This is a genomic window from Paenibacillus sp. YAF4_2, assembly GCF_052113225.1.
Taxonomy (GTDB): Bacteria; Bacillota; Bacilli; order Paenibacillales; family Paenibacillaceae; genus Pristimantibacillus.
Genome location: NZ_JBFRCT010000001.1, coordinates 288,358 through 346,028, shown reverse-complemented (window position 1 = coordinate 346,028; position 57,671 = coordinate 288,358). Strand labels below are relative to the sequence as shown.

Below are 57,671 nucleotides of genomic sequence, written 5' to 3'. Positions count from 1 at the left end.
GGAAAATAAGCAAACAGATCCGTATCACCTATCGTGATCTTCTCCATCTGAACAGCTTTGTCATTTGGTTGTATGATCTCGAACTCGTCTGGAAAACTCATGATTTTGCTAGAGCCCTTTCCGGATATTGGCTCCCATAATACTTCATAGTCCCCTGTCCACTTGAGGTCAGTCTCTAGTCCATAACAGCTTGGAGCCCCTGGAGCTTCTGAGCTTTCCTGACTTTCAGGCTTAATAATGATTTTGCCGTCTTGACTCACAGCAATGGCTCTAACCGAACGGTCTTCTTTACTAAAGTCTACTGCTTCCGAAAAATTGCTGCCCGCGTTCCTCTCACCCTGATTAGTACACGCTGTAAATAAGGCTAATAATGTGAGGATCAGTGTCATTTTAAGCTTCATCATTTACACCTTTTCTTCATCCATATGTCTTCAAACAGTTAGACGCACATGATGTTGATAAAGTTTCCATTTTTTTGAAACCATTTCACTTGAGACATTGACTCCAAAGTCTTCACGTGATATATTGTGCATATACAACATACACAATTTATTGAGGAGGTACGTTATGCTGGCATTAGACATTCGAAATTTAAATAAAGCTTATCCAAATTTCCAGCTAAAAAATGTTTCGTTCCAACTAGAACAGGGTTATATCATGGGTTTTATCGGTGCCAATGGCGCAGGTAAAACAACGACAATCAAATCGATCTTAAATATGCTTCATATCGATAGCGGAGAGATTTTTATATTGGGCAAGAATATTGCCGAACACGAAATCGAGCTAAAACAAGAAATCGGATATGCATTTGGCGATATCGATTTTTATACTCGCAGCAAAATCAAAACCTTGACCGATGTGATTAAGAAGTTTTATAAGAATTGGAATGATGAAACCTACTACAACTACCTGAGAAGATTCAAATTGGATGAAAACAAAAAAATTGCTGAATTGTCGACGGGGATGAAAGTGAAGTACAACTTGGCTTTAGCCTTATCTCACGGGGCGAAGCTTCTTATCCTCGACGAACCAACAAGTGGACTTGATCCGGTCGCAAGAGATAATCTGCTGGAGATTTTCCAAGAGCTCATTGTAGATGGTGAAGTCAGCATTCTATTCTCGACTCACATTACGTCTGACTTGGAGAAATGCGCAGATTATATTACCTTTATCGCAAACGGACAGATTATCAAAAGTGCTGAGAAGGATGAATTTATTGAATCCTATCGCCTGGTAAACGGAAAAGAAAGTCAGCTGGATCAAGTGAAAGATCAGTTGATTTCCTATAAGAAAAATTCATTTGGCTTTACAGGCTTAATCCACTCTAAAGACTTTAATCCATCTTCCGAAGTTAATACAGCCCTGCCGAGTCTCGAGGAAATTATGATTTATTTCGCGAAAAAGGAGGATATGTATGTATAATTTATTGATGAAAGAGTTTAAATTAGGCGTACTTCCTATGTATATTATCATGCCTTTTTTGACAGGCGCTTTAATGTTCATTCCCGGATGGATCTATTTTTTGGTCCTTCTATATTTTTGCTGGATCACGATTCCGAATATGTTTGGCGGATTTCGAACGCAGAACGATTTGATGTTCACCTCCATGCTGCCTGTTACCAAAACGGACATTGTAAAAGCCAAGGTGTCCGTTATCGTCATCCTTGAATTATTGCATATCATCATTGCAATGATCTTTGGTATAATTAGTAACCACTTGTATTCCCATATAACCTACTATTTCTTTGCACCTCATATGGGATTTTGGGGCTTATGTTTTGTTATGCTTGCGATCTTCAACATTATCTTTATATCCAAGTATTATAAAACAGCTTATAAATTTGGTGAGGCGACATATGTGGCAGTTACGGCCGCTATGCTTTTTGCCGGAGTTGCACAATGGCTAGGAATCCAGAGTCCATTTTTGCATGATATTTTTTACGGTGATGGTCTGGACAATATGGCCCTTCAAGCATCCATCCTCATTGTTGGAATTGCAATATTTGTTGCATTCACCATGATAGCTTACCGAGTTGCGATTAAACGATTACCGAAAGTGGAGATATAATGAATGTAGCTATTTCGAATTCGTCTGATAAACCGATCTATCAGCAGCTTTTCGAACAAATCAGTGCTCAAATTCTAAAAGGCGAGTTAGAAAGCGGCTATTGTCTCCCCCCGATTCGTCAAGCTGCCCAAGAGCTGCGCGTGAGTATTATTACCGTAAAGAAAGCTTGGGAAGAACTTGAAAGATGCGGCTTAATCAATACCGTTACGGGGAAAGGCTGTTTTGTAGCCGAATTCTCACCCGATGAGATATTGCAAATTCGTAACGAAACGATCTTAAAGCAAATGGTTAGCGACGCTTCTTACTACAAATCCTTTGGCCTCACGATTGATGAAGTCGTAGAGCTTTTAAAGAAGATTTATTAACTTCCCCAATTTCACATGCAAAAAGTGGAGGCCCCAATCATACATTGGGGCCTCCTCCACGTTCTAGCTGCTATTCAGTTTACCATTCCGCAATGCTGCCATCTTTATGGCGCCAAACGGGATTTCTCCAGTTATGTCCAACTGCCGCCATCTTCCTCACATACTCTTCGTTAATTTCAATACCTAGACCTGGTCCCTGAGGAATTGCAACATGACCGTCTTTATAGTCGAAAACTGTTGCATCCGTTATATAATCAAGCAAATCACTGGTTTCATTGTAGTGAATACCAAGGCTTTGCTCTTGAATAAACGCATTATGTGCTGTCGCATCAACCTGCAGGCAAGCTGCAAGGGCAATCGGACCTAATGGACAATGAGGCGCTAACGCAACATCGTAGGCTTCTGCCATCGATGCTATTTTCTTGCACTCGGTTATGCCGCCTGCATGTGATAAGTCTGGCTGAATAATATCGACCGCCCCATCGCTAAGAAGCTGCTTGAAATCCCAGCGCGAGAACATTCGTTCACCGGTAGCAATAGGAATCGAGGTATGCTTAGCAAGCTCCTTCAAGGCTTCATTGTTCTCGGATAGAACCGGTTCTTCGATGAACATCGGACGGAACGGCTCCAACTCCTTGGCTAGAATCTTGGCCATTGGCTTATGTACACGACCGTGGAAATCGATGCCGATCCCAATCGAGGAACCGCAAGCTTCCCGAACAGCTGCAATCCGAGCGACGGCTGCGTCAATCTTGTCATAAGAATCGATATACTGCAGCTCTTCCGTCCCGTTCATCTTAACGGCGGTAAATCCAGCTGCTACAACTTTTCTCGCTTCTTCCGCCACTTCGGTCGGCCGGTCTCCCCCAATCCAGGAGTAAACTCGCATAGAATCTCGGCAGGCTCCACCTAACAGTTGATAGATTGGTGCATTATAAAACTTCCCTTTAATATCCCAAAGTGCCTGGTCTATGCCAGCAATTGCACTCATTATAATCGGACCACCCCGATAAAACCCTGATCGATACATCATTGACCAATGATCTTCAATCCGCAGGGGATCTTTGCCGATCAAATTCTCCATTAATTCATGAACACAAGCCTTTACCGTTTCTGCGCGTCCTTCTACGATTGGCTCACCCCAGCCTACAATTCCATCGTCCGTTTGAATTTTCAGAAACAGCCAACGCGGCGGTACTTGGAACAATTCATAGCTTTGAATTTTCATAATAGCCTCCAGGAAAATGAATTATTCAAATCATGCACAGCATCTTATTCCCACATTAAAATCATAGACTCCTAGAAAAGCATATCATGTCCACGGAACATGCCACAATCAAAAAACGCGCCATCCAGCAGGACGGCACGTTTTGTTAGAAACATCGAACTAATAGTTAATCATATGAGCTACAACCATCAGAACAGCTCCGATCACAATCCACATCAACATGAGCGGCCAGAAAAACTTGACCCACTTCTGATACGGAATGCCAGATACAGCCAGACTGCCCATCAGCGCCGAGGACGTCGGCAGAATCATATTCGAGAAGCCATCACCTAATTGGAAGGCTAATACAGTTGTTTGACGTGTAACGCCAATAATATCTGCCAGCGGTACCATGATTGGCATCGTTGTTACTGCCATACCTGTACCTGATGTAATGAAGATGTTCATGACGTTTTGGAACAGGTACATCCCAAGCACTTGCACCGGTCCTGGAAGCTCGCCAACCAAGACAGATAAGCCATTTACAATGGAATCGATGACGTTGCCTTGATCCAGAACGACCATGATTCCGCGTGCAAAGCCAATAATCAACGCTCCGTAAGTAATCGCTTTGGCTCCCTTAACGAATTCCGTAGCAACTCGGCTTGGCCCATAACCGGCACAAAAACCACTCACGATGCCCATCGTCAAGAATAACGCGGCCAGCTCTTCCATCCACCAGTCTTTCTTGGATACACCCCAGACAAGTGTTGCAAAGCCTGCAATGATGACGATAATCGTCAAATAATGCTTCACCTGCATACGTGGCAGCTTAGTCAAATCCAGTTCCTTTGATTCCACTTCACGTTCGAGATCGATTACAAGACTTTTTTCAGGATTCGCGCGCACCTTGCCCGCATAACGAACGATATACAAGCTTGTAACCGCGATAAGGCAGATGAGCAATATGACTCTCAACCATGCCCCGGAGAACATAGGAACCTCAGCAATGGATTGGGCAAGTCCTACGTTGAACGGATTCAGTATGCCGGCCGTAAAGCCACATGAGGCACCAAGTGACACCATTGCAGTACCTGTGAGAGCATCGAATCCAAGTGCCCTTGCTACTGCGATCCCGATTGGTACGAATACCATTACTTCCGTTGACATGCCCATCGTGAACCCGGCGACAGAGAACAGCATGATAAAGATCGGGATGACCCATCTGCCTTTATTGGAGAAGTTTCGAGCTACTCGCCCTGTGATTGCTTCGATTGTCCCCGTGGAAGAGATAATCTCAAATGTTCCCCCGATAATCAGGATGAAAAATACAACGTCCGCGGAGTCAATCAGTCCGTGCACGATTAACTTCGGAATACTGAAGATACCAACAGGACTAGAATCTACCTCATGATAAGAATTAGGTACAACTAACGTTTTACCAGTCGCAGCGTCCTCTACCCGATCAAATTCACCTGCAGGGACAACATAAGTCAGAGCTGCTGCCACTAGAACAAGGAAAATAAGAATAACATACGTATGAGGCATCTTAAACCACTTGCGGGATGTTGATTGAGTCGAGTCGTTCATTGCCTTATCCCCCATCTTTTTGTTTCTTCCACTCTTCGAATTCATCTCGCACGAGCTTCATCGCATCGCGGTCAGCGCAAAGGTCATAAACGGTCATTGCCAGCGCTTTGGCCGCATAATTCATCTGAGTCATACCTTCCTCTGAACCTGCCAATGCTGCGAATTCCGGCGTATGCGTAGTCGCGTCCCCAAGTCTGATGTAGGGATGGATGATTGCCGTCACTTGACTGACATTGCCAATGTCCGACGATCCAACCCCGCCCTTTTGCGGCGGATCACAGACTTCAAGACCAAGCTCTTCTTCCAGATTGCGAGCGAAAAGACCAGCTAACTCTTTATTATTGTTCCGCTCCGCATAGATCAACCCTTCGTTAATATCAACGGTTGCGCCTACGCCTTCTGCCGCACAACGAACCGCACGATATACCTTTTCTCTAACGACCTCAAGATCATCTACGGTAGATGCTCTCAAAATAAACACCGCTTCTGTTAGCTCCGGCACAACATTAGGCGCATCTCCACCTTTCGTAATAATGCCATGGATCCGTACGTCTTCCTTCATAAACTGCCGCAGCGAATTGATCCCCACATAAGCATTAACAAGTGCGTCGAGTGCACTGATTCCTTTTTCCGGCGAAGAAGAAGCATGGGCTTGTCTTCCGTGGAACGTAAACGTGGCATCTACACATGCCAAAGCCCCTCGAAGCACCATCGTTTTGTTTTGAGGATGGACCATCATAGCTGCGTCAATCTCGTCAAAGACGCCATCATTGCACATGATGATTTTGCCGCCACCCTCTTCTTCAGCAGGCGTACCCAGAACGATGATTTTGCCCGGCAGCTCAGGATAAGTATCCTTCAGTGCCAAAGCCGCTCCAACTGCCGCTGTACCAATGAGGCTATGCCCGCATCCATGACCAAGTCCCGGAAGTGCATCATATTCTGCTAGCAGTGCGATTGTTGGTCCACCAGCCGTTCCTTCCCAGGTTGCACGGAAGGAGGTTTCTAATCCAGAGATCCCCTTCTCTACCGTAAAACCAGCTTCAATCAGCGGCTCGGTCAGCCATTGTTGTGCTTTATGTTCGTGAAAGCTAAGCTCCGGATTTGCATGTATGTTTAGTGAAAGCTCTCGCAGCTGCCTGTCACGTGCGTCAACTGCTTGCGCGATTTGAAGTTTCATTTCTTTTTCTTGTTGCTTGTTCATGAATATCCCACCTATTCGTTTCAACCCGTATATTTATGCATCAATATGTATCAAATAATAAGGAATTAGTCCCGATAAGTACAATTAATTGTTTTTTGGGGTGCTCCATAAGATTTTTTATGGCCCTTGTATATGAATTTCAAACAAAAAAAGAAGCCCTGCATTAGGCTTCTGCAGGACTTCCTGGTTGTTCCGTCTCCATAAACGCCACGAATCGATCCACGATTGCAAGCTCACGGGAATGTTCCCGGTACAACATCCACGTATTCCGGCGGATTGCTTCTCCATTTTTCAATTTAAGCTCCAATGTATACAGCTCATCCTCCGGTGTAACGAATACCCCGGGAATAATCGAATATCCGAGCCCTTGCTTCACCATTTCCTTACAAGTCTCATAAGCGTCCACCTGCATCGCGATCACGGGAGGTGTGCTGTAATGCTCATGCCACCAGCCTTGAATCGTATGATCAAATGTTGTCGCCGCTTGGCGAACGGCTTTCGCCTTTGGTGCACTGTAATGAATTTGAGGCAGCCTTGGCAGCTCCTCCAATTGAATCGGCTCTCGGGAAATGAGGCAGATCGGCTCATCATGCAGCAGATGCTGCGCTTCCAGCCAATGATAATCTCCTCGGACGATACCGACGTGGATCTCCTGCTCAGACAACAGTTCGATAATTTCGGAGCTAAGCGCACAGGTCACACTGAATTGTACCTCAGGATACAGATCTCTGAATTTCCGGAGCAGTGGCGGCAGCTTATAAAGCCCATAATAGCTGGCTACGCCAAGTCTCAGCGTTCCTTTCACACTACTCCGCATATTGACAAGATAATCTTTCATCGCGTTAAGCTCATCTCGCATTTTTCTGGCATAAGCGGCAAGCGCCTCGCCCTCCGGCGTCAAGTACGTTCCTTTCGTATGCTTCACAATGATCGGAACACCAAACTCCCGCTCCATTTGTTGAATGCGGTAAGATAACGCCGGCTGCGTCATATACAGCCTCTCTGCTGCCTTGGTCAAGCTTTGCTCTTCGGCCACATACTGCAAGATTGCCGCGTCCTTATCATCCAAGATTAAACATACTCCTTTGTATATCCCGCAATATTTCTACCTATCTTACCACGTGTTCATAATAAAGTATTTATTTCGCCGCATAACTTCACCCAGTCGAAGTGCTCCCTGGCATCTTGCTGCGTGCTGTAACATACGTCTTTAAGCCGTTCCTGATTGTTGCATGTTTCGATCATTCGATGTGCTAATTCCATATAATCACCAACTTCATGAACCGATCCATAGTCCAAATGACGATTTGCGATTTTAAATGATTCATCCACGAGATCAAATCTTCGTTCATGCTTGGTTATGGCTTCCCGGCTGGACTCTATATCGGAGGTAATGAGATAACAACCAAAGGTTTTTGCCTCAGAGACGACATGGGCAGAAGCTTCATATAAGGAGGGAAGCACAAAAATTTTCGCTCTTCGATACCAACTCTGAAGCTGTACTTTATCTTGAATAAATCCGGTTTGAATGATCCTGCCCTCCAGTTCAGGATTAGCTAGTAAAAAATCATTCAAATAAGGTCGAAATAACTCATCCACCTTCCCCACCAGAGCAAGTTTCCAGCTAACAGGAATAAAAGGAACAGCCATCTTAAATGCTTCTAATAATTGATCGCTAGCCTTTGCATGATTTCCAATACGACCAACAGTGAGAATCAGATCCTCTTTATGCTCAAATGGAATAATGGTTTCGGATTCTGGGCCAAACGAATAATACCCATTCGGAATATAGCAAATAGGAACATACCACTTCTGTCTGATATATTCGACCATGGATTCGGTACTAATCAAATTGCAGTTGCGAAGGAAATGCAGAAAATAATCACTTAATGGAGTCCGATTAATCCAATGAATATTGGCGTCGAGCTTTAAGTAAACTTTACCGGCAGAATTAAGCTTCTTGTATCGATCAACCGCCTCATAATAAAACGGGTAAAACCCAAATAAGAATAAGACATCGATATGTACTGCATGATCCTCTATGTATTGAACCAAGTCGTCGCTGCAATCCTGAACATTGGCGCCAAATATCGTCTCAATGGCGTGATCCGGATGATAAGTGAATGCTGCCTCCAGATAATCAAATTCCATCTCCTCTTCGAACATGCCAAGGGAAGGCCAGTCCATGTATCCATCGCTAGTTCTATAGGTGACATATACCGCTTTATATCCATAATACTTCTGCATGATATAAGGGATAATGCCTACATCCTTCGTTAAGAGTGCATCTGTGAAGCATGGTGCCAGCAAATAAAAGGTTTTTTTATCCCTCACAAAAAATCCCCCCATTACATTCAATTAGATCGTATGTTCCTTAATATTTGGTTATACCCATTGAATGCAAGTGCCCCTCAAGCATTTTACTCCAGCTGACAGAATAAACATAAAGGTGGATAAATTCTGATTCGGAGGTTAAACGATGGACAATAATCAAGATTTTTCTGAAAATAATGCCCCAATGCCTAACAAGAAGCCTAGCAAACAAGAGCCTTCTCATGGACTTTCACCATCGCAATGGGAAGCAATTGACCATCCTGCCGCTCTTCATTCGCAAACCGTTGGCGCACGCGGCCCGATACTCGAACAGGATAGTGTTTTACATGAGACCATGGAAACCTTTATACATACTAAAATTTTGGAAAGACCTGTCCATGTGAAGGGCAACGGGGCATTTGGTTATTTCGAAACCGTACATTCCATGGCTGCCCATACGAAGCTATGCTTTTTACAACAGCCCGGGTGTCAGGTTCCAGTAACGGTAAGATTCTCACTGGCGGTAAGCAATAAAGGAACTCCGGATACATCCCGTAATGTACGCGGATTCGCCACCAAGTTTTACACAGATGAAGGCGTATTTGATATGGTCTTCAATCACATCCCTGTCTTCCTAGTCAGAGATCCCATGCGCTTTCCAGAGTCGATTAGGGCATTCGAGCCTTCTCCAATCAACAACTTGATTGATCCCGAAAGATTCTGGAGCTTTATCGCAAGAGCACCTGAATCAACTAATTTTATACTTTGGCTGTATTCCGATGCGGGAACCATTAAGAGCCTCCGCCACATTCCAGGTCATAGTGTTAATACGTATGTTTGGAGAAATACGCAGGGTGTTCGTTCGTATGTCAAATACCACTGGATTCCTTATGCCGGCGTCCAGTACATTGATCGCCATGAGTCGAATGAGCTGAGTTGTCAGAACCCGGATTACGCTGGTCAAGATCTGTATGATACTCTCGCTGCTGGAAAAACCGTCGAGTATGGACTTTATGTCCAGCTTATGGACCCTGCTGATGAGGCGAGTCTTTCTTATGACCCGCTGGATGACACGAAGATTTGGGATGAAGATCAATTCCCGCTAATACCAGTTGGGCGTATGGTCTTAAACAAAAATCCGGACAATTATATGGAACAGGTTGAGAAGCTGGCGTTCTCGCCTTCGAATTTACTGGAGGGCGCAGAGTTATCTGATGATAAAATGCTTCAAGGACGTGCCAATATTTATACGGATTCTCAGCGTCATCGGATTGGATCAGATTTCCGTAAATTGCCTATCAACCATCAGGCGAATTGGACTCCCGGCTCCATGCAGACTAGTGGGAATGGCAGATACGTTGAAGGCCATCTCGTAAGGTCCGAGATTCCGAAGCCGGATAACTTCTCGCAAGCTGGTGAGTTCTATGATAGACTGCCGCATGTGCAAAAAGACCATTTGGTCGAAAATCTTGCCATTGACCTTGCCGCAGTGTCTCAAGAGACACAAAGCATTGTCCTTACTTATCTGAACAATGCGTCAACTGAATTGGCTGAACGAGTCGCTCATCACATTCATTCTAAGAAAGCATAGCCAAACTAAAAAGATCCGTTCCCGATGAGGGAACGGATCTTTTTGATTACGCGGTCACTTTTGCTTCAGCATGAACGGTATAAATCCCAGATCCAAGCGTGAGCACAAGCTTTCCATCCTGTTCTTGTGAAGCAAGCACACCTGGCGTTTGACCGATGGTAGAGCCATTAATTGAAATTGCTGCAAGAGTTACTCCAGGCAGGTTTACTTCTGCTGTTGTATTTGTTGGAACCTCGAATTCATATGTCGCCGCTCCCTCTTCACCGGTGCTCCATTCACTGCGGATCAAGCCGTATGCTGACTTATACGATGCTTTGGCATAGGAAAGTCCCGAATCCGTACGTGGACGGAAAACAATATGTTTGTAGCCTGGCTGAGACTCATCCAGATCAAGTCCAGCAACAACTCTATACAGCCACTCCCCTATGGAGCCGTAAGCATAATGATTGTATGAATTCATGTCGTCGCTCCAGAAGCTGCCGTCGGCTTTGATACCATCCCAATGCTCCCAAATGGTTGTTGCTCCTTGATGAATCGAGTACAGCCAAGACGGGTAATCTTCCTGCTGTACGAGCTTAACAGCCACGTCATGATAACCGTTCTCCGACAGCACATGACACAAATACGGCGTACCTACAAAGCCAGTCGTCAAGTGGAACTTCTGCTCCGTCACATACTCGGCGAGCGTTTTTGCCATCCGTTCACGTACCGGTCCTTCCACAAGATCAAACATCAGCGGCAGCACATGTGCGGTTTGGGTGTGAGCCGCAAGCCGTCCATTAGCAGTTATAAACTCCTGCTCGAATGCCGTGATGATTTGTTCATATAACTCGCGGTAAGAGTTCGCGTCTTCTATGCGGCCAAGTACCTCAGCTGTTCTTACGAATAGCTTGGTAGAGTAAGCATAGAAGCAGGTTGCGATCAAATCACGAGGAGTTGCGCCTACGTAATCGCCTTCCTTGGCATCAAGGCCTAGCCAATCGCCAAAGTGGAAGCCCGTATTCCACAAATGCTCATTTTCCCCTTGTTGGCGCATGTACTCTACCCATGCTTTCATGCTGTCATACTGCTCCTCAAGCACCCGTTTATCTCCGTAACTTAAATATACAACCCACGGACAGATTACAGCTGCATCACCCCATGCAGCGGATGAATAGGAACCCTCATCCAGAACATGTGGAATAACGAACGGAACTCCTCCGTCGCTGCGCTGATCGGCCTTCAGGTCTCGAAGCCATTTGGCGAAAAATGGTGCAACATCGTAGTTAAACGCAGCTGTCCGAATAAATACTTGAGCATCGCCGGTCCAGCCAAGCCGCTCATCCCGCTGCGGACAATCCGTAGGCACATCAAGGAAGTTGCCTCTTTGTCCCCAAGTAATATTTTGCTGCAGCTTGTTCAGCAGAGGATTCGAGCATTCAAAGGTACCTGACGGTTCCATATCGGAATGAATCACGTGCCCCGTGAACAAATTGAGGTCCAGTGCAACATCCTCAGGCCAGCCTTCGAGCTTCACATAGCGGAAGCCTTGGAATGAGAAATGTGGTTCATATGCTTCTCCTCCCCCCTTACATACATAGTGGACGGTCTGCTTTGCTTTGCGCAAGTTACCGATGTAGAAGTTTCCTTCGCGGTCCAGAACTTCCGCATGTTGGAGTGTGAGAGTTGTACCCGCTGGAAGATCAACTTGGAAATGCAAACGTCCAACCATATTTTGACCCATATCCATTACGGTTTCGCCTGAAGGCGTCTTGATAAGCTCGTTTGGCTTCAACTTCTCCGTTATACGAACCGGTTCATTCTCCTGCATAATAAGAATGTCCTTCGAATGAGGCAATTCGCTTACACTGCTCCAGTCCTGATCATGGAATGCGGCAGTTGCCCAATCTGTTTTTTCCAAACGGGCATCATACGTCTCGCCATGATACAACTCGGACATTAAGATTGGCCCCGTCGAAGCACGCCATGAGCTGTCACTTCTGACAACTTCTGTAGTCCCATCTGCATAATCAATATGCAGCTGCAGCAGTAAGGCACGTGTATCGCCATAAATACTCTTTTGATTATTCCAGGCCAAATCGCCCTTGTACCATCCGTTTGCAAGCGCTGCTCCTATTGCATTACTCTTTCCGGCAAGGAGCTGTTGTGTCACATCATAAGCCTGTACTTGGAGTCTATTTTTGTAGCTCGTCCAGCCCGGAGTGAACTGCCAATCGCCTACTCGCTGTCCGTATAATTCCAATTCATATAAACCAAGCGATGTCGCATAGACGGTCGCCCGGCTAATGCTTTCGCAAGTATTGAAGGTTGTTCTTAGTAGGAAAATAGGCTCAGCTTGTGAATCGATGGCATGGCTATCCGGTGTAATCCATGCTGCAGTCCAATCCGCAGGACTTAACAAGCCCATCTCCCAGTATGCTGCTTCGCTCCAGTCTGATTCACGACCTTTGTTGTCCCACACTTTAATCTGATAGTAGTACCGGCCTCTTGCCTGAAGCGGCTGACCACCAAATTCCACGAGTACAGATTGATCTGATTCGATCCGACCAGTATCCCATACAAGCTTTGTTTCATCGAACCCTTCAAGACTGCATGACACTTGAATCTGATAAGCAAGCTGATTCACATGAACATCATCTGAGTGAAGCTGCCAACTGAGTCTTGGTGTAGTGACACCTAAGCCAATTGGATTGTTTTGGTACTCGCACCGCAAGTGTGTTACTTGTAATAATGTCATATTTGAATGCCCCTTCCAGCTTCTCATATATGCCGAACGATCGTTGGCATCTTACCTAGATTGTATGGCAAATGAGAATGACATTCAGGGGACGATCCGGACATTTTTATAGGTTGATCTAGACATATTGCAAACGGTTTCGTACGATAGATACAGATATTTATGTGATGTTATAGAAGGAGGTATACCGATGAGCATCAAACGAAGCACTTATGTCATGTCTGCGGATTCCTTTTTCGAACCCGGTGTACCACTCTATATAAACCGCGCTTATGAAAGCTTCGATATGGATGAGCATTCGCATGAATTTGTCGAGATAACGTATGTCAGCGAAGGAGCTGGCGTTCACTATATTGCCGGTGAAACCGTCCCGGTCGAGCATGGCACTTTGTTTTTCATCCCCGTTGGGCAAAGTCATGTGTTTCGACCCAAGACGCCTAAAAAGGACCGCCCTCTTATCGTCTATAACTGCTTACTTCCAGCTGCGTATTTAACCGAGCTGCGTAACGGTTTCCCCTATGCTGCAGAGATTTTTAATTGTTTTGCAGACGAGAAGCTAACCTGGTTTTCCATAAAAGATCCTACAGGAGAATTTCATGCGATGTTTCGTGAGCTCTATCAAGAATTCGCAGCTAGACCTCCAGGTTACTTAGCTGTTCTCACCACTATCGTCATACGGATATTAACTGGCTTGTATAGGCACAAGCTGCAGATCGAATCACCGGTAAGCGAGCGGCCGCAGTGGATTAGCGTTGATGAAGCGATTACTTATATTGACCGTAATTATGCTTCTGAGCTTAGACTTACCGAACTCGCTGCCCAAGCGAGGCTTAGTGAGCGGCAATTCAGCCGCCTATTTCGTCATCAGACAGGTATGAGCTTTATCGAATATGTTCAAGGGATCCGAATGGATGCTGCATGCCGATTGCTTGCAGGCAGTCAAAGTCAAGTGGAGGAAATTTCTTCTGCGGTTGGATATGCTGACATGAAGTTTTTCTACCGGCTGTTCAAGAAAAAAACCGGGGTTACCCCCCGGCAATATCGTGAAGCTATACGTGGGGATTAGTTTTTTCTACAGATGATTAGACCATGAGTACTCATGCCAAGAATACTGCTCTCTCTGCATGTCTGATAATGATAATTCATCCAGGAATGAAACTCTGCATCACTCAATCCATCTACGTGTTCTTGTATGGTATGGCTTATTCCATTGGTGCCAACATGATCCACTAGTGAAACATCGTAATCTTGCATGAGCGCTTCAATCTCTGGTGGCGAGGTGAAATAGGCATCCGTCCAAAAACAGTCCTCGTCTCCAGCATGAATTACTCCTTCATTTATAACCTTATGAATAACGCTGTCTCTAATAAATTTCTTATCTCTTGTAGCCAGCATTGGCAGGACAGAGAACTTGTTAATATAGGCGATAGCAAGAATCCCACCTGGCTTCAGAACCCTGAGACATTCGCTAATGCAGCTATTGCGGTCATTTTCACTCGTCAAATGGTACATCGGTCCAAAACAGAAAACAACATCAAAAAGGGATGTATCAAACCTGCTTAAATCGGTCGCATTGGCTAAATGTGCATGTATAGGAACGCCTGTGTCTTGACACTTCTGCGAAATATATTGGATATGCTTCGGAGTAAGATCCACGGCAACAACCTCATGACCACGCTCTGCATAATGGAAAGAGTAGGCACCAGTGCCTGCACCAACATCCAATATCGTTGAACGTCCCGGCAGCATACTCTCCATGACATGATTGGTTGTGTAAAATTCAATCTTTCTTGAGTTTCTGGAGAATCTAGCATCCTCGTCTATTAACTCGTAATAATCAGATACATTGTTCATCTAGCGACCACTCCTTCTTTTGATATTTCTACCACAATTAAGTATTTTGTGAATCATATCGGACGAGTATCTTTTTATCAATATAAAAATAAAAAAGCCGCGGTTTACACGACTTATAATAAATATATAGCTGCTGCTATTGCAAAACAGATTACTCCTAGACCAGCTGAAATAGTTGCAATCTTTCTCTTAATTTTTCTCTCGGACGGCACCTCTGTATTGAAATTCGCCCTTTGCTGATCAGCCGTTGTCCATGCTCCAACCATTAATCCGCTAATAAAAATAAATGCACAACCTATGTAAATGAACCACATCATGGATTGTAGTGAGCCTCCTTACTAATCAAATTAAACTAATTTTAACATTTTAAAAATATTATACCTCCATCTTTATTCTCATTGTAAGATAAAAGGCCCTGAGATCTAATGACCTCAGGGCTTACACTTTAAATGACAACGCTATCACAAATAATCTTAATCCTGCTTGATGCTGAACGAATCCCCGTCATCAACGATATTATATATTTTGCAGCGAGACGCTGGCATCCGGAACGGAGAATGTAGGATTAGCTTCCACTCGCCTTCGAAGGTTTGGAACAGCATGCCGTGCCCACTGTCATCAAAAACAAGAGGTTCCAGCTGCTCCCATGGACCTTCCAGCTTACCGCTCGTAGAACGTGCAATTGTCTGAACGTAGCTCCCTTTGTCGTATGTAGACCATAACATGACTAATCGATTATTCTTGGTTCGATACAACTGACAGCCGTCCGTGACGTAGATAGATTTTGAACCGTCAGCCGGATGATCCCCGTTATCCCATAGCGCCGCAGATCCATCAAAGAGATGAATAGGATCTGATGCACGATCCGTTAGATCACTCGTTAATTTCACAGCTTCGATCGTGCCATCTGCTATCTGAACCCATTCATGGCAATAAACCATCCAAGGTACGCCCTCTTCATCTACATACAAAGAGCCATCCAATGTCATATGCTGCTCCGGTGGTACCGGCGCTTCTTGCTTTATAATCTCGAAGGGTCCTTCCAAGGAATCGGATACGGCAATGACAGAGCCTCGCCACTGGAGACGATAACCGTCATGTCCTTCACCTTCGAGCGCTCTATCGTTATTATGAAGCGTAACAAACAGATAATATCGTCCATTATAAGCATGAACTTCCGGTGCCCACGCGCCATGCTGCGGATTAGCCCAAATGCCGTCAGGGATAGTGAAGACAACATAAGGTCCTTCCCAAGTAACCAAGTCTTTGCTCTTGTAAGTTAAAACACCATACCGGTCCATCCCATGTATTCTTGGGCCACCGCCCGTATACAAATAATAGGTCTCTGTTGCTTGGTCCGCGACAACAAACGGATCATGCGCTGGAATATCAGTCAGAAAATGACCTGCTTGCGGATTGGCAACATTAGAAGCGGAATTATACACGTTCATTTGAACAATCCCTTCTCATCGTTTTTTATGCTTAACCTTCAGTAGATTTCTTTGTCGCTGCCCTTAATCCTCTTTCATGAAACTTAATAATAGGCTTGTTCTCCCCGTCTTACTTCACATCCAAGAACTGTTTCCTAAACTCCCCTGGGGGCACCCCCTTTTGCTCGGTGAACACGTTCGTAAAATAATGGACCGATTGAAACCCCGAATAAGCTGCGATTTCTTTCAACGAGAATATGGATGTCTTCAGCATCATCTCCGCATGCTTCAGCCTCTCATTACGCAAATAAGTGAGAAATGTGTCTCCACCATCGAGTTGAAAGAGCCGGGACAGCTGACGCGTGGAGAGGTTCATGTATTCGGCAACTTCCTCAATTTTCAGTGGACTTGACAGGTTGTCTCTTATATATTGTTTGGACAGACGTAGAATAGCAGAACGGGTCTCGTTACTTGGTTTGGCAGCGTTCTGATTTCTATTACTATCATCTTTGACAAACGGCCGCAGTAGACCAGCTAGTAGAATACCGGCGACTGTATGCAATTCTTTGAGTTCTCCATAAGGCCGAGAATCAGCATGTTTATAAAGGCCCAGCCAATAATGAATGACGCTATTATCCACTTCCATGCAGACTGGTCCTGTATCCAAATTAGCACTGTACACAGCGAAGTCTTCTTCACGGCACTGCTCTTTCTCCAATTCGTACGCCACATAGAGCAGCCCAAGGCCCGTCGTGCTTCGAATCTGATGCCAGACGCCGGGTCTAGACACAAACAAAGAACCTGAACGCAGCTGATATACGGTATCCTCATCCTGGTACTCGCCTTCTCCCGATACGACGTAACAAACCTCGTAAAAGGAATGCTTATGAACATTGTTATTGTAATGAGGATCTCTCCAGCCCCAATAATAGATCCGAAACGAAAGATGACTCGATTGACATTTCGTCAACATCTCACTAAGAAATGCACTTCCCGCTTCAAAGCCTTCCGTATTCATAAAAACACCACCTTGGCGTAAATTCTTAAAACTACGTCTCTTTTTAGTAAATACTGTTTCGTTTGAATTTCCTATAATTCGAGTATAAGTAATCGCTACCATATACTTCAATACAAGGAGCTGAAAAAAATGATTAATCAGGCTGATGTGGAATTTTACAAAACAAATGGGTATTTACTTGTAAGAGGTGTCTTCTCCCAAAAAGAGGTTGAAGAAATGAGAACGGCAATCGATGGCATTCTCAATCGTGCTGCGCAATCGAAATTCGATTCTAACGCAACTTGGCAAGGTGACTACCTTCCTCCTGATCAATTGAAGAAGCTTGTCCTGAAAGGCTTCCATGATGTCCATTATCAAGATGCTTCCTTCACTCGTGCAGCTATTCATCCGAATATGGCATCTGTTCTCTCCCAACTGATTGGTCCTAACGTTCAACTGCATCATAGCAAGATGCTCGTAAAACCACCTGAAAACGGTGCTGCGTTCCCGCTTCATCAAGATGCACCTTACTTCCCTCATGCTAATCATTCCATGTTGGCAGCTAGTGTTCATTTGGATGACTCGGATATGGAGAACGGTTGTCTTTGCGTCATTCCGGGTACTCACAAGAACGATATCATGCCGCATGTAGGCCGATATTATCTGGATCATAAGGAATACCCTCTCTCGATGGCAACTCCTTGCCCGGCCAAAGCAGGAGATGTACTGTTCTTCAACTACTTGACGATTCATGGCTCTGACGTCAACCGCAGTACCCGTAACCGCCGGAATGTATTGTACCAATACCGTGATCCGATGGACATTCCAACAGCAGATGTTCATGTCAACTGGGGTCAAGGCCTTATGGTATGCGGCGAGAACCCTCAATACCGGGAATACCATGCGAACCATACGCTTGCAGCAAAATAAGAATATAAAAAGGCAGCCATCGTGGCTGCCTTTTCTCATAGCGCATTTCTTACATCGTAATCGCTTATATCAATATCTAATTCCAGTTCCAATGCTAACTTCGCTAGCTGGCTCCCGATAAACGGACCAGTTGTTAATCCAGAAGCTCCAAGCCCATTCGCTGTAATAAGATTAACCCAACCAGAAACCGTACCTATAACCGGAAGGAAGCCAGGCGTAAACGGCCGGAAGCCTACTCGTACTTCTTGGAAAGTGCTATTAGCTAGTTCAGGAGCTAATGTGATTCCTTTATTCAAAACTTCCTGCATCCCGCCGGCAGTAATTCTTGTATCATATCCTTCGACATCGTTCTCGTGAGTTGCCCCAATAACGATTTTCTGATGATCAAATGCAAGCAGGTACTGATCAGTAGGCGGTATAATAACAGGCCAGCTGCCCGTTTCTTGATAGCTCTCTTGAACCTGGACATGCATAATTTGCGCTTTCTGATAGCTGACTTTGAGTTCTATGCCAAGTGGCTGGAACAATTGCCCTGCCCATGCTCCCGCACAGACAATCACCTTATCTGCCTTGTAGTGATCTTCATCAACCGTAACTCCCGTTACATGGTTAGACTGAACCTCAAGGGCAGCATCCCCGTGAATCAAAACTGCTCCATGCCTTTGTGCCGAACGAATTAGTGCATCCCGAAGAGCTCGACCGTCTACACGTGCGGCTCCGCTAATATGAACGGATGAGTAGCCATCCGCAAGCAATGGAAACCGTTCATGGGTATGGTTCTCATCATGCTTCGTAATCTCACCTATTTCGGGTGCATCCTGTAATCGATTCGTGGCCCGTTCCACCATCTTATTAATTTTCTCTGTGTCCGTATGAATACTAAGGGCTCCAACCCGGGCATAGCCCGTATCGGTTTCCCCTTCCTTCTCAAGAGCTTCGATCAATTTGGGATAATAACGAGCGCCTGCATTCGCAAGCCGATACCACGCCTGATTCCGCCGTTGAGATATCCAAGGACAAATGATGCCGGCAGCCACTTCCGTAGCTTGTCCTTTGTCTTTTCGATCGATGAGCAGCACTTCTGCTCCCGTTTTCGCGAGGTGATAGGCAGTAGATGCACCAAGAATCCCTGCTCCAATGACAATGACTTTCAATTTAGGTTCACTCTCTTCCACATATCTATTTGTTGCTTTTTAGTTTAAGGTAGGTTGCTTCATCGGACACGACGAATAATCTGGCATCTTGCGGAATCGGTTCGTTCAATTTGCGGTTGATCCCCAGATCACCTCTGTCAGAGAGAAGAGTTGCCCCGTATTCCAATGTCCCTTGGAAAGCATCCTTGTAAGTTTTCCATTCCCGCTTCACCGGGATCTCATATATATCATCGCCAACTTCTCGGCTAATCAGTTGGTTGATAATCTCAGAACTCCCTTGCTGTAAAGCAGCTCGAACGGCAAGACGTGATACGGCATCATATGATAGTACAAAATCATTCACTTTTACATGGCGGAAGTTTTTCGTATTCTTATCCTGAGTAATCTCAACTGTCGTGTGAACGTTCGGGTGGAGACGTTCAATACTTGACGCAATTAACAGTGTCTTGCCATCAGTAAGCGCGGGCTCATCAATGCGAGTATCTGCAAAAATAATGACCGCCTTCGCTTCCCTAATCATTGCTTTCTCCAGGATCTCTTCCGAGGACGGATCGCCGCTTATAAAGTGTATCTCATGACGATCCAGAATGGGATGCTTATCCGATTCATCTATTATGACGATATGGGATGATGGAGAGAAGGACAGGATTTCCTCGATAGCGTACTGGGCTTTTTTGCTCCAGTTAATAATAATGATGTGATCTTTCCCATGAAAGTTCAATTTCCCTGCCTCCCAATGTTTGTAGATAGTTGAAAACATATCTATGACTTTGCCGATAATCAAGCTGAGAAGACCAATGCCAAACACATAAATAAATATCGTGAATGCTTTACCAATATAGGTCTTTGCGAAGAAATCTCCGTAGCCAACGGTCGCCATAGTCGTCATCACCCAGTAAAGGGCATTAAACCAGTTATGAAAAGTAGATGGTTCTAGTACGTAAGCGATTGTGGCACTGCCGAACACGAAAGCGAATACAACAATCAAGATTGTCGTATTTGGTACTCGTAAGACCTTCAGCATTGTCCTCATAAAGAAAGGCAAGGAATAGTCCTCCTTCAAGATACAGATTGTTGTATCCTAATTTATAAGTTTCTTTTCCCTTTATTTCTCGCCTGTCATCTGTTTGTCATGTTCACAAATTATTGATTTATTAGTTCGGCTCTGATATTGATTCTCTTAAACGCTTAGGAAGTTTTTGAACAACCAAATCGTAAGAGTGATCAATCATAGCAAAGACATCCGACTCTAGCAAGGTAGACCCGATTGTAATTGTGTTCCAGTGCTTTTTGTTCATGTGATACCCTGGACTAACATAATCATGCTGCTCTCTCAGATTATCCGCAATCACTGGATCGCATTTAAGGTTTATATAAGAATACTCTCCCTTGTCGTCAAAAATAAGGGCAAACATTTTCCCTGCAACCTTGATCACTATTGGGTCGAATCCAAAGGGATAGTCCTTAGTCGCTCCTTTCTTCTTTAAACAGTATTCGATGATTTTATTCTTCAATTTGTACTCCTCCTTCATCGATGACTACATAATACTTTACGTGTTTCAGTAAAAACGGCAGCCGAGCTTCTGTCCGGCTACCGTATCAATTTTGAGGGATTGCTATGACTTCATTTCGAACCTCGTTTGGAAGCACATTCGCGATCGTTCCTAATGATTCGCTCTCATTTTTGTATCCCGTTTCGGTATACTTTCCATCGATATCGATACGCCCTGATCGCTGGACCTCATTCCCGTAAGGTTCTATGTAGTGGTAGAAAAAAGGCTTGTTGATTTGAGGTGTCGCTCCTGTACGGTCCTTAAGTTTATCCGCAAATAATTGTTCAATGGCATTACCTTCTATTTGTTCGACGTGAGCCTGCCAAGTGGCCACTATAAAATCATCCTTATATTCAAAATAAGTAATCGTTTCATTGTTTTCGATCAAGAAAAATCGCAGCGCCTCTCCTTCTGGAAACAGGAATGCCATGCTTGAAGCAGGTTGAACTGTTTTTAGAGGGGTATGTTCATAATTGCGTAATCCATATGCACCCATATTGCTTACCAAAATGTTTCTGCTTCTCCCTAAGTCACCCGAGAGGATCTGAGCGTAGTAATTCTCATTGTACTTACCTGCATACGGTGATTCGATCGATACGGTATTGTTTTGGTAGCTTACCTCATAACCAAGCTGCTGTGAGATGAACCGCAAAGGTACATACACGCGATTATTAATGATTCTGACCGTAACATCCAACGAAAAATAACCGTTCAACTCTCTAGCGGCACTATTCTCAACCCATGCTGTCTTTTTCCCAACAGTTAACGAAGCCTTCTTTGACCACTTGGACACGATAGCCGTCTTCTGTTGCTGCCTCCACTCGACTGACGCTCCAAGCGATTCTGAAACCGTACGAAGTGGAACCAGCACCCTACCTTGAACGATAACAGGTGCACTGTCAGTTTGCACTAGCTTATTCTTTACTTTTATACTGATATTTTCGGCTGCTAGAGCAGTCGAACTGAAACATAACATACCAATTAGGGCGCACGTAATTATGAACTTTTTCATTTCGTTTAACTTCCTTTATGCTGTGATTACTACAACGTTGATTGTCGCAAACTTTTGTGATTTCAACTATGGTAATTACTGGTCAAGTTTTAACATACTGCTTATTTCGTCTGTTTAGCAATACCTGCTTAATCTCGACCTCATTCTCTTTTGACCAATTTTCCATAGCAGGGCAAGTATAAACATTGGTAACGTATCCGTTATACGGATCTTGGGATTTCCCTGGTCGCGGGCGCATTTGTACAAGCTGCGGTACATCTTCAAACGTGGCCAAACGAACGAGTGTCATACTACCCCCTCTGTTCTGCTTACCATTTAGATTAATGACGCGTATTCAGTTGAAAAGTTACGCTAAACTCTATTTTCAGTACTTATCAACTACCGCACCAAGCACAGCAGCCTTCAGATACTTTTGTCCCTGAAGCGCCTTTAGGCTGTCAGCCGTTCCTGTCACAACGACGCCAATTATACGTACGTCACTTATATTGGGTTTTTCCTTTTCCTTGCGTAAATAATCGTAAATGCGTTCATACTCCTGTTTATACTTTCGATTTGCACGCAGCCCAACTTCCAGCCTACCAAGGAATTTTTTTTCTGAGACATCACTGTCCTCCGCACCAACTCCGAAGCCATAAACAAAGCGCTCTGAATCTGGAAATGGATCTACAATTGTACCATCGGGCATTTTATGGGCTTGATATCGTAAGTCCAGCTCGTATTTCAAAATGATTAACTGCTTGAAAATAGAAGATAACGATTCCAGCACATGCTCAATCTCTTCTCTTTGCTCGTTCCGCAGCAAAATCTCTTCCGGGATCTCACTGCCTCCCACAACGTCCTCATCGATCGACCACTGTATTCGTTTTTTCTTCCGAAGCAAGTCGTAATACCGATTAAGCGCTACCCGATACAACCATGCAGAAAATTTATCAGGTACAATGGAATCCAGATAAAGAAGTCCTTTATATACGGTATCCTGGACAATATCTTCAGCGTCAGCACGAGTTGCGCCCAAACGTATCAAGTATCTCTGAATATGCTTCATTTTTTCCTACAGTAGCTGTAACATCTGCTCGTCCACTTCTAACCTCCCTCCAAGCTATACAACGTCTTGGTGAGCAATATGTATACAAGCCTAAAACAAAAAATAAGAAGCAGCTGCACAGCAATCTGCTTCTTTGGTATAAAACTCTATTTAAATATTTTTCTCATCATGAAACTCAATACAAAAAGGTTGAATTTCAGGTCTTAAACAGTACTCTATTCTTTGTCTAAAATCTTTCCATTGCACTTTATTTAGTGCTTCATCAATAGGGAAGTATCCCGTCTCCAAACTTTCTTCAGAGGATAGAATTAATTCTCCACCTATTGGCTTCGCTAAGAATAAAGTGTTACAGATTGAATTTTCTACGTTTTGAAATATCCCGCAGAATTTGATAATTTCAATGTCTATCCCCGATTCTTCTTTTGTTTCTCTTATTGCAGCCTGACTTAAGGATTCCCCTTCTTCTACTTGACCACCAGGCATCTCCCAGCCTCTTCTTGGTCCCTTTATAAGTAATAATTCATTCTTTTCATTCACAACAATAGCCGCTGCAGAAACGATATGTTTTGGTGTACTCATTGAATTACTCCTTTTAAAATAATGGAATTATTTAATTTTTTGCCGTGGTAAGCTCCTCAGCTAATATCATTTCAAGAGCTTCCTCCTCTTGTAGCGTATTATTTCTCTATTGGTGACTTCTCTTTCTCCCATTCAGTAGGACCTTCATTAATTATTTACCTGGCTATATGTAAGAGGTGGCAGGTTTTAGAATGGTTGGGACATTAATAGCTTTGGTGAGGATTTCAGATGCTCAAGATATTGTATGAGGCTGTCAAAAGAATCTCTAGTATCTGTCATTGCTTGCTCTTTAGACATCTTTAATCCTTTTTTCGAACTCCCTGACCCTATCTCTTGTGTCGGGAATATCTAGAAGAATAGTTTCAATTCGTGAATGTACAGCACCTCTAATATGAGCAATTAAGTTGGCAATACTGTTACTTTCCGATTTCCATACAAGACCCTCCTAATAGTATTTACTGCTTAATATAAGTATCTCCTAGATCCATTAACCCTCTTACAAAGATTCGCTTATGTTCTTTATCGCCTTTGTACCCATACACCCATTCTGGCCAAATGTAATCGTTTATTCCCCTTTTTCTTCCTTCAAAATAAGCAATACCAATTAACTTGCCGAGTTTATCTGAGTCGGAATTCTCATATACATAATGAGTATTCTCAAATACTATTGTGTCACCTCTAATTTCGTACTTATCGACCCAAAATCTAGTATCTAGAACATAAAATAAAGCAACCACAAGAATGAGTGAAACTACTGAAAGCCATATTTTCCACCTTTTCACTAACAAACCTCCTAAAAAAGCAGCCGGTCAAAGTTCCCGACTGCCGCACCTGTCTTCTTTGAGATATAGCCATCAAGCTTATTTCAGAAATCTCATATAACTGTACTGATGAAACACCTTTAAACCCTTTCAGCGATTTAGCATGTGACACTTATTAGACTACATTACTAAGTGAAAAGTTTCATTTAATACCCAAATTAGTTTAAAGTTAACATAGTACATTCACATTAAGGGATCACTGTTGGAGGCATACCTAATGATACACAAGACGTGATTTTCAATAATCCACTTAAAGATGGAGTAGACCAATTTTTCATCATCCCAGTTAAATATGGTTGGGTCAAAGTCCGGGTTAACAATAAAACGAAGTCGACCATGACAGTCCGAGTTACTCGAGGTAGTCTTATTGGAACTCAGAAGATGTTATTTAAAGTGGAACCTGGTACCCAAAGATCTGTAACGGCAGATGAATCGTGGTCAACTGGAATTTTCTACGTTGCAATCTCAACTGTGAATAGTGTAGCCCTAACAGGTGATCTGTCGGTAAACAACTACAAGAAGAGCTCTATAATCATTATCGAAAAAACAGCAACCGATTACTTGCCGGCCGCTGTTCGTGTTTGGTTTGGAATTATTGAATTTTGAAGGAGTTCAACAACAACGTGGATAATGGCTTATCGTCCCAAACCTGGACTTCTATATACCTTTCTGGTCCATTATTACCTAATCGATTCCATTCTTGTGGTAATCCGAACTCATTTATAAGTGCTTCTATCTCGTTAAATGTATAGACCTGATTCCTGTACATCTTCCCATCTTGATATCGCATTGTTGGAAACAAATCCCCATAAGTAAAACTGATTGTATCCGGAACAAAATTAGAAATCGGGATACGAAGTTCTCTACCTTTTTCATACCATTCTAGGAGCCAGGGGCATTCTCCAACAGTCATATAATGAGGAAAACTTCTAACAGGCCTTCCACCTTTCATAATGAATATCTCCCTTGCCTTCAACTCAAGACTTCGTCGAATTGTAAGATAATCATTAGATCTTTTGCTTGCATATCCCTTTTTAAGAAGTCGAATTTCGCTTAATACTAGTTCAGCTTCTTCGGGTTCTAAATCAGATAAATTTCGAAACGGTCCAGCAGATTCTTCATAATAGTGGTATAGGAAATTAAACATTATATCCCCCATTAATGGTAGTTAAAATACTGGTGCATTTTCATGACTTAAGAATAACCCTTGTACCAAAACAGTGTAATAGCAGAACTCCAGCCAATAAAAACGGGTAGAGTATTAAACCTGCAATAATAATTAACCTGGAAACGGGATTTCACTCATTATAAACGGCAATAAGGCAAAGATTGCGCTCAAAGCGTTTAACTTCAGAAAGTAGCGCACTAATTCCCTCCTAGAACTTAATCGAATTCTTTAATCTGTATTAAAGCACGATCATTTTTTCGAATGAAGTGATTAAAAGATTTGGAAGCAGTTCGATTACGCCGATTGCATGAAAATTATGTTTCAAGTAAAGCTCTTTCGCTGGAACATTTGCTGCTCCAGTTGAAACGATGATTTTAGTGCAATCGATTGCAAGCGTTTGAATGTATGTGAGCAAAGCGTTAGCGATTCCGCGTCTGAAACTATCGGGATGGACGATGAGCCGGTGAATATCCAGGACTGCGTCTTCGATTTTAAAGGAAATCGCGCCAAGTAACTGCATTGTGTTGTCATCAAAATAGCCATAGAACGTTTCATCGCATTGCTGCAAGGAATCAATCGTGTCCTTTAGTGGCGGCAGGTCATGCGACTGAATGAGCTCTGCCTCGACTAAGTAAGATGGAATTTGCACATCCAGTACCATTTTTGCATTATGGTCAAGCTTGATTTGTATAGGTTTAATCATTTACTTATTGAATCTCCTTTGCTCTATGGCATCGGTGCATGTATGATGATAATCACTATGATATTCACCTTATACCGTTAAATCATTTTCTGATTTTATATGAATAGCTTCTTGTAAAAGTCTTTGAAGAACAGCAGCAAAAACGGCGATCACTATAGAAGCGAAAATAATGACCGATCCGATTGGCATGAAACTTGGAGGATCAATTTTTCCGGCCATGAGATAATAAAGTGGCATACCTAGGAGATATAAGATACCAATTGTGATAGCACAATATTTTATATTCTTCAGAGCTAAGACACTTGCGTGAATATGGTGCTAGCTGAAGTTGCTGTCTTGTTTGAGTTGCTTAATATTTCTTTTCTCAAGTTCTTTTATTATTTGGTCCGTGATTGCATCAATTGGCTCAAGTCCAGATACAATTAGATCACAATCAGCCATTACATTTGAATTAATAACTTGGTATAAATTTCTTACTACCATAAGGTACTGAGACAAATATTCTTTGACGTTATTTAAAGATTCACTTGGAGTGCTTTCTGTTTTATGTATTTCTTCTAAAATTCTACGTGCTAGTGCTACTTCTAATGGAATATCAATACAAACTACAAAATCTATTAATTCAGCCATACCTTCCCGACCTCTGCCGAAAGGTTCCTCAACTATAATGTATTTTTCTGGCTCTACCATTTGATTGTTAGGTAGTTTTATTGATCTTCCGTGAACCAATTCATATAAGTCTCTATTAAAACTAGGATTTAGAACTAATTTAGGGTTAGCATCCTTTTCCAACCATGTAAAAAAATCCTCTGGATATTCATTGGTTGATACATAGTCATCAAAGTGGAATGATATCGCATCAACAAGTTTCTCTTTTAAATGCTTTGTTAGTGTACTTTTGCCTGAACCAGATGGTCCACTTATTGCAATTGTAAACGCAGATTTATTCATTGGCTTTCATTCCTTTCTTTTATGAATTCTTACAGCAATTTAAGCTAACGTCTTTTTTACGAACTTCTTAAAAATCCGTTACACCTATGATATTCGTGAAGTGGTTACACTATCCTGTCTTCGTTCACTAACCCTCGTTTAGGCTTTGTAACCAGATGTAACCATGAAGGGTATAGTCTTCATTTCATAGATTTTTTGGAGAGTATGGACATGCTTCGTTTTCTCGTCATCAGCCTCTGCGTGGAGATACCCCTCCACAAGCCTGTACCCGAATACGAGAAGGATTATCTCGTACACACAATGATCAGCGATTCGGGATACATCCGCATACTCCGAAAAGCCTTTGTAATACGCAGGTATGCATCGCTGATAGTGTTCGACCATGTGATCGATATCCGGTTCATCCGCGATCAGGCTTGCGAGATCCTCGCCCAGATAGCCCCATCCGCTGGTATCCCAATCGATGAGGGCAAAATTCCCGTCTGCATAGATAAGGTTCGTTACCCAGAAGTCCCGGTGACATAGCACGAGGGGCAATTTTTCAATACGGTCGAATATCTCGTCTGCTTGCTCATCGATGTCGATGAGCATTTGCCGCACGTGCAGCGGCAAATCGCATTCCTCCGATCGTATATAATCGTAGACGACCGGCCATGACCGGTAATGCAAATACGTATTCTTCATAAAATCCTCATGGCTCAGGTTCGTCAGACTCTGCAGCACAGCAGGTTGCTCCGCATACAGCTTGCCTTGAAAGCGCCCTAACTCTCCCGCGGCCATTTCATACATGTCACTAGTCAAGTCTAAACCAGTTACACCATCGATGTATTCCAGCCACAGATGGAAACTATTAACTTCGGCATTGAACTCGGCATGATAACATGTAGGCCAACGGAGGGCTTCCGAGAAAGTCGCTCCCAAGCCAGACGAATAGAGATCATATTCCCGACGCCATGAATCCGGATCGCCGTAACGCTCCCATTTCTTCTGGATTTTCAGTACAATACGATACGGTAATATTTCACCTTCTGCGGTTTCGGCGGTGCCCGATACCAGGTACACATTTCCCACGGTTCCGCCCTGTAATGGCATAGTCTGGCAGTCGGCCGCGATGATATCCTTCTTGAACCGTTGGCTTAAGGCATAAATCAGCTCTTCAAGTTTAATATTCATTAATTCCTCCATTTTCTTCTTTGTCGATGAGGTAGTGCATATTATCCTGGACATACTCGTTATCATGTTACACGGCATAGATACCCATCTATAGAAAACAACAGCCGTTCAACCAAACTGCTTAGATGATTATATCAAATGTAATCCCTTATTTTGGGAAGACTTTAGTTATAACTATTCTGCCGTTTCTTCAATAAAAACGGTAACTGTCCATCAAGCCAGCTACTGTCGATCATTTTCTCGATCACATCATTCGACTCAAGGTTCCTGTGCTATATCAATGCCATATTAATCTATTAGAAAGTTGTTTCCGAGACGATTGAATCACTATTAAATTAATAAAATTGTATGTTTAGCATAAAGCTGCTCCATCCGCAAATATAGTGACAAATTCCGTATCTCTTTGTATGATTGTAATGGAATTATTTGGTGAGGATGTGTATCTATATGAAAAAGAATTCTAGTAAATTTGTGTTTGCAGTCTTGCTTTCCGTAATTATGCTTATTCAATTTGCTCAAGTCTCGGCCGCCGATGGAGAAATCAAATATGACTTTGATCGAATTGAAGTCGTATATGCTGCTGAATTTGCTGTATATCCCCGCTATGCTGTTGCCGATCATTGGCTGACAACTATTGCAGGCGGAACGGACAAGCCAGTTCAAATCCTATACGGTATCGTGCATTTGTTCACAGGCGACCAATACATTGAAGAACAGTTTATAAGAATGTCCGGTGAAGGCGGATCGGAGCGCTTCTTAAGCAATTCAATAAGCAATGAGTTTGATGAGCCCAGTATGCTGAAGAAACAAACTTCCATCCAGTTCTGGTCTGGAAAAAAATTGGATGGAAGTACGGTCGTTAAGGATTTTAATGAGCCAATGAAGTCGGTTACTCTTGTCCAATCCTTCGACCCGCAAGGAATGTTGACTGAATATCAACTGAATGCTTCTCCACTCTTATGGATTAATAACCCACCAGCTCCAGACAACTACGTCAGCTCGTATATCTCCGATCCCTCTAGTCTAGTCCATACCGGAGAACTAAACGGTGTGGAAGTTGAACCAATACCGGAGACGCCGAAAACCGAAGAACCGAAGCTTGAAGAAGCAACCACTAATTATTCAAAACAAGTTCAATCGGATCAACTACTAGAAGAAGTATCTATTCTTTCCGCATCCGATTCCACAAATTCAAGCCAACGTACGCAACAAGCGGATACTTTGAATCAGCTTGGCCTTTTTATGGGAACCAACTATGGGTATCAATTAGGGGATCCCATAACTCGGGCGCAAGGAACCGTTATGCTGCTTCGACTTTCCGGCGAGGCGGACGACGCTGCAAGAGCACAAATGAAGTCCAGCTTTACCGATGTAAAAAGCTCGCACTGGGCTGTTCAATCCATTGCATACGCAGCCAGCAAGGGTTATGTCAAAGGCATCGGGAATGGCTCATTTGCTCCAGATCGTTTAATGACGGGCAAAGAATTTTTGACCTTAATCAACCGGTTGCTTGGTTACCCCAACGCAACGACTTCCAATGCGGTAGAATTGTCACATAACAATGGAATGCTGACAGCGGATCCTGCTTCGCGGCTTGCCAATGCAAAGCCTTTCCTTCGTGGTGATATGGTCGAAGTCGTTTACGCAGCTTTGCAGACAAAGCAAGCCGGCATGACCTCAACGCTGCTCCAATCGCTCGTTGAAGATAAAGGTTCGATTAGCTTTGAGTTGGCCATTGCCAGTGGACTGTATATTAAGCCGAGCGTACCTGCTTACTTTATTCCGAGACCGGGCAGCGATCCGATGGACTCGATTGAGCAAGCGATTCGGCAAAAGCTTGATAGCAGGTGATTGATTTGAATTGATTTGATGGAGTATCCCCCTCCCCTTTCACACGAGTTCTCAAAGTTATAAGCTAAAAAGCCTTCCGTCGAAACGGAAGGCTTTTTATGGGTTTCCAATTAAAGCTAGTAGCCAGGATATTCGTAATCGGTATTCTGCAGCTTATTAAGTATGTTCATATTATGAATATGAACCTTCGTCTTGTCTGTCCCCAAATTGTAGATTACTTGATAGAGTTTGAGCAGATCATCGTTAAACTGATCCGTTGCTTTATCGTGACCTGCGGATTTATACGGAATTGGAGCTCTGAATGGGGTCACTTCATCGTCCCGCTGTAGATGTTCAAGCATTCGACCCAGCTTTTCGAGCTCCTCATCTGTCCCGCAGACCTCGAGCCGTATAGAGCTTTCTTGATTAGAAATATCAAGGCTGGCTTTTTCTAACAGATGCGCTGGGTACTTTCTATCTAACATCAGAATAACGTGCTCAATTTGTCCCTCCTCCAGTACAGAAATTGTCCTTTGCTTTATCTCTTCAAGTGTTTGTTTAATGAAATCCAACGATTGTTTATCCATCAAAAAATCCCCCAAATGATTAATTACGTATCCCAAACAAAATAAACACTTGCTCCATGTATTAACAAAAAGGAGCAAATGTTCAACAAGACCAGTTACAGGCCGGCATCAAAAGAATTAAATGACTCTATCATTTCAGTGTGGTGATACGTTGAATGCTGCTTCTTTTCTAAGATATACCCTTTATATTGATGTTTGAATCACTATTTCCGAATTCGTTCCAAATGCCAGTTTCAAAAACGAAGCCTTACCGGCAATAATTCGAAAAATACAATCTCAACTATCATGGTTATACAATACAGTCGATAAAACTACCTAATATGCGACAACGGAAAGTGACATTAATTACCCACCACCTTCTATATAATCGAGAAGCGGCATAAACTATGATTACCTGAAGTGATAACTAAAAGTGTCGGGTATAATAGATTGCTGTCACACTAATATGAGGCACAGGAAAGGTGGAAATGCATGTACGTAAGTCAAACTATGCAACAGGTGAAAGAAGATATCTTAAATGGAGAATGGGTGGGCAAGCTCATCCATAGACGTGACACTACCAGATCGATTAAGGTAACACTTGAACCAATACAGGCCGGAGTTGGGTTTTTAGAGTTCTTTGAGGGGCAAGGCTACGGCTTCTACAAATGGAGTCAAGGTGTGAGTGCATAATCCAAGCCTAATGATTAGACTTGGTTGACAATAATGTTTTGATTAATGGGTACTCGTCCTGCCAAGTTGCTGAACAGGCTGCCGATAATATCGGCAGCCTGTTTATTGAAGATATTTAGAATCTCATTCTTATCATGAATAAAAAATAATATATAATAGGTAATCCAACGATAACAGATAGTACGGTGATTGCAGTATATACTTTCTTTTCATCTCGTAATATAAATAGTAAAGAATTGTATCCTAGAATTCCAATCCATCCACCTAAACAATTTAAAATGACATCATCAATATCTGCTATTCCAATGCCTAAAAGCCCCTGAATAATTTCAACAAATAAACTCACTATAAATATAAACAACAGATTAATGATTACTCTTGTATTACTTTTTAATAATGGCAAATATACACCTAGGGGAATAAGAATAACTATATTTCCCACCACATTACCAAAAGCGAATCTTTTTAAATTAGCAGTGCTGCCAGATAGATATTCACCTATGCTATCAAAAGGAATAAGATTGATGGATCTAACTAACGTCCTGTGACTATTAAATAGCTCCGAAATCGAAACTCTCGATAAGAAAAATATTTTAATTAATAAAAACAGGTAACAGATGAAAACAACATATAAAAAGACTTGTATTACTCGCTCTCGTGTATTCATAAAAGCTCCTTTTTTTCATCCTCGCAATTACGTCTTCGGCAAGTGCATCCAAAATAAAACGCCCTCCGGAGTGTTTTCCAAAGCAAAATCAACGTTCATTGATTCCAACGTTTTTCGGACAATGGCCAGTCCCAAGCCACTTCGTTCGTTATTCCGGCTCCGTGCCTTATCCACGCGGTAGAACGGGTCAAAAAGCTTAGGCAGAACAGTATTGTCAATCCTCACGCCAATGTTTAAGACGCAAAGACGATATTGGTCAGCAATAGGATCGCTCCATATCCGAATCTCCCCGCCGTTCGGCGTGTTCTGCACTGCATTCAATATGACGTTTGAAAGCGCCTTTCCCAACATTTTAGGGTCCGCAAGGCAAGTCTGTCCATCAGGAATATCTGTAACTATACGCTGATCGTTCGCCTCAGACAACGTATGAAAATCAGAGAGCATTTCGGAAATGGTACGCCTGATATCCAGTTTTTCAGGTGCGGGTACGATTTTTCCGTCGTTCAGACTGACAATCTCCAGTATATCGGAAATCATTTTGCTCTGTGCGTCCATCATTTTCAAGCATTCACGCATATATTTGGGATGGTCTTTGTAATCACCTATATTTGCTAACATCCCCTCCAGCAAGACGCTTGTAGCCGCGACAGGCGTTTTTAACTCATGGGAAGCTGCAGAAAAGAAATATCGCTGTGTTTCCTCCAACTCGCGCTCCCGCAGGATTTCGTCCTCTAATTGGGAGATGGTTTTCTTCAGCCTGTCGTACATGGAATGAACGTCGCGGGCTAATATGCCAAGCTCATCTTTACGCTCTGGCAGGGGCTGGACTTCTTCGAGATTCGCCATCTTGGTTGTATTATCCGCCAAAGTTTTGATTGGTTTTGTCATCTGCCGGGCAAAAATATATGAGCCTATGACACAGACGACAAGCATGGCAGACAACATTACAAGCACACGTGCAATCAAGTGACTGTATTTCAATGAAAAAACATCATCGTTAAAAACGTGGAGCAAATAGCCATTGCCGAGATAAACAATGAACGAAGATTTTTCGCCATTGGGGCTCATGCCGATCAAACTGCTGGATGTATCAGCATCAGGTGTCACGTACACGATATTGTCGCCTTCGTCTGTAATATAGAACCGAAACGTTTGGTTTCTATCGTGAAATTGCTTCGCTATCTCAGTCATATCAACATTCCCATGTGAACGCTCAATTAATTGCTCATATGTGCTGCTGATTTTTTGAAGTTCAAGTCCTGAGTAATAGGCCATAATCTGCGACGAAAATAGGGCAGCCGTCGCTCCGACCAACAATGCCGAGAAAATGATGGTGTAAATAAATACTTTGATAAATATGCCACTTTTCTTCATAATGTTTCTTCCACCAATCGGTAACCTATGCCGCGAGCAGTCTGGATGATATTCTCAGGCAGCTTTGAACGTAGATTTTTGATGTGGGTATGTACGGTGCTGCCGTCGCCGTCAAACTGATACCCCCACACCCGAGATAAGATGATTTCATGCGATAACGTTCTGCCCCCGTTCTGAACCAATAGCATAAGGATTTCAAATTCTTTGAGTGTCAAGGGCAGTTCCACGCCACCGTAGAATGCTTTGAAATCCTCCGGAAGTAATGTCAGCTTGCTGTATCGGATTTCTTTTGCTAGCGCGCCGCTCCGCCGGAGCAAGGCTTCCACACGTTTCAACAAAAGCTGGATCTTGAATGGCTTTGTCACATAATCGTCCGCTTCAGCGTCAAACGCCTTGATTTGGTTTTCATCGTCAGAAAGGGCGCTCATCATCAGTACAGGTGTATTATTTAGCTTGCGAAACTCCTGTAAAAGCTCATGGCCGCTCATGCCGGGCAGCATGATATCGAGAATGACAAGCTGATATATATGATTATGAAACTTTTTATGCGCTTCGTTACCTTCTGTACAGGCGTCTACTTTATATCCGGCTTCGCATAAAAAGGTTTTGACGGTATTACATATATGCTCATCATCCTCGACAAGCAGAATTTGTATGACCATAAATCTCCCTCCTGAAAAAAGATAGCATAGTAATCTGTAGTTTATCTGTAGATTTATCGTTTATTTGATACAAGAACTTCTATAAAAAAATAAAAAGCCGCAGTTTATGCGACTTGATTAGTATACATCTTCTTGTCGTCCGACATGAATATTTCTTCGTAAGTTGAACGAACTGCCATCCGTGTAAAGTCAGCATGGAATTGCCCACGACAGAAAAACGGCTTTATCGTGATTAACATTTTGAACCAATTGCCCATACCACTTTACTAAAAACTTCTTCCCAGTCTCGATTTTCATTTTCAATTAAATAGGTTGCAAAAGGCAACAAATCAATCAGTCTTAGTTCAATCTTCTTGCGGTACTCCATAAACCTAATACTTTGTTCGGTGGCGTAGTGATGCTTTGAACGGATGGAGGAAATCCAAATTTGTTGTTCTCGTACACTCGGTTGAGCTAAATAAATCAACACAGGATTCATTGCAGCAATCTGATCCGCAATCCCCTTGATATGCTGCTCGATTTGATAATCATCAACTTGATAATGACGTAGCAAATCATGAATCTGATGCTGAAAGAACACAGCTTCAAGCACATAAACCTCGTCTGAAGTGCTGGCAAGATTAGCGAAACGCGACCACTGCCCCTGGATTAAATACGTAAACTCGGTCAGCGTTGCTACCGGAGAAGGCGTCCAGCATAGCTCGTGAGACTTCAGCTCGGAATATAGTGCTTCCATTCCGTTAAATGGCGCCATGGACTCACGATACGGAATCAGATAGTAGCTTTCGTCATTTATAACCCGCGAACTAATTTCGTCAGCTGCAATCGGATATCGCTCCAGAAGTTCCTTATATTCCACTTCTCGGAAGAAAGCGTGCCCATTCAAGCTCGTCGGATGCCGCACTGCGCCTTCATCGTAAAAATGGGATGATATGTCTTTCTTTGCAAGATAACCGTTCAGTCGTTCTGCCAACGTTGATTTGCCCGTACCGCATAATCCTTCAACCAAAATCAACTTGCAATTCCTGCGCATGTAATCCTCTCCTACTTCCTGAAAATCTTTGAATCCATGCATGGCAATACATCTGTTATCCACTTAGATTCCAAATGGAGTTCAACTTTTAATTCACTTATTTAATTAAGGTGCTGATTTTCATTGATAAACTTTCCCAGTCACCACTATATCCTTTGTTCATTTCCCATCCAGCTGATTTTAGATCATCCCCTAATTCTTTTAGTTCATTTATGTTATTGCTATCTAGTTTTATATTTGAAGATCCTGTATATGTAGGATAGTTTAAAAAATAGCTACTCAGTTTCCACAGATCACTTTCTTGAGTTTTTGTAATTAGCCCTGTATCTTTACCTGTAACCAGCAAGTAATTAATGCTTTCTTTAACATCTTCAATCTTTTCAATTATATTGTCAGCTTCTTTCCAATTATTTTCATTTTGATATTCAATAGCACTTTCCAATTGAACTAAATCGCTCTGAAGTCCAATGGATAAATTGGAATAAACATCTGTCAGATGGTTTACCTTCAAATATACATACGTAGTCAGGGCGAGGTTTAATAAAATAGAAATTATGATTATTAGGTTCTTTGAATTCATTTTGGTCCCTTCTTATAGCTTTCTTATTGAATGATAATCTCTTCTGCAACTGTTTGTGGTGGATGCGATTGCACCGCCTTCCATAATTTAGATGCAAGTTATTCGAATTTGTTGCGCTAAAACGTAACAAAGCCGCCGATCATGCCGGCAGCTTCATGTTAAGAGAGTTTTGTTAGTCTCATATGATTATTTCTCCAAAATGGCCTGCGACAGCGCGTTAACCAAGGTGAGTAGTGCTGTCAAGGTCTTCTGGTCTGTCACACTACCGTTTGGCCCGATCATCCTACTAACGAAAGGGACGGCAAGTGATGTTTCTTCTGGGATAGTTGCACTCATCATCTTTAAGGTCATTGTCAGCGATTGCAGTGCTGATGCACCACCATCAGGATGCGGCGATGCGCTTATAACCGCCGTCGGCATGCTCATGAATTCTCCTGAAGAAACGACCCAGTCCAGCGCGTTCTTCAGCGAACCTGGCACACCTCGCGCATATTCTGGCGTACAAATCACAATTGCATCTGCTGCTCGCAACTGCTCCCGCCATTCGCGCACCGCCTCATGCGATTCTGCTTCATCACCATCTAATTCAGGATTGAAATGTGGTAAAGTCGCAAGCCCTTGATATATACGAAACTCTGTACCGGCCGGCATCATTCCCTTGATGGACGAGAGCAACAAAGTATTGGACGACTTCTTACGCAAACTTCCAGATATGCCTAGCACGATATGAGCTTGATGCTCCATTAGGTTCACCATCCTTTTCATTTGATATTAGTAGTGTAGACCATGACATTAATGTCATAGTCAATGGGGCTATGTTTTAAAAAGCCTTTTAGATGATACGCTATCCTCCCATTAACGAACAATAGCTTCCGATCGTGCCCAGCAACTTCGTACACGGTTTCTCTATTCAACTATAGCCATCTTTCATTCAATGGCCTGTATTAATTACCCTATCCATAGTCTCTCTAATATACTTTTCTAAAATGGAAGTAGATAAGTTATCTAAACCACCTTTTTTACGAAGTATTGGTTCAGCATCTTTTAGAGCAGAAACAGGTAGATCTCCTTTATTAACTGAAATAATTATATTGATCATTCGCTCATAGTCTGTTTCTGAAATCTTTGTGTTCTCCGTCCATTCTCCTTCATTAATGGTTTCAAAATCATCTACTACAAGTTTACCATTTTCCCTGGAAAATTTTAGAGATTCAACTGTTTTATAATAGTTCGGTTCACTTGTTAGAGTTAAATATGTAATAATCACATTCATACCATCGATCTCACTCTCGAAATCAACAACCCAAGGACTAGAAACCCCTATATTATAATTCCAGTTTTCACCGCTTCTAATGATTTGTTCTTGTATGAATTTATCTTTTGCTTTTGAAGACATCATCTCATAACGAGGTTTACCTTCCCGCGTTTTTAGTGCATTGGCCCATACCTCAGAAAGGTTTTCTATTGCTGTAACATCAAGTGATTGATTGTTGTCCTCGATCGCCTGATTACCCTTATCTTGTGTGTTGGCATTCGTTAACGCGGTACCACCCAATAACAAGATGACTGTAAGACCAATCAAAGACCACTTATAGGAGTGTTTTTTGAATGAAGTGATCATAACTAGTCTCCTCTTAAGTTCTTTCTTATTTCCTGAAATACTGGCTGCCCCTGCTAAACGAACCGGATTTGCGAAAAGCTCTAACAATTTTATTATCGTTAAGGCATACTCGTTGGACTCCTCAGGCTTAATTCTCGATAAGGCCCAGGCATCACAAGCCATCTCCTGATCAGCTCGCATCTTGTGGTATGCATACCATAACAAAGGATTAAACCAATGTACGCTAAGCAAAATGTTCATTAGCCAGTTCATGGCAATATCTCTACGACGGACGTGCGATAATTCATGTAAGAACACGTAGCGAAGCTGCACTTCATTCAAATAACATAGAGCGAAGTCAGGTATCAACAGTTTCGGTTTCAGTAGACCAAACAAGGTTGGGCTAGATACTTGATTCGTCTTAATTAACGCTATTTTTCGGTGCACTTTCATTTCATCTTTACATCGTTCAAACAATGAATTAATCCCCTGATCAATGACAGTAACCTCTTTTTTAATTAGCGCAGTGAACCGTACGTTCGCTCTAATCATAAAACTTAGGAACATAAACATGCCAACCAGCCAGATTGACGTTATTTGCAAGAGTGACATCGGCTTTTTCACAGTCGAGTCACTTCCGATTGTCGATACTGAATTTGGCGATGAATCTAGTACCTGTGTCCTTGATGATATATCAAAGCTTTGTTCAATAGCAGGGGAGGCAGGAGTTTCTTTCTCTGTTACTAGGTGGCTATTTTCCGAAAGCGGCTGGAAGATATTAAAAACACTAAACGAGCTTTCAGGCGCCCACGGTAGCAATAACCTCAGGACCAAAAGAATCCACAGTAAATAGGCCCACCTAGGCTTTAATTTATTTTTCAGTAACCATTTGGCAGCTAAAATAAAAAAGACCAATACACTAGCCATCAACGACGTGGATAAGATCCAGGTTAATACGTCAATAAGAACAGAAGTCATCTGGCTTATTCCTTTCTTTCCTCCAGAATACTTTTCAGTTCTTCTATGTCTTCTTTAGACAATTTTTCATACTTCAGAAAATTAACCAACATCGGTTTTAAGGCTCCACCACCGTATAACCGTTTCAGAAAAGATTGCGTTTCCGCTCGAGTGGTTTCTTCTTCTGCAACTAGAGGCGAGTACACATATGGCCTACTGTTTGAATCAAAGGTTATCACTTCTTTTTGAACCAACCTGGTGAGTAAGGTTCTGATGGTCTTTGGACTCCAGTCGGTTATATCTGCTAAGGAGTCAATCACTTCACCTGCTGTCATCGGCGATTTTGACCATAACACCTTCATGACTTCCCATTCCGCATCGGAAATGCGTGGAATTTCCTTCATTATTCTACCTCCACTTAGACTACTTTTGTAGTCAATACTACATTTGTAATCAAAGATAGTCAAGATGACCATATTTGATTTGTACTTTGATAAAAAAAAGCCGCAATATATGCAGCTTCCACGTTCTTCTATAGTTGAGTAACTAACCGCTTACGCGTCTCTCTGTTGAACCTGAGTCCTATCATTGTGGTGTCTGCTATACTGGTTACAAACCTTCTACTAGCTCTATCATTCTTGTAAAACAATCTCCGCTTCAAAGCCCAACTGTTCAGACAGCTTGTGAATACGGCGCATGTCCTGTGTACTGGTAACCCACTCGCATCCCAAGGTGGATGCCTCATGAGCCGCCCATTGCAGGATATATATTAGGGCATCCGCATGGGATTCCTTCGTAGCGAAATCTTCCAGCACCAGCACGCCGCCGCAGACTGAAGCACGCACGTATGCCCAGTGCTGGTCGGCAAAGCTGCGGGCAACAAAATACGTTTCACCATCCAACTGCACCTGCATAGAAAGTTCTTGCAGCCATTTCTTATAAGCACCGGACCCTTTCGGGGCTTTTGGGTTCCCCCATTCAAGTGAATCGGCGGCCAGCTTCCGCAATTCTTCTTCCCCAGTAACGTTTTTCCACTGTTCACTATGGAATGATTCTTGGAGAATCGGTTTGTAGCGGACTTGCCAGCTTCGTTCACCAGTTGAGATGCCATCAGCATGAAGAAGTTCGGAAACAGGAACCATAGCAAGACCTTTAGCATGAGTATGGTAGACTAGCGATTTAACGGCCTGCGGCGTCTCTTTGGCGATTTCATTAGCGTGAAACATAAGAATCGACCCGTTGAGCAGCTTAGGGATCACCCGCTCCACAAGCTGTGCACTTGGCGGTCCCGACCAATCTACGGTATCCTCCCCCTCAATGACGAGATAGTTCCACTCCCGAAGCCATTCCAAATTCTCCTCCCGATAAGAGGCGTAAGGAAAACGCATGAAGGTTGGAACCGGCCTTCCCGTTGCTTCTTGATATGCGAGCTCAGCCAGCTTCAATTCTTCGAAGAATACAGCTTTAGTCACATCTGCCATTCTGCGATGATGATAAGTATGTGTCGTGAGTTCATGGCCTCTGGCTAGCATTTCTCTCGCTTTCGCCGGGTACCGATCGAACCACTCGCCTGTTAAAAAAAACGTCCCGCGCGCTCCACCCTGCTCCAAGGCATCCAGCCACGCATCAATAGGAATCCGCATCGGACCGTCATCGAACGTGAATGCACAGAGAGGTACCTCTGGATTACCACGAGTTATTACGGATTTTGTCATCAAAAATCCCCCTTTTGTGGTATCCTCCCACCATGATACCGTTGACCTTATTGTAAAATCTCGGTAATGTTTTGTAAAATTGAATAAAATGAACAGATGATTCGAATAACTTAAACAAAGTTGATGATAGGCAACCAGCTATCTAGAATGATTAAGAATAACTTGCAGTTTATGAACTAATTGAAGAGCGTCTTTCTCATTACATGATAATTCTTGTCTTAAGTATTCTATCCCTCTTGTCATACTATCGCGTCCACGAGGAATAAAATGCACATGAAAATGAGGGGCACCATCAATAGTTATGAGTTGGTATACCCGTTCTGCTTCTGTGACTTGTTTGAGTACTACATACAGTAATTTTATTACAACTCCGTAAGATGCAGCCTCTTCTTTTGTCATCTCTGCAAAATCCAAATAATGACGTTTAGATTCCAATACAATACGCCCAAGAACGGATTGGTCTGCGGGAAAGTGACAAACTTTCCAATACTCATCTTCATAAAAATATCCACCAGGCGGTTGATTTGAAATGCCAAGATGCTTTTCACAAATAAAACATGACATTTGAATGTCCCCTTTGAAATGAAGTTTTTTTCTATACCCTTCTCACAATAAAAAGTTAATTCCTGCCTCGACTAGGTAATTCAAAACTTGTCACTATTTTAGAGCACAGCTGTTTCACTTAACGTCTTTAGGTTTAAATAAAATAATATTAATAATTCAATTTATCTTGGAAGGGATGGAATAAACAATGACTACAAAAACCACACAAACCGTTCAACAACTCTTGAACCGCCAGATCGCCAACTGGAGCGTCCTCTATATTAAGCTTCACAACTATCACTGGTATGTCAAAGGTTCGCAATTCTTTACGCTGCACGTAAAATTCCAAGAATTCTACGAGGAAGCCGCGTTACACGTCGATGAAATCGCGGAACGTTTGCTTGCTGTGAAGGGCCAGCCAATTGCCAAAATGACAGACTTTCTAAAAGAGTCCACGATCAAGGAAGCTAGCGGCAAGGAAACAGATGAACAGATGGTTGACCAACTAATAAAAGACTTCACGTCTATTATCGATGAATTGAAGGAAAGCATGGAAATCGCGCAAGAAGCCGGCGATGAAACAACAGCGGACATGTTACTTGCCATCCATACAAAGCTTGAGAAACACGTTTGGATGTTGAGCGCGTTTAACGGTAAATAAGGGTATTCCATAGATCGTAGAATAACGCAGAACGTTGCTCGAGAATAACTCGGGCACGTTCTCTTTTTTTGCATATAGGTGGTTATACACTTCTGAACCTACTATTTCTTACATAATACTCCATCAAACTACTCTTTCAGCTAGTTCTTTTAATTGTTTATTACGGTAATTTAAAAATCTCTTCATATATCCTTTTAAAATAACTCTCTCAACAATCCATCCAACTAAGCCTAATGGAGCCTCAAATTGTAAGGTATCTCTCATCAACGTTCGATTTCCTAAATCAATAAATTCATGCTCATGTCTCATACTCTTAAAAGCACCGCTTATCATCTCATCAACAAACTTGTGTGGTCTATTATAGTCAATGATTCTTGAAGTTAATTTTTGTCTTATTAAAAAATGCCTTGCTTGAAAAGTGACAAATTCCCCTTCACCAATCAATCCAGAAGTTCTTCCAGCTACTGCATTTTCCTGAGTATGTCTCCAAACCGTTTTCGTATGCAATTCAATATTTCTTGCCATATCAAAACAAACTTCAATGGATGCTTTAATTTCAATCTCTGTTGAAACAGTAACCAAGGGAACACACCTCAAATTTATTAAAATAAAAACAGCAGCCATTCTGGCTGCCTCGTCATGTTTAGTACTTTCCTAATCCATCATTTAAATATTATCGCTTAATTTTCAAGACCTAGCCGTTTGCGTAACGCTATCAAGCTTTCCTCCACAGTATGATTCGCCGTGTCTATTATGATATGATCACGGTCCCAAGCTTCATAATGCCTGTTTGTAACCTGATCCCACGTGGGGAGCATTAAACCAGATATATCCGTTTTACGCGTAAGAATTCGATGTCTGTGTTCACTTTCGTCTGAGCAGACCACTTCGATCTCGACAAATGGAATTTCGAGAGACTCCGCTACATTTCTCCAATCCTGACGAGTGATGTGAATAGGATTAACCGTGTCTGCTATCACATCATGTCCTAATCGGAGGCTTTGCTTCGCAATTTCATAACACACGATGTAACCCTCAGGTCCATTGACACTTAGTCCGGTAGCTCGCATAGCCTGCTCCACGACATCAACCCGAAGATACGTTGCCCGAAGTTCCCTAGCCAAAGCTGACGATAACGTAGACTTTCCGGTGCCTGGCAGACCGCCAAAGATATACAGCATGATTCTTTCCTCCTTCATATTACATGTTTCACTATCTCCATTAGCAATCTATTCGACGGGCGACATGTAGAACAGCACCCCAGTGTCGACGAACCGACTTATCTCCGCGACTATTAAGTCGAACACGAATTTCGTTAAAGAGTTTATCGCGTTTCATTCTTCCATCAGTATGTGTCCGGAGAAAGTTCTTAGGAGTTGTATGTATTCTTCAACTTGGTAAATACGCTCCCAATCGAAATGCCGGAGATGAACAACCTCAAAAAGCCCGCTCTTCTCAATTTCATCTCTTTGCTCCAGCGAGTTCAGTCCTATGCTCTATACAGGTGATTTCAAATCCACGCTTGGCTAATGGGAGAATAGCTTTCCCTGTAGCACACCTCACTTCTGGCAAACGATCACCTGCATGTAAATTCGTATGATAGATTAAATCATTCATTAATTCTTCTGAGTAATCCGGACGAGCTTGTTAATATCTTCGCGGCTTGTTCAAATGACTGACGCAATTTATTATTCTCGTATTCCCTCATAGTCCTCCTTATTTTTATCCTTTTATTGAAACTTAAGATACAAACTGATTCTGCATAGTCATTACGTTATCCTGCCCGTCGCTTAACAAAAAAGGAAAGGCATATGCCCTTCTTCCCCTCCTCTTCGTTACTTGGTTTTTGTGAGAGTGAAGCCGCCACTGTTAGACAAATCACGGAGCCTGCCAAGAATCTCACGAACCAATGTCCAGTTGAAAATAAGCTTTCGCAGACTGCATCAGACTCTTCAATCGGAAGCACAGCCTGGCTCTATGAGTCCTTCTTCCACCTGTGAGACGCTTAGTCGTAAGACATTCTCTTCCCGGAATTGCGGTAGGTACATGCGCTGGGCTGGATCAACTCGCACACCGCGTTCCAGTAGATGTTCAGCTACTGCCTGCGCCTTGAGTGTGGCTGGCAGCCCGATAGTGGTATAGAAGCCAGAGTTCGATTAAGTGTACATGGTTCCAGGCGGCAAATATTAGCGGTATGCTTCCTGCAGCAGCACTGCTTTGCGGCGGGTACATCTCTCGCATCCGGCCGATGTGAGCGGTGCACATGCCACTCTCGAGGTACCTCTAGAGCCCCCTGTGTCAACAATGGCGAATGTACGTCGGCCGCTGCTTTCGCCTACAGGAATCCTTCCCGTAGCCCGTCCGGTAATACAACCAGCCCAAGGCGCTAGCCTGGAAGCATAACTTTGGAAAAGATTTTTTACTTAGATGATCACTCCGGACGGATCGTACGCGAACATGGGGTCGTTCCTTGGATTGAAGTCCAAGTCAGCCCATGTAATCATCCTCGATAATGTACACGTCATACCGCTGCGCCAATTCCACCATGCGCTTACGTGCTTCTTTCGTGTGGCTGTACCCAGTTGGGTTGTGGAAACGTGAGACGGTGTAGAAAAACAAGGTACCAAACGCGCTAATAGGTCTCGAGGTTGGAGCAGTGCAGGACGAATATGATGTCAAGCGGTGGGACGGCATCGTTCGACCGCTCGAGGTGTGGAACCGAGACCATACGTTGGGCTCGGCAATGCGTGCATCCGCAATCTGGTTTTACCAAGCGATGGTTAGAGACATTGGGACCGAGAGGATGAAGAGCTACGTGGAGCGTATTCATTACGGTAATATGGATATTAGCAGGGGCATCGATACCTTTTGGTCGAACAGCTCGTTAAAGATTTCTGCTTAAGAGCAAACCGATTTCATGGAGAACCTAGTGGAGGAGACGTTGCCTTTCCAAGAACAAACGAAGAAGACCGTCAAGCGCATCATGATCGACGACGACCAGGACAAATATACGGTTCATGGTAAAACAGGTACGCGTTTGTCCGACATGGGGCTCGGCTGGTATATGGGCTATGTGGATCGCGGGACGACCGACTGGGTGTTCGCCACAAACGTGGATAGCAGCGGAACGACTGCCAAGACGCTCACACTGAAGGCCTTAAAGCGTCTCGGCATTTTGTGAACACCTTGGGCAACGTTGCTCGTGTTTTGCGCAGTTATATGCAGCTTTATTACAGAAAAAAGAAGTGTGCATTCCTCTTGCACACTTCTCCATTTTATTGCTTCAGCCAATTTTCCTCAGTCAAATCTGCCATTACCGCCATTGCCGCTTTGCTGCCGGAAGCCGCGGCGTAAATTAATTGGGAAGGCATCACATAAGCCGAATCACCTGCTGCATATACACCTTCCACGGTGGTCTTGCCCATCGCATCCGTCTCAATTCCACCAGTACTAGTCGTTTGATAACCCAATGATTCCTGGAAGGCAGCTTTAGGAATTTGAATGGGATCAATGAACCCACCACTTCTTTCAATAAACGTGCCATCTGAGAAGTGTACCTTTTCCAGTAACCCATTTTTCCCAGATAAAGTTGAAATAGGTATATCGATAACAGGTATACCTCTGGACTTCAATAGCTGCCGTTGTTCATCAGTAACAACGGCACTGCCATTCGTACATACAACTAAATCGTTACTCCAATGAAGCAGCAATTTTACTTTATGCATCACACTCGGCATATCCGAGATCACCACCAGCGGTTGATCGCGAAGCTCCCAACCATCACAGAATGGGCATTGAAAAATGCTTTTTCCATAAAAATCACGAATCCCGTCAATCTCTGGCAAGATTTCCTTCAACCCTGCGGACAAAATTACCTTGCCGGCTTGCATTTGCTCACCACCGGAGGTGGATACCGTGAAGACATTGTCCGATCGCTGAATATCGGTCACTTCCTTTTGCCAATGCTGAACGGTTGGATAACTTAGCACCTCCTCCAAAGCAATTCGCCGAAACTCGGCTGGTTCAACCCCATCCCGTGTTATGAACCCGTGAGATGCGTGTGTGACCATGTTCCGTGGCTGATTGTTATCGAACAATACCACGTTCTTCCTGGCTCTGCCAAGTACTAATGCCGCGTTTAATCCCGCCGGTCCGCCTCCGATAATAGCCACATCATAGATCTTAATGATAATCCCTCCATTCGTTTGATTAGAGACTTTATAGATAATTGATATCTATAATTATTGAATAAAAATTGCCCTTGTAATTACAAGGACAAGCCCGCTTGCTTGGCAAGATCTGCTAACTTCGCATTCTTCAAATGCCGCTCCATGTCTTCTTCAGCCGCCACCATTACGTGATTTATAAGGCAATGGGGATTTTCGCTTTCGCAGCATTCAAACAATGAAGTAGTTCCTTCAATCGCATGAATGACGTCTAGAAAAGAAATATCTTCTTTTCTCCCCTTCACTCGATACCCACCGTTTGCGCCTGATGCAGATTCAATCAGCCCTGCCTTCACCAGCTTAGTCAGGATCTTCGAAAGGTAAGTCGGAGATACGCCTTGTTTTTCAGCGAGCTGCTGAACGCCTACAGCTCTATCCGCTGCTACAGCAATCAAATAAAGCATCGTGTGGAGGGCATAGTTTGTGGCTTTAGAATATTTCATTCTGTTCCCCTCCCAATCAAGGACTTCATGTGTCTATGATAACCACAATGGAGATGGTAAGTCAAGATGCTTGTTGTAACCCCTATAAATTAATAAATTAGATCTTCTCTAAATTCCAATCCATGTACGCTACAATAATACTCTTTCAGGCAACTGAAATTTCTCTGCTAGTTGGATGACTGATTCTTCAATAAGGCTCATTATGTACTTCCCCTTCCTCATGTCTAAACCTTACTTAATACAACTCCTAAGGCAATCACACTAATAATCATAGCTATTATACTTACCGTTAAAGCAGTTACCAGAATTTTTGATGTGGATTTCATTCTGTGCCTCCAGTCCATCCCTATTTTTACATATATACGAGATCCTGAACATGATTGTTTCGACATCAAAAGAATAGCAGCCGGATAATAGGTACAGACCAAGGTTGCAATCCAAGCGTCACGCCCCAAGTCGGAAGCTAAATTCATGAGGATCGCCGTTCCTTCTAGAAAACTAGAAAACAAGAAGATAACTACAAACAATTGAAAGCTGGAGTAGCTATCCTTTCTATTGATCATGAAGTTTGCCACCTCACGCGAGTTTTTCTCTCTTGCCAGTCTTTCCAGACTGAGTAGCCTAATGCAAAAATCATAAGTAAATACCATTGTTGATTCTACTTAAGGAAAAAAGAGCCGCTCTAGCACGGCTCAAGGTTGCTTTTGAATTATATTTCTCTTTTCCGAAATAGTGCGGTCAATAGACAGATCTCCCAATCCGAGATTGCAGATCCAAGTTATAGTGGCGCCGTGCCTTCGGCAATGTGAGCCATTAAGCCGGTCCGTCCGACTGCGATATCGCTTGCAAGCTCATGGCTGTCCGGATAATCCCCGTCATTCTGATGTCGGAAAGGAATAGGCTCCTCCTCAAATAGGTGCTCGAGACGCAAACGCCAGGCTGCCATCGCTAAGTCTATATTGGCTGCTGTCATGCGATCGGTTCCATAGACAGCATGGGTAGGCAACACATCCATTCCAGGGTAGAAGAGGATGCCGTGAGTAATGGGAAACAGCAATTGCTTCAGCGGTCCATTGATTCCTCGCGGAGAATAATCCTTCTCCGGCCCTCCGGCAGCCACGGACAGCATAGCCCGCTTCCCCTTTAAAATACCATCTCCGTAGCGATAGCGATTCCCCTCGCCCTTATAGCCATATGCGAAACCAAATGCAAACACCCGTTCTACCCATCCCTTGAGAATAGCTGGCATGCTGTACCACCATAACGGAAACTGCAAGATCACCGCGTCGGCAGCAAGAAGCTTCTGTTGCTCCAATACGATGTCTGCCGTTTGACGGCCAGTCGAATAGGCGTGCCCTGACTCTTTAATAAAGGATAGTCGTTCTGGATTGGTTCGATCCGGGAAGTCGTGCCTATCAAACACGGCCTTCCAGTTCATTCCATACAGATCAGATAACATGACTTCGTGCCCTTGCTCCTGAAGTGTTTGCACAGCTGTCTCAACGAACTGGCTAGTTAACGAAGTGGGCTCGGGGTGCGCATAAACGATCAATACCTTCTTTGACATGACGCCACTCTCCCTTTGTATTAACTTACGACGTTTTTATAAGTGCCGTATGAGTGTTATATTAAGATGTATATTGCATTTAGAAAAGTACGCATAATTTTATAACATAGTATTAAAAATCATACTATTGGAGGGTCCTGGCTATGGGAGATCGCAAAAACAAGCTCAAAGTGAAAGTGGAAGTGTGTCCTGTCGAAACAACTTTGGACGTCATCGGAGGCAAATGGAAAGCGATCATTCTGTTTCATCTTATCGATGGCACGAAGAGATTCAATGAATTTCGGCGGCTCTATCCGGGCATGACGCAATTTATGCTTACTTTGCAGCTCCGCGAGCTTGAACGGGATGGCATTATTCACCGCGAAGTTTATAAACAGGTACCCCCTAAAGTAGAATACTCGCTGACTGAATTTGGATTGACGTTAAAGCCGATCATCCTCGATATGAAGCAGTGGGGAATATCCTATAAGAACAGAGTTGACGATATACGACAGCAAACGGCAGTGCAGGAAAAAGACGAAACAGAAGACCAATAATCGAAACCCGTAGAAATCCGAACAAAAACAAAAAGAAGCCTTGAATACCAAGGCTTCTTGGGGTTGTATAAGTTCAATTCACCCTACTTTAGCGCCATGAGACATCGAGAACAATACCGTTTGCTCCCGGTCCATTCGTAGACCAGCGATGGAGAAATTCTTGAAGTCCACTCCCGCCATATCTGCCCCTCTTACATCTGCGCCATGCAGCTTTGCCTTGGATAACACGGCCATCGTGAGATCACAGTCTCTCAAATCCGCTTTTTCCAGATTGGCTCCTGATAAGTCTGCCTCATGAAACTTAATTCCGCATAAATCCTGTTTCACTAAGTTGGAGTGCCGCAAGTTCGTATAAGACCAATCCCCTTGAATAATGCTGATACCATCTAGAGTTGATCCGGAGAAATCCGACCCTGTCATTTTACAAGCTTCAAATTTGGCGACAAACAGATTAGCCCCGTTAAAGTTGCAATTATCGAAAGCTGATTCTTTATGAATGGAGCCATTTAGCAATGCCCCGCGAAAATCACATTCAATAAACCGACAATTCATGGATATCAGTTCCTCTAGAGATCCATTCACGAATGAGCATCGATTAAAGGTGCAGCTGATCAGCTCTCCATATCTTAAATCCTGTGAGCCAAAATCCACTCCTGTATATTTCTGATCGCTATATTGAAACATAATAAGCCTCCTATGAAGATTAGTTAGCTTATTTACTATAGCATACAGAAGTCAAGTACCCGTTCGAGCATGCTGAAAAGTCAAGAAAATTATTTTTCATTCCTGATCAAGACTCTTTAAAATATAACTTAGCTTCTCATTCATATATTCCGGGCTATGCTCGAAGCCTTCTTCACTCCACTGAATAATCAAGCCCATAATGGCATTGGCTGTATAGGCGATGACAAATAAATCCAGCCTCCCATTAGATGAGGTGCTTTCCAATATTAGTCCCTTAATTTTCTCAAATAAGGAATAGTAATACGACAGCGATGATTTCTTATCAAATACGATCTCATAGAACGGCTGGTATTTCTTCACATGATGAAAGAGCCTGATCGTTGAAGGATCAAGTAGTTTATGATTCATCACGGTCACATGACGGTAAGGCTCGTAATAAGAGTCTTCCAGATCTTTGAGCAAATGTTGAAGATGCTCGTCAAACAGTGCGGCCACATCCGTGTAATGCAAGTAAAAGGTTCCTCTATTCACACTAGCCTCACGGCATAGGGTTGATACAGAAATGGTTTCTAGGGGTTTTGTTTTTAATAATGCAAGGAGAGCATGATGTAAGGCTTTCTTCGTTTTCACAATTCTTAGATCGTTCTCGTTCAAGTCCTCCACCTCGTGACTGAGTATTATTGCTCATCCATTATAGCATCATAACAAAATAAAAAAAGTTGCAAGCAGCCAGGCTGCTTGCAACTCTCTTAAATGAATGGATTAGAAACCTGCTGTCCAACCAGCATCTGCTGCCAAAACAACACCGTTTACGAAGCTTGACTCATCCGATGCCAGGAATAAGGCCACTTGAGCAATTTCTTCAGGTTGTCCAATACGAGGGATCACACCTTGCGTAACTTTCGTACGTGAAGCACCAAATTCATCCCAGTTACTCATCGAGGATGTGATGTTTGTCATTGTCGCGCCTGGCGCGATAGCATTACATCGAATGCCTTTTTGAGCATACATAAAACCTGTGTTTTTCGTAATCCCAATTACAGCGTGCTTGGATGCTGTGTAAGCTGCACCTGCATGCGCGCCGCTGAAACCGCCGGTAGAAGCTGTATTCACGATAACGCCTTTCCCTTTCTCTAGGAAAATCGGAATAGCTTTGCGGATCGCACGCATAACGCCTTTTGTATTTACATCAAAGATAAGATCCCATCTATCATCATTCACATCGCCAATTGGCGCCATATTATCCATGATTCCTGCATTATTAACCAATATATCAAGCGTTCCGAATTCATTAACGGCCGTATCGATCATCGTATTAATATCTTCGAGCTCGGCAACGTTTGTTTTTACTGCGATTGCTTCGCCGCCGTTTGCTTTAATACCCGCAACAACTGTTTCAGCACCTTCAATGTTAAGGTCGGAGACAACAACCTTTGCTCCTTCTTTTGCATACAACTCTGCAATAGCTTTTCCCATACCCGATGCTGCTCCTGTAACGATTGCTACTTTACCTTCCAAACGCATATAAATCCCTCCGCATAGTTATTGAACAGTTGTTCATTTAAATTATAGGGATGTTATAGACACTTTGTCAAATAGATTGAAAAAGCGGCAATACCAAGGCTTAATTTAGCCTTAGTCTGCCGCTCTTTGGAGACCATTATGAGAACGTTATGAGAAACTTACCGAATACGAATTGGTAGTGAAGGAAGCATTAGGAGACGTTGTGATTTCGAATCCGAATTGGACGCGATTGACAATTTCATTACTCATCCAGCCTTTTGTCTTAATCCAGTTCATGATTGCCAACACATCAACTGTACCGGAGTTGGTATTGCTGGTTCTTACAAACGAAAAGACATCGTTGGATCCGTTATTGCCTTTGTACACATTCCATGTATGTCCTCCAACATTGACGTTGGTATAGGAAGCTACAGGATTCCCACTTGCATCCCAGCTGGCAGCGATTGGCTTAACCGAGCCATATTTGTTCATCCACAGCATAATTTCATGTGCATAATTTCCTGTCCAAATATCGTAAGCGGATACAAAACTAGAACCACTCGTTGGAACAGAAACATTAAAGGAACTGCTGAGACTATGAAGTGAGCCTAATTGTGTATTGATATCTCGAGTACTATTCGGATAAGATTTGACACCGCCTGTATTCGGCTGATTAGAAGTAACTCCCCAGTTGCTGTAGGAGTTAGCCCATATACTTTGCGAGCCGGCGACGCCACCCCACACATTGTTATATACAATATAGCCGCCGTTGCTCCAGTTCCCATACTGATCCGAAGAGCTCCATGTTGCAGCAAAGGCTGTCGCAGCAACAGTAAGTGAGCATAATCCTGCGATTAGAAGTAAAGTTAATTTACTTTGAAAAAGTCGTCTCATTATATAACTCCTCCTCAAATTGTTTTCGGCGTCTCTTGCTGCTGTTCGTCCTTTCCTGTCAAGCACAAAGGATAAGCATAAGACAAGAATGAGTTCGATCATCCCCTTTCTTCTTATCGAGCTTAGAAAATTAGACTAGTGTTTACCTGTAAAATCTGAAATTCATTAACTCGTTATGTAAACGCTATCAAAACTTTCTTAGAAAAATATAGCACGCCTATTTGGAATTAAATACCTGCTAAATCTCGCACAAAATACCCTAAAAATTAGTTGTATTTCCAGTTAACATAATATGTTGAGTAACCTTATAGCTTCACTAACCCAATGAATTGTATCCCCTCAAAAGTATATTTTTCCTCTTGAGAGCATGCCTTGGCCAATCCATAATATTCCTGCAAGATAGATTCGAAATAAGAGGAGGAGTAAATGATGAAGGAAGCTATGAATCACCGCTTCACCCGCACATTACTAACACTCGTTCTATCTCTCTCGCTGCTGCTCACATTCCTGCCAACTGCTGCCAAGGCAGCCGATCGAGGGGCTTGGGCAGCCAATGTATCGTATGCCGTCAACGATACGGTCACGTACAACGGTACAACGTATAAGTGCATACAAGGTCACACCTCATTGGTTGGCTGGGAACCGCCTGTAGTGCCAGCATTGTGGAACGCTGTTCAAGGCGGTGGTGGTGATACAACTGCTCCAAGTGCTCCCACCAATTTGCGAGTAACAGCAACAACTTCATCAAGTGTAACACTTGCATGGAACGCCTCTACCGATAATGTCTCCGTCACCGGGTACGATATCTATCGTGGAACCACACTTGCAGGCAGCACAAGTAATGGAGTACTTACCTTTACGAACAACGGATTAAGCGCAAGTACAACATACTCTTTTACCGTTAAAGCTAAAGATGCGGCAGGCAACAGTTCGGCTGCAAGCACGGCTCTCAGTATAACAACTCTCGCTCCTTCGGTTGATCAGACTGCTCCATCCACTCCTTCCAATCTGCGCACTACAGCAACGACTTCCACCAGTGTATCCTTAGCTTGGAATGCCTCCACAGATAATGTTGGTGTGACTGGCTATGACGTATACAAGGGATCCACACTCGCGCTTTCTGTATCAGGAACCACTGCCATTATTACGGGACTTTCAGCTTCTACTACTTACAGCTTTACTGTTAAAGCCAAGGATGCAGCCGGCAATATTTCCTCAGCGAGCAGTGTCTTAAGCGTCACAACTGGCCCTACAGATCCTGGCGGCAGCGGCAGCCTTCCGAAGCATACATTGACAGGCTACTGGCAAAACTTTGTGAACGGAGCAACAAATCTGAAATTAAGCGCTGTACCAAGTCAATACGACATTATCGTAGTCTCCTTTGCTGATATGGACACCACTAAACCTGGCGGAGTTACCTTTAACGTAGACTCTGGCTTATCCATCGCGCTTGGTGGTTATACGAATGCGAACTTGATCAGCGACATTAGCCAGAAACATGCACAAGGCAAAAAGGTCATCCTGTCCGTCGGCGGCGAAAAAGGTAATATTAATCTGAATTCAGCCTCACCTAACGTAACGAATTTTGTAGACAGTATGTACGGTCTTATTACACAGTTTGGCTTTGATGGGATCGACATCGATCTTGAGAATGGCATGAATGTCGCTAACCTCACTTCTGCCGTTCGTCAGCTTCAACAAAAGATTGGTTCAAGCTTTATCCTCACGATGGCTCCTCAGACGATCGATATGCAAAGCGCAAGTACTTCCTATATGCAGCTCTATACGAATTTGAAAGATATTACGACAGTCATCAATGTTCAGTACTATAACTCCGGCTGTATGCTTGGACGTGATGGCAAGTGCTATTCCCAAGGAACCGTTGATTTCTTGACTGCTCTCTCTGATCTGACCCTGCAATGGGTTGCTCCATCTCAACTAGGAATAGGTGTTCCAGCTACAAGCTCAGCAGCAGGCGGCGGTTATGTTGCTCCATCCGTGGTGACTCAAGCGGTCAAATGTCTGGCAACTGGCAGTGATTGCGGCACTTATAAACCGGTCGCCAAGTACCCGGATCTCCGCGGGGCAATGACCTGGTCGATTAACTGGGATGCTACAAGCGGTTACCTCTTGGCTAATACGGTAAAGCCATACTTAACCACATTGCCGTAACGACATCATGAAAAAACGGAGCTTATGCCAACGATAGTCGTTGAACATAGCTCCGTTTTTTATTGTTGACTAACTAAGTTAAGGAACTCTTGCTTGTACGCAGGATGACAAGCAATAATGTATGGCTCCGGATGCATGCCTTCAAAGCTTTCTCCTTGGAAATCCATAATGATAGCGCCGGTTTCTTTGGCCATTAACAATCCCGCATAAAGATCATCGCCTTCGGAATTGTAAAGGATGATACCATCCAAATCACCTCGCGCGAGCATACACCATTGAATCGTAGGAGCCCAGAGGCGGATCACCCTTTTCTACCACTTGTTTATCTTTGGAATAATAATGTTTGATTAGCTCTCCTGCGTCTTTGGCAGCTTGAATCGCAACTTTTTGGGCGATGTTAATGATATTTTGCATCACTCGTACCAATCCCCAAAATGCTTCGCAAGATAAGCCAGCTTCACTTCGGTCTGTCTTGCTCCTCCGCCCTCGTGCCCGTTAAACGGATAGATGATGATCTCCTTCTTGCTCTGAATTCGGTTATAGGTAGCAAAGTACATTTGTGCCGGACATGTCTCGTCCTTGAGCGCTACTGAGGCCAGAACTGGGCAAGTAATCCGGTCGGCCAGGTTCATGGTATCAAAGTAACTTAGGTTATCGAGTACAAGATCGGTCTGATCTGGATGTCTCTTCAAAAATTCCGCTACCGCTCCAAAAGCGCCGTGATTGCCTTCAATCCGGCTTACCAAGTTGCTGTTGCTTGGCACATCTACCAATGCAGCCTTAGGTCGATCATCCAGAGCTGCGACAGCCATACCAATCGCGCCGCCTTGACTGCCACCTTCAATGATGATTTTCCCCGGATCGATCTCGGCTTGTGCGCAGGCGAAATCGATTGCTTTCAAGGAATCCATGTACACATAACGGTAGTAGTACTCCCATTTGTTCTGAACGCCTTTACTTGCCACATTCGAGAGGAATCCATGCGAATAACTGGCACTATTCCCCGTTGGCCCGCCTTGATCCCGGCAATCCACTGATAAGACAGCCATTCCCATCATTGCCCAATGCATAAGCTCAGAAGGCTCTCCCCGGCTCCCCGTGAAGCCATGATAATGAATGAGACAAGGATAAGAAGCTTCCTTCAAAAAAGTCGGAACAATAAGCCAACCATGAATTCTTGTCTCATCCATACCGTTATACGAGATATCGTAAACCTTCACATGTTTGCTTGGATAAGCCACTTCTGTCCGTTCAGGGTGCAAAGGAACTTCCATTGCTTGCTCTAACGTTGCCTTCCAGAACGCATCCAGATCATCTTTTCCCGTTAATGGCGGCATATAGTTATACAAGTCTTTCGTGACCTCATCGATATAACCCATCAGTGCTCTCCCTTAATACAAGTTATGATCTCATTAAAATATAATGGCTGCCGTTTCTTGTACGGCTGCAATTGTTGCAAATTGCTCATTATACTGCTCAATGATTTGAGCGGCACTGATCGTATCATTTCCCCATGTGCTGTGAGCGTCCTTGACAACAGTAACTTCATAACCGAGCTCACATGCTCCTCTACAGGTTCCATCCACGCACATATCTGTCTGAATGCCGGTAAGGATAAGATGCTTAATCCCTTTTGCCTCAAGGATCTGCTGAAGATTTGTCTCATAGAACGAGTTAGGCCTAGTCTTTTGAACAACTGTATCCTGTTCTTCCGGCGCAATTGAAGAATGAATCTCCCAACCGGGAGTACCTGATTCGAGAGGCTCTCCAGCGCCTTCATTATGCTGAATATAAATGATCGGAACCTGATGTGCCCGCGCTTTTGCAAGGAGCTCTTGTATATGCTCTAACAGCTTCTCTCCCGCAAATACGGGATAATCGTCCGGAAACATCCCTGCTTGTACATCAATCACCAGCAAAGCCGTGTCCATGCTCATGCTAACCGCCTCCTCTTTAATGACTAAATTAAAAGTTCGCTGTTAGACTGACTATTCCTTCCCAAATGACTAGATCAGCAAAATCGCTGCGCCAAGCATTGGTGTCAGCACCATGCAGGTCTTGAGCATAAGGGCTGGTACACGCTTCGTGAACTTAGCCCCAATATAAGATCCGAACATGGTTCCGATTACGACGGCGATCAGCAGCTGAATATCTAAATACCCCACGGAGTAATAACCCGCTCCCCCGGCAAGTGCAATAGGAATAATGACGAGCATCGTTGTGCCTGCAGCAAATCTCATCGACAAACCAAGAATAAGCATCAGTCCAAGCTGAATAAATGGTGTTGAGCCGATTCCAAACAACCCGGACAACGCCCCAGTAACGAGACCAATGGAGGCTGCAGACAGATAGAACTTCCACCCATTCGTCCTCATCGGAGCGGCAGCCTCTTTGCCTGCATGTTTAGCTTGATGCACCATCCTGAACCATAGAGCAAGCCCGGAGGTAAACAGCATTCCCGAAGTCATCCACCCTAATTTATCCGCTGGAATAAAAGAGGACCAGCTAGAGCTGATCCAAGCGCCAAGTGCTCCTGCAAGTCCAACGATGGCTCCCGTCTTCAGAATCATATTGCCTTCACGATAATGACTGATTGAACCGGATAAGGAAGAAAAGAACATGGCAGCTAGTGCTGTACCCAAAGCGGTATGAATGGGATAACCAAACGCAACGGTTAGAATCGCTATAATAAAGCCCGATCCGCCTGCTCCAACGAACCCAAGCAGCAGACCAAGCAGCAGCATCGTAGCTGCAACTTCGACAAGCATCATCCTTCAGCCCTCCATACCTGATGTGAACAGGCAACACCGTTTGGTGGCGAAGGATCTTCCTTGGCAGCGCTGACCAAATCAAGCACCATCATCGAATGACTATCTCCATAAACCGGCCATTCAGGCAATAAGGTTGCGTTGGGAGCCCCTTCTCGAATAAAAGCGTTCCAGGCCGCACGCATGCTCTGGGCTAGCTCCCGCCCTTCTTCAGCGACGTAATACGGGTCCGTTGTATCCACTTCTATTTCGCGTTCAGGATTCTCTATATAATGAATTAAACTTCCTTCATACCCATGAGCGGCGCCAAGACTGCCCCCATATTGCAGCCGATAAACCCATACTGGAGAGCCTGTGTCAGCAATGGCGTTAGCTAATTGCAAACAGCCAATCGTATACAGATGCTCCGTCAACGTTTTACACCACGCTTTGTCTATTGGCATGGTCTGAGAATATTGGAAGAAGGACTCCCATACGATCAACTGATTTTCCCCAAACAATCTCCCTATTGTACCAGGATCAGGCTTCTGAAGACCTGGGTCATAGAAAATAAACATAGCAGCCTCGTCTTCATTTGTTCCAATTAGTAAAGGAGGAAGATTAGCCGCTTTTTGAATGGAGGCCAACGGATCAACTGGAATGAGGACGCCATCCGACACCGGTCCAAACATATGCAGATTTCTGGACGTATCCGGCCCAACCTTCCCCTGTGCCTCGATTAGTTCTTCGGCAGGCATCCTCAGTAGTTCACCAGCTTCACTTGGCTGCAAATTCAAGGCTTCAAGCAGCCTTGTTGTCGTCACTCCAGCCGTATGCGTATCGCGTATGGACTGTGTTGCACCACTTTGAGCAATCGCTTTATGGAACAGCCCCTCCGCTTCCTTCATCGTATAGAGCGTTGACGTACATTTCGCACCAGCCGAATTGCCAATAACTGTTACACGATGTGGATCTCCACCAAAGGCTGCAATATTCGTTTGTACCCAATGAAGGGCAGCAATAATATCCAGCATTCCGTTATTGCCTGAGGTACTGTATTCCTCTCCAAGCAGCTCCCCTAAATAAAGAAAACCTAGAGCACCAAGACGATAGTTAATCGACACATAGACGAAATCATCCTCTGCCGCATAGCGGGCACCATCACATTCCGCCCCTTTGCCGCCTATAAATCCGCCGCCATGGATATAGACAATTACCGGACGTGGTTGGCCATGATCACCAGTAGTCCAGACATTTAAATTCAAGCAGTCTTCCGAATGCGTTAGCTCGGGCAAAAAGGTATTCGGATCATGTCTCTGATGAGCAATAGGACCAAAGCAATCACACTCCCTTATTCCCTCCCATGATAATGGAGGAACCGGGGGCATAAATCTAAGCTCACCTACTGGTGGTGCTGCATAAGGAATACCTCTAAACACATAAGCGTCCTTTAATTGAACACCTTTTACTTTCCCTGATGAGGTTTGTATGATCACTTGAACGTTGCTCCCATCTTGTCTGATGAGATCATTATAGTCTTGAGAATTGATAAAGCCTAATATATATTAATTCA

At 43.5% G+C, this 57,671-nt stretch carries 58 protein-coding genes and 3 pseudogenes (1 of these 61 running past the window's edge); 12 read left to right on the top strand and 49 right to left on the bottom strand.

Translation table 11 applies throughout. The features are described from left to right. On the bottom strand, positions 1–404 hold the 5' portion of the coding sequence (locus tag AB4Y93_RS01675; protein WP_441888323.1) for a hypothetical protein. 343 nt of this gene lie to the left of the window's left edge; only the first 404 of its 747 coding nucleotides appear in the window; the start codon lies at positions 402–404; its stop codon lies off the left edge, out of view. 163 nt (positions 405–567) lie between these two features. Here AB4Y93_RS01675 and AB4Y93_RS01670 point away from each other — a divergent pair, with 163 nt between their 5' ends. Genes AB4Y93_RS01670 through AB4Y93_RS01660 form a run of 3 tightly spaced genes read left to right on the top strand, consistent with a single transcriptional unit; the run spans position 568 to position 2,433 of the window. After that, entirely contained in the window at positions 568–1,422 is an 855-nt protein-coding gene (locus AB4Y93_RS01670) for an ABC transporter ATP-binding protein (RefSeq protein WP_441888322.1), read from the top strand. Then, positions 1,415–2,068: an ABC-2 transporter permease gene (locus AB4Y93_RS01665; protein WP_441888320.1), complete on the top strand. Its 654-nt coding sequence runs from the start codon at positions 1,415–1,417 to the stop codon at positions 2,066–2,068. Before AB4Y93_RS01670 ends, AB4Y93_RS01665 begins: the two co-directional genes overlap by 8 nt. Further along, a complete protein-coding gene (locus AB4Y93_RS01660; protein WP_441888318.1) occupies positions 2,068–2,433 on the top strand; it encodes a GntR family transcriptional regulator in 366 nt (121 codons plus the stop codon). The genes AB4Y93_RS01665 and AB4Y93_RS01660 overlap by 1 nt, the downstream gene beginning before the upstream one ends. 79 nt (positions 2,434–2,512) lie before the next feature. Here AB4Y93_RS01660 and dgoD read toward each other — a convergent pair whose 3' ends face one another. The 5 genes from dgoD to AB4Y93_RS01635 all read right to left on the bottom strand — a co-directional run bounded on the left by dgoD (position 2,513) and on the right by AB4Y93_RS01635 (position 8,768). After that, on the bottom strand, positions 2,513–3,661 hold the full coding sequence (gene dgoD / locus AB4Y93_RS01655; RefSeq protein ID WP_441888316.1) for a galactonate dehydratase: 1,149 nt from the start codon (positions 3,659–3,661) through the stop codon (positions 2,513–2,515). Positions 3,662–3,820: 159 nt separating this feature from the next. After that, on the bottom strand, positions 3,821–5,230 hold the full coding sequence (locus AB4Y93_RS01650) for a YfcC family protein (RefSeq protein ID WP_441888315.1): 1,410 nt from the start codon (positions 5,228–5,230) through the stop codon (positions 3,821–3,823). 4 nt (positions 5,231–5,234) lie between these two features. Continuing rightward, positions 5,235–6,434, bottom strand: coding sequence for a M20 family metallopeptidase (locus tag AB4Y93_RS01645; protein WP_441888313.1), 1,200 nt, complete (start codon positions 6,432–6,434; stop codon positions 5,235–5,237). A gap of 163 nt (positions 6,435–6,597) precedes the next feature. Continuing rightward, positions 6,598–7,503 carry a LysR family transcriptional regulator gene (locus tag AB4Y93_RS01640; RefSeq protein ID WP_441888311.1) on the bottom strand — a complete coding sequence of 302 codons (906 nt, stop codon included), beginning with the start codon at positions 7,501–7,503 and terminating at the stop codon, positions 6,598–6,600. 56 nt (positions 7,504–7,559) lie between these two features. After that, positions 7,560–8,768, bottom strand: a complete 1,209-nt coding sequence (locus AB4Y93_RS01635; RefSeq protein ID WP_441888309.1) for a glycosyltransferase family 4 protein — start codon at positions 8,766–8,768, stop codon at positions 7,560–7,562. Between the two features lie 145 nt (positions 8,769–8,913). Between AB4Y93_RS01635 and AB4Y93_RS01630 the strand changes: the two genes are divergently transcribed. Next, positions 8,914–10,338, top strand: a complete 1,425-nt coding sequence (locus AB4Y93_RS01630; protein WP_441888307.1) for a catalase — start codon at positions 8,914–8,916, stop codon at positions 10,336–10,338. 46 nt (positions 10,339–10,384) lie between these two features. Here the strand turns inward: AB4Y93_RS01630 and AB4Y93_RS01625 are convergent, their stop codons facing one another. Beyond that, a complete protein-coding gene (locus AB4Y93_RS01625; RefSeq protein WP_441888305.1) occupies positions 10,385–13,075 on the bottom strand; it encodes a family 78 glycoside hydrolase catalytic domain in 2,691 nt (896 codons plus the stop codon). A gap of 190 nt (positions 13,076–13,265) precedes the next feature. Between AB4Y93_RS01625 and AB4Y93_RS01620 the strand changes: the two genes are divergently transcribed. Beyond that, complete coding sequence (locus AB4Y93_RS01620; RefSeq protein WP_441888303.1) at positions 13,266–14,141, top strand: helix-turn-helix domain-containing protein; 876 nt, start codon at positions 13,266–13,268, stop codon at positions 14,139–14,141. On the opposite strand, the gene AB4Y93_RS01615 is transcribed toward AB4Y93_RS01620, so the two are convergent. The 4 genes from AB4Y93_RS01615 to AB4Y93_RS01600 all read right to left on the bottom strand — a co-directional run bounded on the left by AB4Y93_RS01615 (position 14,138) and on the right by AB4Y93_RS01600 (position 17,377). Next, on the bottom strand, positions 14,138–14,929 hold the full coding sequence (locus AB4Y93_RS01615; RefSeq protein WP_441888301.1) for a class I SAM-dependent methyltransferase: 792 nt from the start codon (positions 14,927–14,929) through the stop codon (positions 14,138–14,140). The two genes, AB4Y93_RS01620 and AB4Y93_RS01615, sit on opposite strands and share 4 nt — an antisense overlap. Before the next feature lie 113 nt (positions 14,930–15,042). Further along, the gene (locus AB4Y93_RS01610) at positions 15,043–15,246 is read right to left on the bottom strand and encodes a DUF5316 family protein (RefSeq protein WP_167275265.1); all 204 of its coding nucleotides are present in this window, start codon (positions 15,244–15,246) and stop codon (positions 15,043–15,045) included. A 156-nt stretch (positions 15,247–15,402) separates the two neighbouring features. Further along, a complete protein-coding gene (locus AB4Y93_RS01605) occupies positions 15,403–16,380 on the bottom strand; it encodes a glycoside hydrolase family 43 protein (RefSeq protein ID WP_441888299.1) in 978 nt (325 codons plus the stop codon). Positions 16,381–16,489: 109 nt separating this feature from the next. Then, on the bottom strand, positions 16,490–17,377 hold the full coding sequence (locus AB4Y93_RS01600; RefSeq protein ID WP_441888297.1) for a helix-turn-helix domain-containing protein: 888 nt from the start codon (positions 17,375–17,377) through the stop codon (positions 16,490–16,492). 129 nt (positions 17,378–17,506) lie between these two features. Here AB4Y93_RS01600 and AB4Y93_RS01595 point away from each other — a divergent pair, with 129 nt between their 5' ends. Continuing rightward, positions 17,507–18,286, top strand: coding sequence for a phytanoyl-CoA dioxygenase family protein (locus tag AB4Y93_RS01595; RefSeq protein WP_441888295.1), 780 nt, complete (start codon positions 17,507–17,509; stop codon positions 18,284–18,286). A gap of 35 nt (positions 18,287–18,321) precedes the next feature. On the opposite strand, the gene AB4Y93_RS01590 is transcribed toward AB4Y93_RS01595, so the two are convergent. The 7 genes from AB4Y93_RS01590 to AB4Y93_RS01560 all read right to left on the bottom strand — a co-directional run bounded on the left by AB4Y93_RS01590 (position 18,322) and on the right by AB4Y93_RS01560 (position 24,411). Beyond that, positions 18,322–19,440 (bottom strand): NAD(P)/FAD-dependent oxidoreductase, encoded by a 1,119-nt coding sequence (locus tag AB4Y93_RS01590; protein WP_441888293.1) that lies wholly within the window; start codon positions 19,438–19,440, stop codon positions 18,322–18,324. 25 nt (positions 19,441–19,465) lie between these two features. Further along, entirely contained in the window at positions 19,466–20,485 is a 1,020-nt protein-coding gene (locus tag AB4Y93_RS01585) for a potassium channel family protein (RefSeq protein WP_441888291.1), read from the bottom strand. Between the two features lie 109 nt (positions 20,486–20,594). After that, positions 20,595–20,954, bottom strand: coding sequence for an MmcQ/YjbR family DNA-binding protein (locus tag AB4Y93_RS01580; protein WP_441888289.1), 360 nt, complete (start codon positions 20,952–20,954; stop codon positions 20,595–20,597). A gap of 85 nt (positions 20,955–21,039) precedes the next feature. Continuing rightward, positions 21,040–22,005, bottom strand: coding sequence for a copper amine oxidase N-terminal domain-containing protein (locus AB4Y93_RS01575; protein WP_441888287.1), 966 nt, complete (start codon positions 22,003–22,005; stop codon positions 21,040–21,042). A gap of 364 nt (positions 22,006–22,369) precedes the next feature. Next, on the bottom strand, positions 22,370–23,050 hold the full coding sequence (locus tag AB4Y93_RS01570; RefSeq protein ID WP_441888285.1) for a sigma-70 family RNA polymerase sigma factor: 681 nt from the start codon (positions 23,048–23,050) through the stop codon (positions 22,370–22,372). Between the two features lie 150 nt (positions 23,051–23,200). Beyond that, a complete protein-coding gene (locus AB4Y93_RS01565; RefSeq protein ID WP_441888283.1) occupies positions 23,201–23,629 on the bottom strand; it encodes an NUDIX hydrolase in 429 nt (142 codons plus the stop codon). Positions 23,630–24,084: 455 nt separating this feature from the next. Then, positions 24,085–24,411 carry a hypothetical protein gene (locus tag AB4Y93_RS01560; protein WP_441888281.1) on the bottom strand — a complete coding sequence of 109 codons (327 nt, stop codon included), beginning with the start codon at positions 24,409–24,411 and terminating at the stop codon, positions 24,085–24,087. Between the two features lie 420 nt (positions 24,412–24,831). On the opposite strand from AB4Y93_RS01560, the gene AB4Y93_RS01555 reads away from it, so the two are divergent. Beyond that, positions 24,832–25,056, top strand: a complete 225-nt coding sequence (locus AB4Y93_RS01555) for a hypothetical protein (protein WP_441888279.1) — start codon at positions 24,832–24,834, stop codon at positions 25,054–25,056. On the opposite strand, the gene AB4Y93_RS01550 is transcribed toward AB4Y93_RS01555, so the two are convergent. The 5 genes and pseudogenes from AB4Y93_RS01550 to AB4Y93_RS01530 all read right to left on the bottom strand — a co-directional run bounded on the left by AB4Y93_RS01550 (position 25,043) and on the right by AB4Y93_RS01530 (position 28,445). Then, positions 25,043–25,597, bottom strand: coding sequence for a hypothetical protein (locus AB4Y93_RS01550; RefSeq protein ID WP_441888277.1), 555 nt, complete (start codon positions 25,595–25,597; stop codon positions 25,043–25,045). The genes AB4Y93_RS01555 and AB4Y93_RS01550 overlap by 14 nt on opposite strands. Positions 25,598–25,856: 259 nt before the next feature. Then, positions 25,857–26,321 (bottom strand): GNAT family N-acetyltransferase, encoded by a 465-nt coding sequence (locus AB4Y93_RS01545; RefSeq protein WP_441888275.1) that lies wholly within the window; start codon positions 26,319–26,321, stop codon positions 25,857–25,859. Positions 26,322–26,390: 69 nt separating this feature from the next. Beyond that, positions 26,391–26,624 (bottom strand): annotated as a pseudogene (locus tag AB4Y93_RS01540) (DUF2975 domain-containing protein); the annotation flags it as partial. Between the two features lie 15 nt (positions 26,625–26,639). Continuing rightward, positions 26,640–27,272 carry a hypothetical protein gene (locus tag AB4Y93_RS01535; RefSeq protein ID WP_441888273.1) on the bottom strand — a complete coding sequence of 211 codons (633 nt, stop codon included), beginning with the start codon at positions 27,270–27,272 and terminating at the stop codon, positions 26,640–26,642. Between the two features lie 138 nt (positions 27,273–27,410). After that, entirely contained in the window at positions 27,411–28,445 is a 1,035-nt protein-coding gene (locus AB4Y93_RS01530; protein WP_441888271.1) for an aminoglycoside phosphotransferase family protein, read from the bottom strand. A 447-nt stretch (positions 28,446–28,892) separates the two neighbouring features. On the opposite strand from AB4Y93_RS01530, the gene AB4Y93_RS01525 reads away from it, so the two are divergent. Next, complete coding sequence (locus AB4Y93_RS01525; protein WP_441888269.1) at positions 28,893–30,296, top strand: S-layer homology domain-containing protein; 1,404 nt, start codon at positions 28,893–28,895, stop codon at positions 30,294–30,296. A gap of 116 nt (positions 30,297–30,412) precedes the next feature. On the opposite strand, the gene AB4Y93_RS01520 is transcribed toward AB4Y93_RS01525, so the two are convergent. The 11 genes from AB4Y93_RS01520 to AB4Y93_RS01470 form a co-directional block, all read right to left on the bottom strand. Next, the gene (locus tag AB4Y93_RS01520; RefSeq protein ID WP_441888267.1) at positions 30,413–30,862 is read right to left on the bottom strand and encodes a hypothetical protein; all 450 of its coding nucleotides are present in this window, start codon (positions 30,860–30,862) and stop codon (positions 30,413–30,415) included. A gap of 787 nt (positions 30,863–31,649) precedes the next feature. Then, entirely contained in the window at positions 31,650–32,201 is a 552-nt protein-coding gene (locus AB4Y93_RS01515; RefSeq protein WP_441888265.1) for a VanZ family protein, read from the bottom strand. A gap of 27 nt (positions 32,202–32,228) precedes the next feature. Then, positions 32,229–33,575: a HAMP domain-containing sensor histidine kinase gene (locus AB4Y93_RS01510; protein WP_441888263.1), complete on the bottom strand. Its 1,347-nt coding sequence runs from the start codon at positions 33,573–33,575 to the stop codon at positions 32,229–32,231. Next, positions 33,572–34,237 carry a response regulator transcription factor gene (locus tag AB4Y93_RS01505; protein ID WP_441888261.1) on the bottom strand — a complete coding sequence of 222 codons (666 nt, stop codon included), beginning with the start codon at positions 34,235–34,237 and terminating at the stop codon, positions 33,572–33,574. The genes AB4Y93_RS01510 and AB4Y93_RS01505 overlap by 4 nt, the downstream gene beginning before the upstream one ends. 232 nt (positions 34,238–34,469) lie before the next feature. Then, positions 34,470–35,270 carry a hypothetical protein gene (locus AB4Y93_RS01500; RefSeq protein WP_441888259.1) on the bottom strand — a complete coding sequence of 267 codons (801 nt, stop codon included), beginning with the start codon at positions 35,268–35,270 and terminating at the stop codon, positions 34,470–34,472. Positions 35,271–35,367: 97 nt separating this feature from the next. Then, positions 35,368–35,850, bottom strand: a complete 483-nt coding sequence (locus AB4Y93_RS01495; RefSeq protein ID WP_441888257.1) for a hypothetical protein — start codon at positions 35,848–35,850, stop codon at positions 35,368–35,370. Between the two features lie 186 nt (positions 35,851–36,036). Further along, a complete protein-coding gene (locus AB4Y93_RS01490) occupies positions 36,037–36,594 on the bottom strand; it encodes an NADPH-dependent FMN reductase (RefSeq protein ID WP_441888255.1) in 558 nt (185 codons plus the stop codon). A 187-nt stretch (positions 36,595–36,781) separates the two neighbouring features. Further along, the gene (locus tag AB4Y93_RS01485; RefSeq protein ID WP_441888253.1) at positions 36,782–38,428 is read right to left on the bottom strand and encodes a M56 family metallopeptidase; all 1,647 of its coding nucleotides are present in this window, start codon (positions 38,426–38,428) and stop codon (positions 36,782–36,784) included. Between the two features lie 5 nt (positions 38,429–38,433). Next, on the bottom strand, positions 38,434–38,811 hold the full coding sequence (locus tag AB4Y93_RS01480) for a BlaI/MecI/CopY family transcriptional regulator (RefSeq protein ID WP_441888251.1): 378 nt from the start codon (positions 38,809–38,811) through the stop codon (positions 38,434–38,436). 228 nt (positions 38,812–39,039) lie between these two features. After that, the gene (locus AB4Y93_RS01475; RefSeq protein WP_441888249.1) at positions 39,040–40,122 is read right to left on the bottom strand and encodes a polysaccharide deacetylase family protein; all 1,083 of its coding nucleotides are present in this window, start codon (positions 40,120–40,122) and stop codon (positions 39,040–39,042) included. 138 nt (positions 40,123–40,260) lie between these two features. Further along, the gene (locus tag AB4Y93_RS01470) at positions 40,261–40,686 is read right to left on the bottom strand and encodes an HIT family protein (RefSeq protein WP_441888247.1); all 426 of its coding nucleotides are present in this window, start codon (positions 40,684–40,686) and stop codon (positions 40,261–40,263) included. Between the two features lie 187 nt (positions 40,687–40,873). On the opposite strand from AB4Y93_RS01470, the gene AB4Y93_RS01465 reads away from it, so the two are divergent. Further along, entirely contained in the window at positions 40,874–41,326 is a 453-nt protein-coding gene (locus AB4Y93_RS01465; RefSeq protein ID WP_441888245.1) for a Dps family protein, read from the top strand. A gap of 123 nt (positions 41,327–41,449) precedes the next feature. On the opposite strand, the gene AB4Y93_RS01460 is transcribed toward AB4Y93_RS01465, so the two are convergent. After that, positions 41,450–41,950: an SRPBCC family protein gene (locus tag AB4Y93_RS01460; protein ID WP_441888244.1), complete on the bottom strand. Its 501-nt coding sequence runs from the start codon at positions 41,948–41,950 to the stop codon at positions 41,450–41,452. Between the two features lie 56 nt (positions 41,951–42,006). Then, positions 42,007–42,507, bottom strand: a complete 501-nt coding sequence (locus AB4Y93_RS01455) for an AAA family ATPase (RefSeq protein WP_441888243.1) — start codon at positions 42,505–42,507, stop codon at positions 42,007–42,009. Between the two features lie 1,436 nt (positions 42,508–43,943). On the opposite strand from AB4Y93_RS01455, the pseudogene AB4Y93_RS01450 reads away from it, so the two are divergent. Beyond that, positions 43,944–44,507 (top strand): annotated as a pseudogene (locus AB4Y93_RS01450) (penicillin-binding transpeptidase domain-containing protein); the annotation flags it as partial. Between the two features lie 94 nt (positions 44,508–44,601). On the opposite strand, the gene AB4Y93_RS01445 reads toward AB4Y93_RS01450, so the two are convergent. From AB4Y93_RS01445 to AB4Y93_RS01430, 4 genes are all read right to left on the bottom strand, one after another. Further along, entirely contained in the window at positions 44,602–45,507 is a 906-nt protein-coding gene (locus AB4Y93_RS01445) for an NAD(P)/FAD-dependent oxidoreductase (protein ID WP_441889213.1), read from the bottom strand. A gap of 86 nt (positions 45,508–45,593) precedes the next feature. Continuing rightward, a complete protein-coding gene (locus AB4Y93_RS01440) occupies positions 45,594–45,995 on the bottom strand; it encodes an Rrf2 family transcriptional regulator (protein WP_441888242.1) in 402 nt (133 codons plus the stop codon). A 224-nt stretch (positions 45,996–46,219) separates the two neighbouring features. Then, a complete protein-coding gene (locus AB4Y93_RS01435) occupies positions 46,220–46,558 on the bottom strand; it encodes a hypothetical protein (protein WP_441888241.1) in 339 nt (112 codons plus the stop codon). A 215-nt stretch (positions 46,559–46,773) separates the two neighbouring features. Continuing rightward, positions 46,774–47,562, bottom strand: a complete 789-nt coding sequence (locus tag AB4Y93_RS01430) for an NAD(P)H-dependent oxidoreductase (protein WP_441888240.1) — start codon at positions 47,560–47,562, stop codon at positions 46,774–46,776. A gap of 143 nt (positions 47,563–47,705) precedes the next feature. On the opposite strand from AB4Y93_RS01430, the gene AB4Y93_RS01425 reads away from it, so the two are divergent. Further along, positions 47,706–48,098, top strand: coding sequence for a winged helix-turn-helix transcriptional regulator (locus AB4Y93_RS01425; protein ID WP_441888239.1), 393 nt, complete (start codon positions 47,706–47,708; stop codon positions 48,096–48,098). Positions 48,099–48,176: 78 nt separating this feature from the next. Here the strand turns inward: AB4Y93_RS01425 and AB4Y93_RS01420 are convergent, their stop codons facing one another. The 4 genes from AB4Y93_RS01420 to AB4Y93_RS01405 all read right to left on the bottom strand — a co-directional run bounded on the left by AB4Y93_RS01420 (position 48,177) and on the right by AB4Y93_RS01405 (position 51,179). After that, entirely contained in the window at positions 48,177–48,782 is a 606-nt protein-coding gene (locus AB4Y93_RS01420; RefSeq protein ID WP_441888238.1) for a pentapeptide repeat-containing protein, read from the bottom strand. A gap of 96 nt (positions 48,783–48,878) precedes the next feature. Further along, a complete protein-coding gene (locus tag AB4Y93_RS01415) occupies positions 48,879–49,436 on the bottom strand; it encodes a TetR-like C-terminal domain-containing protein (protein ID WP_441888237.1) in 558 nt (185 codons plus the stop codon). 108 nt (positions 49,437–49,544) lie between these two features. After that, the gene (locus tag AB4Y93_RS01410; protein ID WP_441888236.1) at positions 49,545–50,306 is read right to left on the bottom strand and encodes an SDR family oxidoreductase; all 762 of its coding nucleotides are present in this window, start codon (positions 50,304–50,306) and stop codon (positions 49,545–49,547) included. A gap of 147 nt (positions 50,307–50,453) precedes the next feature. Then, a complete protein-coding gene (locus AB4Y93_RS01405) occupies positions 50,454–51,179 on the bottom strand; it encodes a GH12 family glycosyl hydrolase domain-containing protein (protein WP_441888235.1) in 726 nt (241 codons plus the stop codon). 426 nt (positions 51,180–51,605) lie between these two features. Here AB4Y93_RS01405 and AB4Y93_RS01400 point away from each other — a divergent pair, with 426 nt between their 5' ends. Beyond that, positions 51,606–53,351, top strand: a complete 1,746-nt coding sequence (locus AB4Y93_RS01400) for a fibronectin type III domain-containing protein (protein WP_441888234.1) — start codon at positions 51,606–51,608, stop codon at positions 53,349–53,351. A 59-nt stretch (positions 53,352–53,410) separates the two neighbouring features. On the opposite strand, the pseudogene AB4Y93_RS01395 reads toward AB4Y93_RS01400, so the two are convergent. The 5 genes and pseudogenes from AB4Y93_RS01395 to AB4Y93_RS01375 form a co-directional block, all read right to left on the bottom strand. Further along, positions 53,411–53,662 (bottom strand): annotated as a pseudogene (locus AB4Y93_RS01395) (inositol monophosphatase family protein); the annotation flags it as partial. 102 nt (positions 53,663–53,764) lie between these two features. Further along, positions 53,765–54,730, bottom strand: a complete 966-nt coding sequence (locus tag AB4Y93_RS01390; RefSeq protein ID WP_441888233.1) for an acetylxylan esterase — start codon at positions 54,728–54,730, stop codon at positions 53,765–53,767. 33 nt (positions 54,731–54,763) lie between these two features. After that, entirely contained in the window at positions 54,764–55,282 is a 519-nt protein-coding gene (locus tag AB4Y93_RS01385) for a cysteine hydrolase family protein (RefSeq protein WP_441889211.1), read from the bottom strand. 75 nt (positions 55,283–55,357) lie between these two features. Then, entirely contained in the window at positions 55,358–56,119 is a 762-nt protein-coding gene (locus AB4Y93_RS01380) for a sulfite exporter TauE/SafE family protein (protein ID WP_441889209.1), read from the bottom strand. After that, on the bottom strand, positions 56,119–57,594 hold the full coding sequence (locus AB4Y93_RS01375) for a carboxylesterase/lipase family protein (protein WP_441888232.1): 1,476 nt from the start codon (positions 57,592–57,594) through the stop codon (positions 56,119–56,121). Before AB4Y93_RS01375 ends, AB4Y93_RS01380 begins: the two co-directional genes overlap by 1 nt. Between the last annotated feature and the right edge of the window lie 77 nt (positions 57,595–57,671).

Bases quoted from the DNA above. Each gene is read 5' to 3' on its own strand.
- AB4Y93_RS01670 (WP_441888322.1), top strand. From the start codon at position 568: ATGCTGGCATTAGACATTCGAAATTTAAATAAAGCTTATCCAAATTTC.
- AB4Y93_RS01665 (WP_441888320.1), top strand. From the start codon at position 1,415: ATGTATAATTTATTGATGAAAGAGTTTAAATTAGGCGTACTTCCTATG.
- AB4Y93_RS01660 (WP_441888318.1), top strand. From the start codon at position 2,068: ATGAATGTAGCTATTTCGAATTCGTCTGATAAACCGATCTATCAGCAG.
- dgoD (WP_441888316.1), bottom strand. From the start codon at position 3,661: ATGAAAATTCAAAGCTATGAATTGTTCCAAGTACCGCCGCGTTGGCTG.
- AB4Y93_RS01650 (WP_441888315.1), bottom strand. From the start codon at position 5,230: ATGAACGACTCGACTCAATCAACATCCCGCAAGTGGTTTAAGATGCCT.
- AB4Y93_RS01645 (WP_441888313.1), bottom strand. From the start codon at position 6,434: ATGAACAAGCAACAAGAAAAAGAAATGAAACTTCAAATCGCGCAAGCA.
- AB4Y93_RS01630 (WP_441888307.1), top strand. From the start codon at position 8,914: ATGGACAATAATCAAGATTTTTCTGAAAATAATGCCCCAATGCCTAAC.
- AB4Y93_RS01625 (WP_441888305.1), bottom strand. From the start codon at position 13,075: ATGACATTATTACAAGTAACACACTTGCGGTGCGAGTACCAAAACAAT.
- AB4Y93_RS01620 (WP_441888303.1), top strand. From the start codon at position 13,266: ATGAGCATCAAACGAAGCACTTATGTCATGTCTGCGGATTCCTTTTTC.
- AB4Y93_RS01615 (WP_441888301.1), bottom strand. From the start codon at position 14,929: ATGAACAATGTATCTGATTATTACGAGTTAATAGACGAGGATGCTAGA.
- AB4Y93_RS01610 (WP_167275265.1), bottom strand. From the start codon at position 15,246: ATGATGTGGTTCATTTACATAGGTTGTGCATTTATTTTTATTAGCGGA.
- AB4Y93_RS01605 (WP_441888299.1), bottom strand. From the start codon at position 16,380: ATGAACGTGTATAATTCCGCTTCTAATGTTGCCAATCCGCAAGCAGGT.
- AB4Y93_RS01600 (WP_441888297.1), bottom strand. From the start codon at position 17,377: ATGAATACGGAAGGCTTTGAAGCGGGAAGTGCATTTCTTAGTGAGATG.
- AB4Y93_RS01595 (WP_441888295.1), top strand. From the start codon at position 17,507: ATGATTAATCAGGCTGATGTGGAATTTTACAAAACAAATGGGTATTTA.
- AB4Y93_RS01575 (WP_441888287.1), bottom strand. From the start codon at position 22,005: ATGAAAAAGTTCATAATTACGTGCGCCCTAATTGGTATGTTATGTTTC.
- AB4Y93_RS01570 (WP_441888285.1), bottom strand. From the start codon at position 23,050: ATGAAGCATATTCAGAGATACTTGATACGTTTGGGCGCAACTCGTGCT.
- AB4Y93_RS01565 (WP_441888283.1), bottom strand. From the start codon at position 23,629: ATGAGTACACCAAAACATATCGTTTCTGCAGCGGCTATTGTTGTGAAT.
- AB4Y93_RS01555 (WP_441888279.1), top strand. From the start codon at position 24,832: ATGTTATTTAAAGTGGAACCTGGTACCCAAAGATCTGTAACGGCAGAT.
- AB4Y93_RS01550 (WP_441888277.1), bottom strand. From the start codon at position 25,597: ATGTTTAATTTCCTATACCACTATTATGAAGAATCTGCTGGACCGTTT.
- AB4Y93_RS01545 (WP_441888275.1), bottom strand. From the start codon at position 26,321: ATGATTAAACCTATACAAATCAAGCTTGACCATAATGCAAAAATGGTA.
- AB4Y93_RS01535 (WP_441888273.1), bottom strand. From the start codon at position 27,272: ATGAATAAATCTGCGTTTACAATTGCAATAAGTGGACCATCTGGTTCA.
- AB4Y93_RS01530 (WP_441888271.1), bottom strand. From the start codon at position 28,445: ATGAATATTAAACTTGAAGAGCTGATTTATGCCTTAAGCCAACGGTTC.
- AB4Y93_RS01525 (WP_441888269.1), top strand. From the start codon at position 28,893: ATGAAAAAGAATTCTAGTAAATTTGTGTTTGCAGTCTTGCTTTCCGTA.
- AB4Y93_RS01520 (WP_441888267.1), bottom strand. From the start codon at position 30,862: ATGGATAAACAATCGTTGGATTTCATTAAACAAACACTTGAAGAGATA.
- AB4Y93_RS01515 (WP_441888265.1), bottom strand. From the start codon at position 32,201: ATGAATACACGAGAGCGAGTAATACAAGTCTTTTTATATGTTGTTTTC.
- AB4Y93_RS01510 (WP_441888263.1), bottom strand. From the start codon at position 33,575: ATGAAGAAAAGTGGCATATTTATCAAAGTATTTATTTACACCATCATT.
- AB4Y93_RS01505 (WP_441888261.1), bottom strand. From the start codon at position 34,237: ATGGTCATACAAATTCTGCTTGTCGAGGATGATGAGCATATATGTAAT.
- AB4Y93_RS01500 (WP_441888259.1), bottom strand. From the start codon at position 35,270: ATGCGCAGGAATTGCAAGTTGATTTTGGTTGAAGGATTATGCGGTACG.
- AB4Y93_RS01495 (WP_441888257.1), bottom strand. From the start codon at position 35,850: ATGAATTCAAAGAACCTAATAATCATAATTTCTATTTTATTAAACCTC.
- AB4Y93_RS01490 (WP_441888255.1), bottom strand. From the start codon at position 36,594: ATGGAGCATCAAGCTCATATCGTGCTAGGCATATCTGGAAGTTTGCGT.
- AB4Y93_RS01485 (WP_441888253.1), bottom strand. From the start codon at position 38,428: ATGACTTCTGTTCTTATTGACGTATTAACCTGGATCTTATCCACGTCG.
- AB4Y93_RS01480 (WP_441888251.1), bottom strand. From the start codon at position 38,811: ATGAAGGAAATTCCACGCATTTCCGATGCGGAATGGGAAGTCATGAAG.
- AB4Y93_RS01475 (WP_441888249.1), bottom strand. From the start codon at position 40,122: ATGACAAAATCCGTAATAACTCGTGGTAATCCAGAGGTACCTCTCTGT.
- AB4Y93_RS01470 (WP_441888247.1), bottom strand. From the start codon at position 40,686: ATGTCATGTTTTATTTGTGAAAAGCATCTTGGCATTTCAAATCAACCG.
- AB4Y93_RS01465 (WP_441888245.1), top strand. From the start codon at position 40,874: ATGACTACAAAAACCACACAAACCGTTCAACAACTCTTGAACCGCCAG.
- AB4Y93_RS01460 (WP_441888244.1), bottom strand. From the start codon at position 41,950: ATGGCTGCTGTTTTTATTTTAATAAATTTGAGGTGTGTTCCCTTGGTT.
- AB4Y93_RS01455 (WP_441888243.1), bottom strand. From the start codon at position 42,507: ATGCTGTATATCTTTGGCGGTCTGCCAGGCACCGGAAAGTCTACGTTA.
- AB4Y93_RS01440 (WP_441888242.1), bottom strand. From the start codon at position 45,995: ATGAAATATTCTAAAGCCACAAACTATGCCCTCCACACGATGCTTTAT.
- AB4Y93_RS01435 (WP_441888241.1), bottom strand. From the start codon at position 46,558: ATGATCAATAGAAAGGATAGCTACTCCAGCTTTCAATTGTTTGTAGTT.
- AB4Y93_RS01430 (WP_441888240.1), bottom strand. From the start codon at position 47,562: ATGTCAAAGAAGGTATTGATCGTTTATGCGCACCCCGAGCCCACTTCG.
- AB4Y93_RS01425 (WP_441888239.1), top strand. From the start codon at position 47,706: ATGGGAGATCGCAAAAACAAGCTCAAAGTGAAAGTGGAAGTGTGTCCT.
- AB4Y93_RS01420 (WP_441888238.1), bottom strand. From the start codon at position 48,782: ATGTTTCAATATAGCGATCAGAAATATACAGGAGTGGATTTTGGCTCA.
- AB4Y93_RS01410 (WP_441888236.1), bottom strand. From the start codon at position 50,306: ATGCGTTTGGAAGGTAAAGTAGCAATCGTTACAGGAGCAGCATCGGGT.
- AB4Y93_RS01405 (WP_441888235.1), bottom strand. From the start codon at position 51,179: ATGAGACGACTTTTTCAAAGTAAATTAACTTTACTTCTAATCGCAGGA.
- AB4Y93_RS01400 (WP_441888234.1), top strand. From the start codon at position 51,606: ATGATGAAGGAAGCTATGAATCACCGCTTCACCCGCACATTACTAACA.
- AB4Y93_RS01390 (WP_441888233.1), bottom strand. From the start codon at position 54,730: ATGGGTTATATCGATGAGGTCACGAAAGACTTGTATAACTATATGCCG.
- AB4Y93_RS01385 (WP_441889211.1), bottom strand. From the start codon at position 55,282: ATGGACACGGCTTTGCTGGTGATTGATGTACAAGCAGGGATGTTTCCG.
- AB4Y93_RS01380 (WP_441889209.1), bottom strand. From the start codon at position 56,119: ATGCTTGTCGAAGTTGCAGCTACGATGCTGCTGCTTGGTCTGCTGCTT.